This window comes from Nocardia sp. NPDC049190, from assembly GCF_040648115.1.
Classification (GTDB): Bacteria; Actinomycetota; Actinomycetes; order Mycobacteriales; family Mycobacteriaceae; genus Nocardia.
On the sequence record NZ_JBEZDE010000027.1, the window covers coordinates 57,413 to 103,374 of the forward strand.

General features: G+C 67.0%; 37 protein-coding genes and 3 pseudogenes (1 of these 40 cut by a window edge). 16 read left to right on the plus strand and 24 right to left on the minus strand.

All coding sequences use genetic code 11. The features are described from left to right. The 3 genes in view from AB0B25_RS22450 to AB0B25_RS22460 are tightly spaced (each overlapping or abutting the next) and all read left to right on the plus strand, a layout consistent with a single transcriptional unit that may run on beyond the window. Window positions 1-581: the 3' portion of a sugar kinase gene (locus AB0B25_RS22450; RefSeq protein ID WP_357182677.1), read on the plus strand. Its footprint begins 502 nt before the window's first position; the window shows 581 of its 1,083 coding nt (coding positions 503-1,083); its start codon lies beyond the left edge, outside the window; it ends in the stop codon at window positions 579-581. Beyond that, entirely contained in the window at window positions 578-1,354 is a 777-nt protein-coding gene (locus AB0B25_RS22455; RefSeq protein ID WP_357182680.1) for an IclR family transcriptional regulator, read from the plus strand. The genes AB0B25_RS22450 and AB0B25_RS22455 overlap by 4 nt, the downstream gene beginning before the upstream one ends. Next, on the plus strand, window positions 1,351-1,758 hold the full coding sequence (locus AB0B25_RS22460) for a RidA family protein (RefSeq protein WP_357182682.1): 408 nt from the start codon (window positions 1,351-1,353) through the stop codon (window positions 1,756-1,758). Before AB0B25_RS22455 ends, AB0B25_RS22460 begins: the two co-directional genes overlap by 4 nt. Before the next feature lie 64 nt (window positions 1,759-1,822). Here the strand turns inward: AB0B25_RS22460 and ppc are convergent, their stop codons facing one another. Next, the gene (gene ppc, locus AB0B25_RS22465; protein ID WP_357182684.1) at window positions 1,823-4,594 is read right to left on the minus strand and encodes a phosphoenolpyruvate carboxylase; all 2,772 of its coding nucleotides are present in this window, start codon (window positions 4,592-4,594) and stop codon (window positions 1,823-1,825) included. Window positions 4,595-4,643: 49 nt separating this feature from the next. Then, window positions 4,644-5,063 carry a VOC family protein gene (locus AB0B25_RS22470; RefSeq protein ID WP_357182687.1) on the minus strand — a complete coding sequence of 140 codons (420 nt, stop codon included), beginning with the start codon at window positions 5,061-5,063 and terminating at the stop codon, window positions 4,644-4,646. 309 nt (window positions 5,064-5,372) lie between these two features. Between AB0B25_RS22470 and AB0B25_RS22475 the strand changes: the two genes are divergently transcribed. The 3 genes from AB0B25_RS22475 to AB0B25_RS22485 all read left to right on the plus strand — a co-directional run bounded on the left by AB0B25_RS22475 (window position 5,373) and on the right by AB0B25_RS22485 (window position 8,220). Continuing rightward, window positions 5,373-6,173 (plus strand): MerR family transcriptional regulator, encoded by an 801-nt coding sequence (locus tag AB0B25_RS22475; RefSeq protein ID WP_357182689.1) that lies wholly within the window; start codon window positions 5,373-5,375, stop codon window positions 6,171-6,173. Next, window positions 6,170-7,027 (plus strand): hypothetical protein, encoded by an 858-nt coding sequence (locus AB0B25_RS22480; protein ID WP_357182692.1) that lies wholly within the window; start codon window positions 6,170-6,172, stop codon window positions 7,025-7,027. The genes AB0B25_RS22475 and AB0B25_RS22480 overlap by 4 nt, the downstream gene beginning before the upstream one ends. Before the next feature lie 683 nt (window positions 7,028-7,710). Beyond that, complete coding sequence (locus tag AB0B25_RS22485) at window positions 7,711-8,220, plus strand: DUF3558 domain-containing protein (protein WP_357182694.1); 510 nt, start codon at window positions 7,711-7,713, stop codon at window positions 8,218-8,220. A gap of 44 nt (window positions 8,221-8,264) precedes the next feature. Here AB0B25_RS22485 and AB0B25_RS22490 read toward each other — a convergent pair whose 3' ends face one another. Beyond that, the gene (locus AB0B25_RS22490) at window positions 8,265-8,834 is read right to left on the minus strand and encodes a helix-turn-helix domain-containing protein (RefSeq protein ID WP_357182697.1); all 570 of its coding nucleotides are present in this window, start codon (window positions 8,832-8,834) and stop codon (window positions 8,265-8,267) included. A gap of 208 nt (window positions 8,835-9,042) precedes the next feature. Here AB0B25_RS22490 and AB0B25_RS22495 point away from each other — a divergent pair. Both AB0B25_RS22495 and AB0B25_RS22500 read left to right on the plus strand, forming a co-directional pair. Continuing rightward, a pseudogene (locus AB0B25_RS22495) lies at window positions 9,043-9,227 on the plus strand (12-oxophytodienoate reductase); the annotation flags it as partial. Then, window positions 9,210-9,416 (plus strand): annotated as a pseudogene (locus AB0B25_RS22500) (DoxX family protein); the annotation flags it as partial. The pseudogenes AB0B25_RS22495 and AB0B25_RS22500, both read left to right, overlap by 18 nt. Before the next feature lie 393 nt (window positions 9,417-9,809). Here the strand turns inward: AB0B25_RS22500 and AB0B25_RS22505 are convergent. The 6 genes from AB0B25_RS22505 to AB0B25_RS22530 form a co-directional block, all read right to left on the minus strand. Then, on the minus strand, window positions 9,810-10,832 hold the full coding sequence (locus tag AB0B25_RS22505; RefSeq protein WP_357182700.1) for a hypothetical protein: 1,023 nt from the start codon (window positions 10,830-10,832) through the stop codon (window positions 9,810-9,812). 45 nt (window positions 10,833-10,877) lie between these two features. Next, on the minus strand, window positions 10,878-11,396 hold the full coding sequence (locus AB0B25_RS22510) for a hypothetical protein (RefSeq protein ID WP_357182703.1): 519 nt from the start codon (window positions 11,394-11,396) through the stop codon (window positions 10,878-10,880). 37 nt (window positions 11,397-11,433) lie between these two features. Next, window positions 11,434-12,198, minus strand: a complete 765-nt coding sequence (locus AB0B25_RS22515; RefSeq protein WP_357182773.1) for an alpha/beta hydrolase — start codon at window positions 12,196-12,198, stop codon at window positions 11,434-11,436. A gap of 149 nt (window positions 12,199-12,347) precedes the next feature. Further along, the gene (gene pheT, locus AB0B25_RS22520; protein ID WP_357182706.1) at window positions 12,348-14,876 is read right to left on the minus strand and encodes a phenylalanine--tRNA ligase subunit beta; all 2,529 of its coding nucleotides are present in this window, start codon (window positions 14,874-14,876) and stop codon (window positions 12,348-12,350) included. Between the two features lie 33 nt (window positions 14,877-14,909). Then, window positions 14,910-15,971 carry a phenylalanine--tRNA ligase subunit alpha gene (pheS, locus tag AB0B25_RS22525; RefSeq protein ID WP_357182709.1) on the minus strand — a complete coding sequence of 354 codons (1,062 nt, stop codon included), beginning with the start codon at window positions 15,969-15,971 and terminating at the stop codon, window positions 14,910-14,912. 376 nt (window positions 15,972-16,347) lie between these two features. Continuing rightward, window positions 16,348-17,844, minus strand: coding sequence for an MFS transporter (locus AB0B25_RS22530; RefSeq protein ID WP_357182712.1), 1,497 nt, complete (start codon window positions 17,842-17,844; stop codon window positions 16,348-16,350). 39 nt (window positions 17,845-17,883) lie between these two features. Between AB0B25_RS22530 and AB0B25_RS22535 the strand changes: the two genes are divergently transcribed. Continuing rightward, a complete protein-coding gene (locus AB0B25_RS22535) occupies window positions 17,884-18,462 on the plus strand; it encodes a TetR/AcrR family transcriptional regulator (RefSeq protein WP_357182715.1) in 579 nt (192 codons plus the stop codon). A 106-nt stretch (window positions 18,463-18,568) separates the two neighbouring features. On the opposite strand, the gene AB0B25_RS22540 is transcribed toward AB0B25_RS22535, so the two are convergent. The 4 genes from AB0B25_RS22540 to infC form a co-directional block, all read right to left on the minus strand. After that, window positions 18,569-19,372 (minus strand): RNA methyltransferase, encoded by an 804-nt coding sequence (locus AB0B25_RS22540; protein WP_357182776.1) that lies wholly within the window; start codon window positions 19,370-19,372, stop codon window positions 18,569-18,571. A 114-nt stretch (window positions 19,373-19,486) separates the two neighbouring features. Further along, window positions 19,487-19,867 carry a 50S ribosomal protein L20 gene (gene rplT / locus AB0B25_RS22545; RefSeq protein ID WP_357182718.1) on the minus strand — a complete coding sequence of 127 codons (381 nt, stop codon included), beginning with the start codon at window positions 19,865-19,867 and terminating at the stop codon, window positions 19,487-19,489. 113 nt (window positions 19,868-19,980) lie between these two features. After that, complete coding sequence (rpmI, locus tag AB0B25_RS22550; protein ID WP_357079038.1) at window positions 19,981-20,175, minus strand: 50S ribosomal protein L35; 195 nt, start codon at window positions 20,173-20,175, stop codon at window positions 19,981-19,983. A gap of 57 nt (window positions 20,176-20,232) precedes the next feature. Further along, window positions 20,233-20,898 carry a translation initiation factor IF-3 gene (gene infC, locus AB0B25_RS22555; protein ID WP_357079097.1) on the minus strand — a complete coding sequence of 222 codons (666 nt, stop codon included), beginning with the start codon at window positions 20,896-20,898 and terminating at the stop codon, window positions 20,233-20,235. A gap of 348 nt (window positions 20,899-21,246) precedes the next feature. Between infC and AB0B25_RS22560 the strand changes: the two genes are divergently transcribed. The 4 genes from AB0B25_RS22560 (at window position 21,247) to AB0B25_RS22575 (ending at window position 24,389) form a co-directional block, all read left to right on the plus strand. Further along, on the plus strand, window positions 21,247-21,774 hold the full coding sequence (locus tag AB0B25_RS22560) for a DinB family protein (RefSeq protein WP_357182721.1): 528 nt from the start codon (window positions 21,247-21,249) through the stop codon (window positions 21,772-21,774). A gap of 5 nt (window positions 21,775-21,779) precedes the next feature. Further along, the gene (locus AB0B25_RS22565) at window positions 21,780-22,121 is read left to right on the plus strand and encodes a DUF1844 domain-containing protein (protein WP_357182724.1); all 342 of its coding nucleotides are present in this window, start codon (window positions 21,780-21,782) and stop codon (window positions 22,119-22,121) included. 85 nt (window positions 22,122-22,206) lie between these two features. Continuing rightward, complete coding sequence (locus tag AB0B25_RS22570) at window positions 22,207-22,821, plus strand: TetR family transcriptional regulator (RefSeq protein WP_357182726.1); 615 nt, start codon at window positions 22,207-22,209, stop codon at window positions 22,819-22,821. 44 nt (window positions 22,822-22,865) lie between these two features. Beyond that, window positions 22,866-24,389, plus strand: a complete 1,524-nt coding sequence (locus AB0B25_RS22575) for an FAD-dependent monooxygenase (protein ID WP_357182729.1) — start codon at window positions 22,866-22,868, stop codon at window positions 24,387-24,389. A 189-nt stretch (window positions 24,390-24,578) separates the two neighbouring features. On the opposite strand, the gene uvrA is transcribed toward AB0B25_RS22575, so the two are convergent. Both uvrA and AB0B25_RS22585 read right to left on the minus strand, forming a co-directional pair. After that, entirely contained in the window at window positions 24,579-27,575 is a 2,997-nt protein-coding gene (uvrA, locus tag AB0B25_RS22580; protein WP_357182732.1) for an excinuclease ABC subunit UvrA, read from the minus strand. Window positions 27,576-27,844: 269 nt separating this feature from the next. Next, window positions 27,845-28,987 carry a beta-ketoacyl synthase N-terminal-like domain-containing protein gene (locus AB0B25_RS22585; protein WP_357182779.1) on the minus strand — a complete coding sequence of 381 codons (1,143 nt, stop codon included), beginning with the start codon at window positions 28,985-28,987 and terminating at the stop codon, window positions 27,845-27,847. A gap of 279 nt (window positions 28,988-29,266) precedes the next feature. On the opposite strand from AB0B25_RS22585, the gene AB0B25_RS22590 reads away from it, so the two are divergent. After that, the gene (locus AB0B25_RS22590) at window positions 29,267-30,613 is read left to right on the plus strand and encodes a diguanylate cyclase (protein ID WP_357182735.1); all 1,347 of its coding nucleotides are present in this window, start codon (window positions 29,267-29,269) and stop codon (window positions 30,611-30,613) included. A gap of 440 nt (window positions 30,614-31,053) precedes the next feature. Continuing rightward, window positions 31,054-33,264 (plus strand): ATP-binding domain-containing protein, encoded by a 2,211-nt coding sequence (locus AB0B25_RS22595; protein ID WP_357182782.1) that lies wholly within the window; start codon window positions 31,054-31,056, stop codon window positions 33,262-33,264. A 76-nt stretch (window positions 33,265-33,340) separates the two neighbouring features. On the opposite strand, the gene AB0B25_RS22600 is transcribed toward AB0B25_RS22595, so the two are convergent. The 3 genes from AB0B25_RS22600 to AB0B25_RS22610 all read right to left on the minus strand — a co-directional run bounded on the left by AB0B25_RS22600 (window position 33,341) and on the right by AB0B25_RS22610 (window position 35,724). Continuing rightward, a complete protein-coding gene (locus AB0B25_RS22600) occupies window positions 33,341-33,793 on the minus strand; it encodes a universal stress protein (protein WP_357182738.1) in 453 nt (150 codons plus the stop codon). Window positions 33,794-34,276: 483 nt separating this feature from the next. Next, window positions 34,277-34,690: a DoxX family membrane protein gene (locus tag AB0B25_RS22605; protein WP_357182740.1), complete on the minus strand. Its 414-nt coding sequence runs from the start codon at window positions 34,688-34,690 to the stop codon at window positions 34,277-34,279. A gap of 77 nt (window positions 34,691-34,767) precedes the next feature. Further along, window positions 34,768-35,724, minus strand: coding sequence for an AraC family transcriptional regulator (locus AB0B25_RS22610; RefSeq protein WP_357182743.1), 957 nt, complete (start codon window positions 35,722-35,724; stop codon window positions 34,768-34,770). On the opposite strand from AB0B25_RS22610, the gene AB0B25_RS22615 reads away from it, so the two are divergent. After that, window positions 35,723-36,193 (plus strand): VOC family protein, encoded by a 471-nt coding sequence (locus AB0B25_RS22615; protein WP_357182746.1) that lies wholly within the window; start codon window positions 35,723-35,725, stop codon window positions 36,191-36,193. The two genes, AB0B25_RS22610 and AB0B25_RS22615, sit on opposite strands and share 2 nt — an antisense overlap. 65 nt (window positions 36,194-36,258) lie before the next feature. On the opposite strand, the gene uvrB is transcribed toward AB0B25_RS22615, so the two are convergent. The 6 genes and pseudogenes from uvrB to AB0B25_RS22645 form a co-directional block, all read right to left on the minus strand. Then, on the minus strand, window positions 36,259-38,451 hold the full coding sequence (gene uvrB / locus AB0B25_RS22620) for an excinuclease ABC subunit UvrB (RefSeq protein ID WP_357182749.1): 2,193 nt from the start codon (window positions 38,449-38,451) through the stop codon (window positions 36,259-36,261). 296 nt (window positions 38,452-38,747) lie between these two features. Continuing rightward, window positions 38,748-39,168 (minus strand): annotated as a pseudogene (locus AB0B25_RS22625) (IS1634 family transposase); the annotation flags it as partial. Then, complete coding sequence (locus AB0B25_RS22630) at window positions 39,141-39,365, minus strand: hypothetical protein (RefSeq protein WP_357182752.1); 225 nt, start codon at window positions 39,363-39,365, stop codon at window positions 39,141-39,143. The gene AB0B25_RS22630 and the pseudogene AB0B25_RS22625, both read right to left, overlap by 28 nt. Window positions 39,366-39,555: 190 nt before the next feature. Further along, window positions 39,556-42,462, minus strand: a complete 2,907-nt coding sequence (locus AB0B25_RS22635; RefSeq protein WP_357182755.1) for an alpha/beta hydrolase — start codon at window positions 42,460-42,462, stop codon at window positions 39,556-39,558. Between the two features lie 186 nt (window positions 42,463-42,648). Beyond that, window positions 42,649-44,304, minus strand: coding sequence for a hypothetical protein (locus tag AB0B25_RS22640; RefSeq protein ID WP_357182757.1), 1,656 nt, complete (start codon window positions 44,302-44,304; stop codon window positions 42,649-42,651). Further along, window positions 44,297-45,781, minus strand: coding sequence for an amino acid permease (locus AB0B25_RS22645; protein WP_357182785.1), 1,485 nt, complete (start codon window positions 45,779-45,781; stop codon window positions 44,297-44,299). The genes AB0B25_RS22640 and AB0B25_RS22645 overlap by 8 nt, the downstream gene beginning before the upstream one ends. Window positions 45,782-45,962 lie beyond the last annotated feature (181 nt).

Below are 45,962 nucleotides of genomic sequence, written 5' to 3' on the forward strand. Positions count from 1 at the left end.
CCGCGCTGTCGGAGTCGGCCACCGAACTCACCGAGGCCCTGATCGCGCTCCCGCGCGAGGGCAGGCTGGTGAGCTTCGACCTGAATTTCCGCCCCGCGCTGTGGACCGGCCGCACCATCGCGGCCACCGAGATCCTCGCGCGCCACGTGCGCGGCAGCGACGTGGTGTTCCTCGGCGCCGACGAAGCGCTCGCGGTGTTCGGCACCGGGCACGCCGACGAACTGCGCGCGCTGTTTCCCGAACCACGGCAGCTGATCGTCAAGAACGACGCGCACACGGTCACCGGCTTCGACGGAACCCAGCGCGTCGAAGTGCCCGCGCTGCGACTCGACGTCACCGAACGCATCGGCGCCGGCGACGCGTTCGCGGGCGGCTATCTGGCCGCGCTCCTGCACCACAGGCCGCTGGAGCAGCGCCTGCGCCTCGGGCACCTGTGTGCCGCGGCAGCGCTCACCGGCCCCGGCGATGTGCCCCTGCTTCCGCCCCGCTCGATGCTGGAGCGGCTGGCCACGCTGGAGGAATCCGCTTGGGCCGAGCTGTATTACAGCGATGCCGTAGTCACCGAGAATAGGGCGTCATGAGCCAGAGTTTGTCGCGTGCATTGACCATCCTCGTGTCGCTGGGTGAGGACTCCCAGTCGCTGGACCAGTTGGCGAACCAGCTGGGGGTGCACAAGTCGACCGTGCTGCGCCTGCTGCAGACCATGGAGGCACAGCGCTTCGTGACCCACGACAGCCAACACCGGTACATGCTGGGTTCGCGGCTGTTCGAGCTGGCCAACCGCACACTCGAGCAGCGCGACGTGCGGACCCTGGCACGCCCGCACCTCACCGCGCTCAATGCCGCGACGAAGCAGACGATCCATCTCGCCACCTACGAGTCCGGCGAGGCGATCTACATCGACAAGTTCGACGCCACCGAGAGTGTGCGCATGTACTCACGGATCGGGCGGCCCGCCCCGCTGCACTGCACCGCGGTCGGCAAAGTGCTGGTGTCGGCACGGCCGCGCGCGGAGTGGCCGTCGATCGCCGAGCAGATCGACTACCGCCCGTTCACCGAACGCACCATCCGCACACCGGAGCGCTACCTCCAGGAACTGGAAAAAGTCGTGGCACAGGGCTATGCCGAGGACCACGAGGAGCACGAGAGCTTCGTGAACTGCATCGGCGTTCCGATACACGACGGCACCGGCGCCGTAGTCGCGGCAGTCTCCATGTCGGTGCCGGACATGCTGCTCGAACACGACCAGGTGCTGGCCGAACTGCCGCGGGTTCGCGCGACAGCCGAGGCCATCTCCGCCGAACTCGGCTGGACTCCCAGCCGGGTCACGATCCCCACGAAAGGCCGACCATGAGCGAGAAGATCGCCATCCGTACCACCGACGCGCCCGCCCCGGCGCACACCTTCTCCCAGGGCGTACGCAAAGGCCCGTTCGTGCAGGTCTCCGGCCAGGGCTCGGTAGACCCCGCCACCGGCGAGTACCTGCACCAGGGTGACGTCGCGGGACAGACGGTCCGCGTCCTGCGCAACGTCAAGGCGGTCGTCGAGGCCAGCGGCGCCAGCTTCGACGACATCGTCATGCTGCGCGTCTACCTCACCACCCGTGACGACTTCGCCGCGATGAACGACGCCTACGGCGAGTTCGTCACCGCCAATACCGCCAGCGGTGTGCTGCCCAGCCGCACCACCGTGTTCACCGGACTCCCGCACCCCGACATGCTCGTCGAGATCGACGCCGTCGCCATCGTCGCCGCCTGACACCGCCGCCAGCGCTCGGCGCGGGCTGCCTCCCGTGCCGAAGCGCCGCGGTCACCGCACTCGGTCAGCCGGAGTTGCGCAGTGCGGTCGCCAAGCCGTTCATGGTCAACAGGATTCCTCGTTTCACCAACTCCGAATCATCGCCGGCGCGTAGGCGACGCAGGAGTTCCACCTGCATCTGATTGAGCGGTTCCAGGTAGGGAAAGCGGTTGTGGATCGACTCGGCCAGTGAGGGATTGTCGGCGAGCAGGTGGTCGTTGCCGGTGATCGCGGCGTGCACGCGGACGGTGCGGGCGTGCTCGGCGCGGATCATGCCGAAGATCCGTTCCCGCAACTGCACATCCTCGACCAGTTCGGCGTAGCGAGCGGCGATGTCGAGATCGCTCTTGGCCATCACCTGGGCCAGGTTCGACAGCACCGTGCGGAAGAACGGCCATCGGCGGTACAGATCGGCCAGCGTCGCCAAGCGTTCCGGGTCGCCGTCGATCCACTCCTCGAGCGCGGTCCCGGTCCCGTACCAGCCGGGCAGCATCACCCGCGCCTGACTCCAGGACATCACCCAGGGAATGGCGCGGAGGTCGGCGACCGAGGCCGTCGGCTTGCGCGAAGCCGGCCTGCTGCCGATATTCAGGTCGCCGACCTCGGCGACCGGCGTGGACTGCCGGAAATACTGCACGAATCCCGGGGTTTCGTGCACCAGGTGCGCGTACGCCGCGCGGGCGCGCGTCGCCAGCTCGTCCATGATCTCGTAGGACGGCTCCGCGTCCGGGCCGAGTCCCTCCACGTCGAGCAACGTGGATTCCAAAGTGCCCGCGATGAGTGACTCCAGATTGCGGTGCGCCGCACCGGGTTCGGCGTATTTGGCGGCGATCACCTCGCCCTGCTCGGTGAGCCGCAGCGCACCGCGCACCGCGCCGGCGGGCTGGGCGAGAATGGCGTCGTAACTGCGTCCCCCACCCCGACCGACGGTACCGCCGCGACCGTGGAACAGCCGCAATCGGATACCGGTCTCGCGCGCGACATCGATCAGATCCAGCTCCGCGCGGTACAGTGCCCAGTTGGCGGCCAGATAACCGCCGTCCTTGTTGGAGTCGGAGTAGCCGAGCATCACTTCCTGACGCATTCCCTGTGCGGTCACCAGATCGCGGTAGAACGGAACCGCCAGTGCCGCGGACAGGGTCGCCGCACCGGCGCTCAAGTCCTCGATGGTCTCGAACAGCGGCACGATGCCCACCGAGCAGCTCGGGGCCCTGTCCGGCTCGCCGGGATCGAGCAGCCCGCCCTCTTTCAACAGCAGCGCGGCCTCCAGCAGGTCACTGACCGAGGTACACATGCTGATGATGTAGGTGGGTATCGCCTCCGCGCCGAGCGTGGCCACGACATCTCGTGCGGCGCGGACGATGTCGAGTTCCTTCGCGGCGAGCTCGCTGAGCCGAGCATGCGGACCCAGCAGCGGGCGGCGGGTGCTCAGCTCGGCCGCGAGCAACTCCACCCGCCGCTGCTCGGGCAGACTCGGGTAATCCGGGTGCACACCTGCCCAGGCCAGCAACTCGGCAACCACCTGCTCGTGCACCTCGGAGTTCTGCCGCATGTCCAAGGCCTGCAGGTGGAAGCCGAACGTCTCCACCGCGTGGCGCAGCCTGGCGAGCCGGTCGTCGGCGAGCAGATCGTCCCCGCCGGCCCGCAGCGAGGCATCCACCGCTTCGAGGTCGTCGAGCACCGCCTGCGGCGTGGGATAGGGCAGCGCCCCGACATCGAGGCCGTCCGACGGAACCGTACTGAGCGCTGCCTTCGCCGTGGCGGTCATACGTCCCCGAATATGATGCAGCGCACGGCGATACGGCTCGTCGGCGTGCGTCGCCGGATCGGGGTAGCCAGTGGTGGCTAGGGCGGCCACCTCGGGTGTCACCGCGACGAGACGCGCCGAGAGCGCCAGCGTTTTCTCCAGCTCGACCAACTCGCCCAGATAGCGCTCGAAGGCGACGGTCGCGGCCCGGTCCGCCGCCTGACGGACGACCTCGGCGGTCACGTAGGGGTTTCCGTCGCGGTCACCACCGATCCACGAGCCGGGGCGCAGGATCGGACGCGCCAGCAACTCGACCTCCGGCCAGCGTGCCCGCAGCGCGGCACGCACCTGCGCGTTGATCGCCGGAATCACGTCGAACAGGGTGAGGTCGTAGTACCGCAGTCCCACCGAGATCTCGTCCTGGATCCGTAGGCGTGCCAACCGGATCAGCGCGGTGCGCCACAGGCTCAGCACCTGACGACGGATCCGTAGCTCGAGATCGGCGCGCTCGCGTTCGGTCTCGGTGTAGCGCTGGCGCAGGCGCATCAGTTCGGTGATCCGGGTCTGCGCGTCGAATACCGTGCGGCGGCGGGTCTCGGTCGGGTGTGCGGTGATCACCGGCGACACCAGCGCGTCCACCAGCAGATCCGCGACCCGGCCTCCCTCCGGCGCGGCTGCGTCCAGCTTGCGGTAGGTCGCCGCCAGCGAGGAATCCTGCGGCGGCTCCCCGGCCGCCTCGTGCGCGGCGCGACGCCGATCGCGCTGCAGGTCCTCCGCCAGATTCGCCAGCAGCACGAAGTAGCTGAACGCACGGATCAGCGGCAGGGCCACCGCGATATCGACGCCGTCCAGCATCTCCGCGACAGCGCTTCGCTCGACCTCCTCGCGGCGGATCCGGAACGCTTCGACGCGCACGCGTTCGATGAGGTCGAAGACCTCCGGCCCCTCGTGATCACGGATGGTGTCACCCAGCACGCCACCGAGAAACCGGATGTCGTCGCGCAACGGCCGGGTGGCGTCGTGGTGGGTCTCGATCGTCGATTCGCCCATGCTCCGACAGTATTGCCCCGGCGTCGGGCGGGTGTCGGCGCGTCGCGGGTCAGCCCGGGAACTGGGAGAAACGCAGGTTGTTTCCCCAGGGGTCGCGGAATCCGCAGTCACGTACGCCGTAGGGCTGACTGATCGGCTCCTGCGTCACCTCCACCCCCGCGTCACGCAACCTGGCGAAGGCGTCGTCCACGGCGTCGGTGGTGAAGATGAGCGTGCCCTGCGCACCGCTGGCCAGCCGCGCCTGCGCCGCCGCGCGGGCCGCTTCGTCCGGCACCATCGCGGGAACCTCGAGGATGAACTCGATGCCTGGTTGGTCAGCCGGCCCGACAGTCACCCACCGCCCACCGGCGAATGCCATGTCCGCGCGCACCTCGAGGCCGATCACATCGCGATAGAACTCGAGCGCCGCACCCTGGTCACCGACCAACAATCCGATGTGGGTGAGGGCGAGGTCCTTGCCGTTGCTCATGGTGTGCGCACTTTCTACTTCTCGGGACGGGCAACAGTACAGACAGCGGGGACTCAGCGAATTCATCGGTTGCCACGACAACTGCTACACCAGCGACAGCGGACCGTGGCACGCCCCGCGTCGAAGGTCGGCCGACATCCCGCTGAGCAGTCGGCAGCCATAGGGTGACGAGCACTCGCCCGAGGCAGCGCCGCTAGGATTTCGTTGTCGGCGACCACGTCAGAGGGTTTTCCCGGGAAGCCACCGGAGGATATCTACCCCGACCGATTCCCTTGACACTGTCGCAGCGACAACGTTTCTACTTGACGCATGCGGATCAAAGAGCTCGCCGATGTGGTCGGCATCACCACACGCGCCGTGCGGCACTACCATCGCATCGGACTGCTGCCCGAGCCCCCACGCCAACCCAACGGCTACCGCCGGTACGTGCTGCGCGACGCGGTTCGGCTCGCCCGCATCCGCCGTCTCACGGAGCTGGGATTGAGCCTGGACGAGGTCCGCGACGCGCTGGCAGCGGACGCGGGCAAGGACTTGGTCGAAGTGCTCGACGAGCTCGACGCGGATCTGGCACGTCAGCAGGAGGTCATCCGGCAGCGACGCGCCCGCTTGGCGCAACTGCTGCGACCGGCGGAGGACGGCGGCGGACTGTCCACCGAGGCGCCGGTTTCTCCAGCGCTCGCTGCGCTGTTCGACGACATGTCCCGCGCTGCTGCCGAACTTTCCGGGCCGGAGCCCGCAATGGCGGCCAAAGAACGCGAGCTGCTGGCATTGCTGGAGACCAACACCCCGGGCGGTGACCGCGGCTGGATCACCGAGATGACGCACGCGCTGAGGTCCGATCCGAAGCTCATCGCGCGGGCGTACGAGGTCTATGCCCAGCTCGACGAGCTGTCGGGGGCGCCAGAAGATGATCCGCGTGTGGCGCAGGCGGCCCGTGCCATTGCCGACAACATGCCGGAAGGGTTGCTCGAAACGATGAATGTCCCCGGCGAACAGTGGCAGGCGGCGAGCGAGGGCGGTTTCGCCGCGGCGTTCTTCGCGGACTTCGCGCCCGCACAGACAGCGGCTATCCGCCGCGCCATCCAACTACTGCAGGAGCGGACCCGATGAAAGGGCTGCAGGCACTGCGCAGGACGGTACGGTGGGCGTTCGCGGCAGTGATTCCCGGCGAATTGATTCTGGTGGTGTGCCTCTCGGCGGGCGTACGCATCGCACCGCCCGCGCGCGTGGCTGTGGAGCTGGCGGTGGTCGCCGTGATGCTGGCCGCGGCCATCCTACTGACGCTGGACTCTCACCATCACCGGCGCGCTGGACTAACCTGGCGCGATGCCGTCGTCGCTGCCGTGACGGATGCAGTTCCCATAGTCGTAGGCAAGCTCGTCGTGCACGAGTCGCGTCTGTTCACCAGTTTTCTGCGTTGGGTGACTCGTCGCGGGCCGCATGGTGTGCACGAGGGCGACATGGCGGTGCCCTATGCCTCTGGGCAGACGGCCATCATGTACGGCTTCCTCGTCGTCTGCGTCATAGAGACAGTGGCTCTCGCGTACCTCATACCCTGGCCCGTGGTGCACACCATCGTTCTCGGACTCGACATCTGGGGAGTGTTCTTCCTTATCGCTTTGCATGCGTCCTGCGTCGTACGCCCGCATGTCGTCGGCGCTGACGGCTCACTGCGGCTGCGCTACGGAGCGCTGCTCGACATCCGCATCCCCGCCCATCGCATAGCCTCGGCGCGCGTGGAACGCCGCTACCCCGAGAGCGGGCTGGCAGCCGTGGACGGCGACGGCAGAGCAGACCTCGCCGTGGCCAGCCAGACGACGGTCACCGTGGAATTGACGGAACCGATATCATTTACCCGACCGTTGGGCAAACGGGCGGAGGCCCGCACCTTCCGTTACTTCGCTGAGGATCCGGACTCCACTGTCGCGCAGCTCCGCGCCCATGCCGCCCACCACAAGACCTGAGTCGCATGCCGTGGTCTTGTTCTCGACGGTATGAGGGCCGATTGAGGTAGGGGCCGGAGGCCTCGTTCTGCAGAACCGCGTGGGTTGCTGGGGTGAAACTCAACCTTGGTAGAGCCACATTTGCAGTTCAGGAGGCCCTCGGTGAGTGTGTGGATACATGGGCCACCGTCGGATCCGGCGCGCAGATCGGGCGCAATGTTCATCTGGCCGGCGGTGCGGGCAGCGGTGGAATGCTGGAGCCACCCAATGCCGCTCCGGGTGATCATCGAGGACGACGCGTATCGGCTCGCGGTCGATGGTCGTCGAAAGCGCTCGTGTTCGGAAGGGTGCCAAGCTCGGTGCGGGAGTGATCCTCACCAGATCGACGCGAGTCTTCGACGCCGAGACCGGCGATGAGTTCCCGCGTCTGGCTAGCTGATCACCAGTCGCCACAACTGTGCGGGCGAAGCGATCCGCATTGGCCGACCCGACCAACCAGATCCGTGTCGGCGCAGTCCCGATCGGGCGCGACAGTGGGTTTCACCACGTTCGTCGACCGTCGAACTCACGAGTGTTGAACTCGGACTCGGGGAAACGACAAGCAACCCCGCTCGATCGAGGCCGGCTGCCAGGTCTGATACAGTCCGGCCCGAGCACTTTCGGAAGGTGAAGGCGGGATGGCGCACCGAATCATATTGGTTCCCTTGGCGATAGCACTTGCGCTCGGACTCGCCGCCTGCGGCGATGCGAACGAGGGAGCACCGGACACGACCACGACGCGGGCGGCGGGCACGAGCGGCGCGGCAACGCCACTGTTCGATCCGTGCACCGGAATTCCCGACGACGCGCTCACCGCCGCCGGACTCGTTCCGGCGACCGAACAGACCGGTGTCGGCGGTGTCAAACAGCCCGGCTGGGAGATGTGCGGATGGAAGGGCGCTGACTACACCCTCGGCGTATTCTCCACCGCCATCTCCGTGGCCGAATTCGAGCGGAAGCCGGGCAATGTCGACTTCTCCGATGTCACGGTAGCCGGACGCACCGGACGCCAGTTCCGAGTGGAGGGCGCGGGCAAGGATCAGATGTGCGACATGGTGTTTCCCGCTCGGCAGGGTCTGCTGCAACTGACCCTGGTCAACAAGAGCACAGACGCGAACCCGTGCGATCGGTTGCAGAGCGTCGGCGAGGCGATCGTCCCCGGATTGCCGAAATAGGCAACCATCCGCCCTTTGCCGGACCTCGCGGCGCCATTCCGCTCCTATAGTGACCGCCCACGGTCGGCAAGCCCGTACATCGCCGTGGAGAGCAGGCGGGCGGCCAGGTCGGAGGGTTCGACCGACCGTTCGGCCGCCCAGGCAAGTCCGAGGGCGAGCGCGATGACCTCGCTGACGGTCACATCGGGCCGGACCGAGCCGGCTTGTTGCGCGCGTTCCAACAGCCACCCGCCTGCGACACGCATCTGAACGCAGGGCGCGTGCAGTCCCGACCCCTCATCCGCCAGCGCATTCATGATCGACTCCGGCAGACCCTGATATGTAGCTGATCCAGCAGCCAGTTCGCCGAGCCACGTCATGAGCGCTTCGCCCGGCGCGGATGCGGAAAGCAGGCTGTCGGCCCGAGCGCGCAGTGCGTCGAAGTTGGCGTTGACCAGGGCTTCGAGCAGTGCTTCACGGGTGGGAAAGTGGCGATAGAGCGTGCCGATGCCAACGCCCGCGCGACGGGCTATGTCGCGCAGTGAAGCATTTGTGCCGTGCTCGGCGACGGCCTCCCTCGCCGCAGCCAGAAGCAGGTCACGGTTTTTGCGGGCATCAGCACGAGACGGCGGCAAGATCAGCACCTCACTCGAATCGGAGCGACGCTCCGTTGACTACCGGAGCAGTGCTCCGAATAATCCGAGGCACCGCCCCACCCTACCGGAGCGACGCTCCGGGTGGGGCGCCGAAAGCGCTCGCTCCAGCGGGCAAGCCAGCCGCGCCGGTGCGCCGGCCCGCCATTCCACCCCAGCGCACGACCTACCCCGCAAACGCTCGAGGAGCATCACAGTGACATCCCCCGCAGCCCGAGCGCTGTCCCGGCCGTTCAGCCTGGGACGGCTGACCGTCCCCAACCGGATAACCATGTCCCCGATGACCCGGTCATTCTCGCCCGGAGGAGTCCCCGGCGAGGACGTAGCCGCCTACTACGCTCGGCGCACGCAGCCGGAGTGGGTCTGATCATCACCAGGAAAGTCCTGGACGGGCGGGGCGAGGGCTTTGTTCGCCACGGTGCGCAGAAGCTGTTCGGCTGGTTCTCCGGCGGGAGGCTCGAAGGCACAGGACAGTTCTTCACCTCCGTCGGCTATCCGTCGGGGAAGACGATGGCTGTGGCGGCCGGGCTGAGCGAACTACTCGGAGGGGTCGGCCTCGCGCTGGGCCTCCTGACCCCGCTCGCTGGGGCCGCGGTCGTCGGAATCATGGTCAACGCCGTGGCCGTGAAGTGGAGCGGCAGCTTCTTCGCCCCGACGGGCGTGGAGTATGAACTCACCCTTGCCGCAGGTGCTGCGGCACTGGCCCTCGCTGGGCCCGGCCGTTGGGCAGTGGACCGCTATCTGCCTGGCATGCGGGCGCACCGAGCGGGTTACGGCATCGTCTCCGTCCCTCGGCGTGCTCGTGGCTGCGGTTGTTCTGCTGGTCCGCACCTGATGGCAGACCACTCGACAGCCTCGCCTGACGGGTTTCCGGGCGCCTGTGGTTCTGGCACGCGGCGCCGGCGCGGCCGGTGGGTGCTGCGGCGACCCTCCACCGCCGCGGGCCGAGTCGCGCCGCTATTCATCCGCGAGAATACCCAGTACCGCGTCGGACGTGTAGAAAGGTGCGAGGCGCTCGCGAATGAGCCAGGCCAGCACGCCATTCTTCTTCGCGCCTTCGATCACCGCCGGTCCGTACCGCAAGATCTCCTTCGCGATGTCGTCGCCGATGAGTCCGAGTTCGGGCAGCATCGCGGCCAGGGTGTAGTCGCCGTACTTGGTGAAAAACACCTCGACGCACTCGTCGACGAGCAAGCCGAAGTATTCCTTCTCCCGAGTGGTGACCGCAATTTCATAGCAGTGCAGCACCAGTTCGTTGAGATCTTTTCGACTCAGGTATTCGCGTAGACCGCTGACCGGCTCATCGGCATGCAGATCCCAGAATTCCATCGCGGCGTCGTGCACTGGGGCATCCCGCAGCATCTCCCGGATGGCGTTGTTGGTGCGCTTGAGCGCGAACAGCGCGCCCTTGCCCGCCAGATCGCCCACGAAACTGTTGTCGGCGGCCTTCCTGGCCCGGTTGGCGGCGGACTGCCCGAGCGACATGAGCGAGGAGACGCCCGGGATCTTCTCGGCGCGCTCCCGGTTGGCCTGCACGAAGTCGTTGATCAGCTTGTCGACGAACTTCGAGGCGACCGCGGCGACCAGCGGACTCTCGGTGAGGCGGTCCAGGATGCGCTCCTGAGCCTGGTGCATGCCGAAGATCTTCTCCAGCAGCGCCTCGACCGGCTCGCGGTCGACCACCTCACCGAGCGTGTAGTCGTGGTTGGTGGCGATATGGTCGTACACGGAGTCCGCGAGCACGCCGACCAGATCGGCGAGCACCGGACTGCCGCCGATCAGATCGACGACGGTGCGGACGCTGTCCTTGGCCTGCTCGATCTCGACCATGTCGCGCAGGACCAGTGTGTCGGCGACCGCGAGGACGGCTTGGGTGTCGCGCGCGACCACCTCCGCGAAGCGGTCGCCGGTCACCTCGGCGAGCAGGAAGTCCACCTGGGCGTCCAGCAGCCGTTCGGCGATCTCACGCGGCGCACTCATCGATTTCCACCCATCACAGTCGTAGTCCGGTGCGCCCGGGCGAGACTACGGTTCGCGTGTTTCGAGGTCGTTGCCGCGCAACGATTTCCGTATCCGATCCAGGCGCTCACGCGCGGCTTTCTCGCGCGCCTGCCATTGTTCGTCCACGCCACGGCCCGCCGGGGTCTGCCGGTCGAGCTCGTCCATCCCCTGCGCGGTGCCGAAACGCTGCTCGACCTTATCGCGAACTGACTCGAAAGTAGGAACACCGGATGACGAATATCCACCGCTCGATGTGGACGTCGGGACACCCGACGGCGGCACCGGGCCCGCCGGTTCCCCGGACATGCGTGCGACCTGCCCGGATCTGTCCGGCGCCGCCGTGGGGCCGGCGGTGGGCACACCCGACGTGTCCGGACTCACATCGACCGCCGCCCCCGCATCACCACTCTCGACGAGTCCGAGCAATGCCGCGCGCACCATCGCGAAACCGGGACGTTCCGCCGTCGCGACCAGCACAACCCCGGCCAATTCCGGGTCGGACAGCGCCGCCAACCGCCCCGCGATCTCGCTCTTGTCCGTCATACCGCCAGGCTACGCAGTCACACCTACCGCGCGCGGTTCATCGGACCAGGGCGCCCGCCCAGTCGCGAACGAGTTCGTACCAGGCCGAGCCGCCGACGACGATCAAGTCGTTGTGCCCCGCGCCCGGGAACACGACGAGCCGTTTCGGCTCCGGCGCCGCGGCGTAGAGCCGTTCGGCATGCCGCAGCGGCAACAGTTCATCCTGATCGCCGTGCATGATCAGCACCGGGGCGCGCAGCGCGCGGATGCGGCGCTCGCTCGGATAGGCGTTCGGCACGAGTGGGGCGGGCAGGAACGGATACACCGAGCGGGCCGCGTCCCGGATACCGGTGAACGTGGACATCAGCATGAGTCCAGCCGGCGGATGTTCCTGCGCCAGTTCGAGCGCGACGCCGCCGCCGAGCGACTTGCCCAAGTACAGCACCCGGCTCGGGTCGACTTCCGGTCGCGCCAGCAGCGCCTGGCGCGCGGCCCTGGCATCGAGATAGGTGCCGTGCTCGGTAGGCCTGCCGGTGCTGCGCCCGTAGCCGCGGTAATCGAATGCCAGCACGTCGAATCCGGCCTCGGTGAGCAAGGCGAAGATCGGCAACCGGTCGCCGATGTTGCCCGCGTTGCCATGCGCGAACAGAATGTGTCCGATCGAGCCTCGCGCGGGAATCCACCAGGCGTGCAGCGTCTCCCCATCCGTCGTGCGCGGCGACAGCTCGGTGTAATCCATGCCGAGCAGGGCCGGGGTCTGCAGCACCGCCCGCTCCGGCAGGTAGGTCAGTGCGTTCAGGATCGGACTGGCCGGATGTCGCATGCCCACGTTCTTACTCCCTGTCGGCGCCGTGGGGGCACGCAGGTCGCGCTGTTCGCTTCGCTACGGCGTCCGAGCAGGCACAGGTTGCGCGGCACGGACGTCGAGGCCGTGCGGCCTCGTGGCCGCACGGTCTCGACGAACGGCGTGGATCAGCCACGCAATACCGCGCCGACGGCGTCGGCTGCCGCCGCGACGGCCGCGTCGCGCGCCGCGCTCGCCTCGTCCTCGGTCAGCGTCCGGTCGGTGGCGCGGAAGCGCAGGGCGTAGGTGAGCGACTTGCGTCCCTCCCCCGCCTGGGCGCCTTCGTACACGTCGAACAGCGCGATGTCCTCCAGCAGATCGCCGCCGCCGGTGCGCAACGCCGACTCCACCGACGCCGCCGGGATCGCCTTCCCGACGCTCACCGAGACGTCCTGCAGCACCGCGGGGAACGGCGACACGGTCGGAACCGGCCGGGATTCCCGCAACGGCAGGGCGTCCAGATCGAGTTCGAGGGCACAGGTGCGCGGCGGCAGACCGGATCGTTCCAACACGGCAGGGTGCAGTTCGCCCGCGTAGCCGACGACCGTTCCTTCGACGACCAGCTCGGCACAGCGGCCGGGGTGCCACGGCAGATAGGCGGCGGCGCGGCGCTCGATGATCACTCCGGCCGCGTCTGCCACGGCATCGGCGAGGGCGAATGCGTCGGCGGCTTCAGCAGCGCGGCCCTGCCCCCACGGTCCGCGGGGCTCACGACGCCCGGTCAGAACAGCGGCGACGTGTACCGGCTGGGCGGGCAGCGAGTCGAGCAATTCGGCGATCTGGTCGTCGGTGGGTCGCCGATCCACCGGCAGCGCCGCGACCGGCCTGGTGTTCGGTCCGGGCAGCACGACCTGCGCGATGCCGTAGATGGCGCCGTCGCGCGCGCCGCGCGAGATATTCCGGGCAGCCACCTCGAGCAGGCCGGGCAGCAACGTCGTGGCCAGCTCGGCGCGTTCGACATCGAGCGGGTTCAGCACGCGCGTGGTGGTGCGCCGCGGGTCGTCCGCGTCCAGACCCCAAGTATCGAACACCCCGGCGGGCAAGAATACCGGCGGCGGCACCTCTACACAGCCCGCGAAGGCCAACGCGCGACTCACCGCGCGTCGGCGCAGCTGCGCCGACGTGAGCCCGCGCCCGGCCGGCGCGGCCGGCAGCACGGACGGGATCTGCTCGAGCCCCTCCAGCCGCAGCACTTCCTCCACCAGATCGGCGGGCTGGGCCAGATCGGGGCGCCAGCTCGGCGGCGTGACCACCAGTTGACCGTGTCCGGAATCGCTGACACCGACCTCGACGGCGCAGCCGATCTGGGCCAGACGGCGCGCCGAGGTCCCGGTCGGGTAAATGACGCCCGCGACGCGGTCGGCCAAGTCGATATCGATGCGAATCGGCTCGGCCGCCGGGGTCGGGACACGAAGATCGGTCAGCGCGGATTCAACGGTGCCACCGGCGATTTCGGCGAGCAGCGTGGCCGCCCGATCCAGCGCGATGACATTGATCTCGGGATCGACGACCCGCTCGTAGCGCTTGCCGGCCTCGGACACCAGCTTGTGCCTGCGCGCGGTGCGATAGACCAGCAGCGGGTTCCAGACGGCCGCCTCGAGCAGGATGTCGGTACTCTCGGCGCCGACCTCGGTGCTTGCGCCGCCCATCACACCGGCCAGCGAGACCACCCCGGAGTCGTCGGCGATCACCACATCCTCGACATCGAGCACCCGCTCGACATCGTCGAGGGTGCGCAAACTCTCGCCCTGGTTCGCGGTGCGGACCACCAGCTCGCCGGACACCTTCGCCGCGTCGAACGCGTGCAGCGGCTGACCGAGTTCGAGCATCACATAGTTGGTGACATCGACCGCGGGCGAGATCGGGCGCACACCGGACAACAGCAATCTGCGCTGCAGCCACCAGGGGCTCACCGCTGTCGGGTCGATACCGATGACCCGGCGCGCCGCGAAACGAATGCATTGGGAACTCGGCTCGACTCGAATGGCCCAGGCGTCGCGATCGTCGTCCGCCAGCGTCCGCACGGCCGGGTCGGCATAGTCGAGATCGAAACCACACGCCAGTTCGCGGGCCAGGCCGCGCACCGAGAAGCAGTAGCCGCGATCGGGCGTGATGTTCAGCTCGATGACGGTGTCATCCAGGCCGAGCAGCTCGTTGGCGTCGGTACCCGGCTCGGCGGTGCCCGGCTCCAGGATCAGGATTCCGGAATGATCCTTGCCGATCCCGAGTTCGGCCACCGAGCAGATCATGCCGTGCGAGACATGGCCGTAGGTCTTGCGCGAGGTGATCGTGAACCCGTCGGGCAGCACGCCGCCGGGCAGGACTACGACCACCAGGTCGCCGACCACGAAATTCCGCGCACCACAGATGATCTCCTGCGGCTCGGGATTACCGATATCGACCTTGCAGAAGCGGATCGGCTTCTTGAACTCGGTCAGCTCGGTGATCTCCAGAACCCGGCCGACCACCAACGGCCGCTCGATGTCCGATCCCGCCGCGCTCGCGTTCGGGTCACCGGTGACCCGCTGGAGCTTGTCGACCTCTTCGACCTCCAGTCCGACCCGGACGAATCCCGCGTCGAGCTCCTCCGGCGTCACCGACCACTGCGGGGTGGTGCGCTGGATGATGTCGGTGAGCCAGGACTGCGCTACTCGCACTTGACGTTTCGCTCTCTCGATCGAAGGGTGGGTTCAGGACCGGATACCGAAGGGCAGCGTGAACCGCACGTCCCCTTCGACGATGTCGCGCATGTCCGGGATGCCGTTGCGGAACTGCAAGGTCCGCTCCATGCCCATGCCGAACGCGAACCCGCTGTACACCTCGGGATCGATCCCACTGGCGATCAGCACCTTCGGGTTCACCATGCCGCAGCCGCCCCATTCGACCCAGCCCGCGCCGCCCTTCTTGTCCGGGAACCACACGTCGACCTCGGCGGAGGGCTCGGTGAACGGAAAGTAGTTGGGGCGCATGCGAGTACGGGTATCGGGACCGAACAGTGCCCGCGCGAACGCGTCCAGGGTGCCGCGCAGGTGCCCCATGGTCAGGCCCTTGTCCACCGCCAACCCCTCGACCTGCGAGAACACCGGCGTGTGCGTGGCGTCCAACTCGTCGGTGCGGAAGGTCCGACCGGGGCATACCACGTAGATCGGCAGGTCGCGCTCCAGCATCGAGCGCACTTGTACCGGAGAAGTGTGCGTCCGCAGCACCTGGCGCGAACCCTCCGGCGCAATGTGGAAGGTGTCCTGCATGGTGCGTGCCGGGTGGTCGGGCAGGAAGTTCAGCGCATCGAAGTTGAAGTGCTCGGTCTCCACTTCGGGACCCTCGGCGACCTCCCAGCCCATCGCGACGAATACGTCGGCGATCTGCTCGGAAATGATCGTGATCGGGTGCCGGGCACCGACAGCGCTGCGGCGCGCGGGCAGCGTCACGTCGATGGCCTCGGCGACCAGTACGGCGGCATCACGCGCGGCCAACAGCGCGGCGCGGCGGACCTCGAATGCCTCCGATACCCGGGCCCGAGCGATATTCACCCGCTTGCCCGCATCGGCCTTGGCCGATTTCGGCAGACTGCCCAGCGCGCGCTGCGCCAAGGCCAGCGGCGCTTTGCCGCCGAGATGCTCGGTTTTCGCGACCGCGAGCGCATCCAGATCGGCGGCTGCGGCGAACGCTTTCTCGGCGGCCGCCGCGGCTGCGGCCAGTGCCTCCTCGGTCAGCGCCGCGTTCTGCTCGCCTGCGTCGATGTCGTCGGCCACGATTCTCCGTCTCTCCCCTGGGGATCGATTCGCGGGCACGGCTGATCGCCTACCCGCATTGCTGCTGGTCGAATCGTATTCGATGGCTTGTGCGCGATTCACGCGGATTACCCGCTACCACAGACCAAGCGGTCTGCTAGAACGTCGTCATCCCAGGCCGCACCTCCGAAGCGGGCTGATAGCGCGCCGCGCGGGGTCCCTTCGGCGATTCCCGCGCAACGGCGTGTCGTCACGGTTTCGCCACGGCCGAGCAGGAGGTTCTCCGATCGCGCGGAAACCGCGATTCGTACCCGCTTCCGATCAGCACCGCCCCGACATTGCCGCACTGCGCGCAGCGCCCTCCCGCCGAAGCAACAGGAGGGAACGTCTGACGATGTCAGTCGGACGACGTCACGCGGCGCGGCAGCAGCAACGACACCAGCGCGCCGACCGCCACGATCGCCGCCCCGACCGCTATCGCGGGCACCAGCCCGTCGACATAGCCCTGCGGGCTGAGGTACGAACCATGCGAGGCGAAGACCGACGCCAGTACCGCGACGCCCATCGCCACGCCGACCTCACGGACTGTGTTGTTGGTGCCCGAGGCCATGGCCTGATCCGCCGCGGTGGCGCTGGCCATGACAATGGTCGACGCCGGTGCGAAGGTCAGCCCCATACCCACGCCGGCGAGCAGGAACGGTGCGACGAATGCGCCATAGTCGGCGTCCACCGACGTGATCGCCGCCATCCAGGCCAGCGCCGCGGCGAGCAGCACCTGACCGGTGGCGATCAGGGTGCGGGCGCCCACCCGGTCGACCAGCAGGCCGGCGATCGGCGCTACCACCATCGGCGCCATGGTCCACGGCATCGTGCGCAGGCCTGATTCCAGTGGGCGGTAGCCCTGCACCACCTGAAAGTATTGCGCGAGCAAAAAGATCGAACCGAACACCCCGACCGAGAACGCGAATCCGACGATGTTGCTCACACTGAACGCCCGGGAATGGAACAGCCGCAGCGGCAGCATCGGCTCCGGCGTGCGCAGTTCCCAGCCGATCAGGCCGGCCAGCAGCGCGACACCGCCGATCAGCGCGACCAGCACGCCCGTCGAGGTCCAGCCGTCGTCGGAGCCGTGGATCACGCCCCACACCACCGCGAGCACGCCGCCCGCCGAGAGCAGCAGCCCGAGCGGATCGAGGCGACGATTGTGGCCGTGCGACTCGGCGAGCACCCGCGCCGCGAAGGGCAGCGCCGCGAGCCCTACGGGCACGTTCAGCCAGAAGATCCACTGCCAACTCAATCCGTCCACCACCGCCCCGCCGATGAGTGGACCGAGCGCGACGCCGAGACCGGCGATACCACCCCAGATGCCGATGGCGGCGTTGCGCATCCGCTCCGGAACAGCCGCCGAGAGCAACGTCAGCGACAGCGGCATCACCGCCGCCGCGCCGAAGCCCTGAATCGCCCGCGCGGCGATCAGCAGGACCGGCCCGGTCGCCAGCGCACACGCCGCGGATGCCAGCGTGAACAGCGCGATGCCCGCGAGGAAGACCCTCCGCCTGCCGAGGCGGTCCCCGATGGCGGACGCGGTGAGCAGCAGCGAGGCGAACGACAGCGTATAGGCGTTCACGAACCACTGCAGATCGGTCAGCGAGGCGCCCAGCGCGGTGCGGATCACCGGCAGCGCGTTGGTGACGACCAGGTTGTCCAGCGTGACCATGAACATCGGGATGCCGACGGCGGCCAGCACGGCGGCCAGCGCACGTCCGCCGAGGGCGGCCGCGGGCGGTTCGACTGGTACCGCGAGGGTTTCGAGAGACTCGGTCATGGCGAATCCTTGTTGTAATTGACTGATAACTAACTGTCGGCCGGAAGCGTATGCATTGACTGATAACATGTCAAGGTCGGCACCGAGCAGAGGAGACGGAGCACCACGATGGCGCGTTCGACCAGAACCAGGATGACCGCCACCGAACGCGGCGAGGAGGTGCTGCGCGCGGCCGTCGACGCGTTCGCAGAATCCGGCTACGCGGCCACCAAGACCGACGAAATCGCCAGGCGCGCGGGCGTTTCGCAGCCGTACGTCATTCGACTCTTCGGCACCAAGCGGCAGTTGTTCCTCGCCGCGCTACACCGCGCCTGCGACCGGATCGAGGAGATCTTCAGATCCTCGCGCGCCCAAGCACCCCCTGCGACAAGCCCCGAAGAGGCGCTCCTCGCGCTGGGCAAGGGCTACAAGACGTTCCTCGCCGAGCGAGAGCTGCTCCAACTGCTGCTCCACGGCTTCGCCGCCAGCACGGATCCCGAGATCGGCGATGACGTGCGCGCACGCTTCGGCCGGATCTACGCCCTGGCGCGGGACCTGACCGGCGCCCCGGAATCCGAGGCGCGTCGGTTCCTGGCCACCGGGATGCTGCTCACGGTGATGAGCGCAATGCGAGTCGCGGGGCCCGACGCCGTGCCCACACCATGGGCGCAGCAGATTCTGGCGGATCTCGGAAACAACGGGGATTGACCTGTCAGGCAGTCTTTCCCGCGGCCCGGTCTCCGCGCAGCCACACCGCTCGGTGTCCGCGATTCGGTGACCTCCAGGACAGGCAGCCGGTGCGACGGGAGGGGGATCAGGATTCCACGCGATAGCGCACGCGTGAGTTCGCGTAGAGGCAGATCGCGGCCGCGGTGGCCAGATTCAGGCTTTCCGCGCGGCCGCGAATCGGGATACGAAGGCGATGATCGGCGCGCTCCGCCACCGCGAGGTCCAAGCCGTGTGCCTCGTTGCCGAACAGCCACGCGACCGGCTGGGTGAAAAGTTCATCGGCGTCATCCAAGTCGACCTCGCCGTTCGCGGCGGTCGCGAGAATGGTGATGCCCGCCGCCGCGATCGCATCCAGCGCTGACGCGGCATCCCGGTGCCGCGCGATCGGCACATGGAAAATGCTGCCCGCGCTGGCCCGCACGCACTTCCCGTTGTGCGGATCGACAGTGTCCCCCGCCAGCACAACACCGTCCGCGCCGACCGAATCGGCGACTCGGACGAGCGTTCCGGCATTGCCCGGCTCGGCCATCTCGACAGGCACAGCCAGCATTCGCGGGCCGGTGTCGAGTATGCGCGCCAAGGGCACGTCGAGCAGGTCGCACACCGCGACCAATCCCGGCGCCGTGACAGTTTCGCTCAGATGCTGCGCAGCGCGGTCACCGACCAGTGTGGTGCGGACCCCCGCGGCGGCCGCGCCGGCGATCAGCGCGTGCTCGCGCTCCGCGGCGGTCGTCGAGTAGAACAGCTCGCGCACTCGCCCGGTGTCCAGTGCCGCGGCGACGGCATTGGCACCCTCGGCAAGGAATCGGCCCTCTTTCTTGCGCTGCGCGCTGCGGTGCAGCTTGACAGCGGAAACGACCCGCGGATTGCGCTCGCTGAGCGCCTCCACGGGCCGTTTCGGCAGGTGTCCGGGTGTCAACGGATTGCGGCTCATGACTACTACGCCTCGCCGACGCTCGGCTCGATCATGCCCCGAGGGCACCGCGTCCGATGAGTCGTTCGCTCATGCCGCCGGAGCGTTGACGTCCTGCGGCAGGGCGGCCTTGGCGACCGCGACGAGACCGGCGAACGCATCGGCATCCGATACCGCGAGCTCGGCCAGGATCTTGCGGTCCACCTCCACACCGGCGGCCTTCAGGCCCTGGATGAAGCGGTTGTAGGTGATGTCGTTGATCCGCGCCGCGGCGTTGATGCGGGCAATCCACAGCTTGCGGAAATCGCCCTTGCGCGCCCGGCGGTCCCGGTAGGCGTAGGTGAGCGAGTGCAGCTGCTGTTCCTTGGCCTTGCGGTACAGCCGCGAGCGCTGGCCGCGGTAGCCCTTGGAGGCCTCGAGGATGGAACGGCGCTTCTTCTGAGCGTTGACGGCCCTTTTGACGCGTGCCACTGGTCAGTCCTGTTCGATCTGGGGGCGCGGGCAGCGCCCGGAAATTGGTCGGGGTTGGCGCCGGAGCGTCTCCGGTCGCGATGTGCTGGTAGCTAGTCTGCGCAGCAGCGCAATCAGATAGCGAGCAGCTTCTTCACGCGACGGACGTCGGCAGCCGCGACGACCTCCGTGCCGTCCAGACGACGGGTCCGACGGGTCGGCTTGTGCTCCAACAGGTGGCGACGGTTGGCCTGCTGGCGAATCAGCTTGCCTTTACCGGACAACTTGAATCGCTTCGAGGCGCCGCTGTGGCGCTTCATCTTCGGCATGATTCCTCTATCTGTCGTGCCGGCGGCCCGCCAGGACCGCCGGTGTTCTGATCGCTGTTACTGCGGAGGCGCCGCTTCGGCCTGCTCCGCGGCCGGCGCACCGGCCGGCGCGGCGCTGGGCGCCGGGCGCGGGGCCGACTCCTGCTGCGCCTTCACCCGCGTCTTCGCACCCTTGTGCGGGGCGAGGACCATGGTCATATTGCGACCGTCCTGCTTGGCCGAGGTTTCCACGAAACCCAGGTCGGCGACGTCGGAGGCCAGCCGCTGCAGCAGCCGGAACCCGAGTTCGGGCCTGGACTGTTCGCGACCCCGGAACATGATCGTCACCTTGACCTTCGACCCGGCCTCGAGGAAGCGGACAACATTGCGCTTCTTGGTCTCGTAGTCGTGGTCGTCGATCTTGGGGCGGAGCTTCTGCTCCTTGATCACGGTCTGCTGCTGGTTCTTCCGGGACTCGCGCGCCTTCTGCGCCGTCTCGTACTTGAACTTGCCGTAGTCCATGATCTTGCAGACCGGCGGACGAGCGTCCGGGGCCACCTCGACCAGATCGAGGTCGGCTTCGAGGGCGACGCGTAGTGCATCTTCAACACGCACGATCCCAACCTGCTCGCCGCCAGGTCCGATGAGCCGGACTTCGGGAACACGGATGCGATCGTTGATGCGGGTCTCAGTGCTGATGGGGCCTCCTAGGTCAAGCGGTGTGGTCGGACGACCGCACGCAATAACTGCAACCCCTGTTCAACACAAAGGCCCCGATGCGATATTCCGCACGGGACCCGAGGTCGACCGATCGCCGATCACGAGAACTCTCGGATCGACTCCCGCGCGACGGTCCTCCCACGAGAACCGAGGCACAAGAAACCCGCCCTCGAAAGGACGGGTGACCGGACCGTTTGACCGGACGATCACTCGTCGGCAACGGTGGGAGTCGGGCTCCACTTATCAGACCCCGAGCAAGCCCGGGGTGGTCGTCAGCAGGCAGTCTAACATTCCATTCGACTATCACCGAATCGGCCGGAAAACCCCGGATAATCCCTTGCCGGCCGGCTCTGCGCGTGCCACCCTCCCCCGATGCTCACATCACGCCGCGACCTGCTGCGCTGGCAGTTCGATCTGACCTGGTCGCTCGCCGGGATCCACCTCGACGCGCTCACACACGGTGACTTTCTCTGGGAGCCCGCCGAGCTCGTCTGGACGGTACGCCCGGAGGCCGACGGGATGTGGCGGCCGGATTGGGCCGATACCGAACCCGACCCCCTCCCTGTCCCGACGATCGGCTGGCTCACCTGGCACATCGAGTGGTGGTGGAGCACGGCGATCGACCACGCCGAGGGACGACCCCCCTCCGCGCGGGATCAGGTGCCCTGGCCGGGCTCAGGCGCCGCGGCGATCGCCGGCCTCCACAACCTGCGCGAGCGATGGTTGCGAGTGCTCGACGGACTCACCGAAGTCGAACTGGACCGGGCGGCCACCTATCCGTGGCCAGCCGATGCCGGATTGACCCTTGCGCATCTGGCCGGGTGGGTGAACGCGGAGTTGATGAAGAACATCGCAGAGATCGGCCACCTCCGGATGCTGCGCGCGGCGTCGCTAGCCTGAACGACATGACTGAAGAGCCCGACACCTCCGTGCGCGAACTGGCCGACATCCCCGCGGTCGAGGTGATCAGCCGCGCCGCCGTAATGCTGATGAGTTCGGCGGCGGAGAAACTCGGGCTCGCCGACGAGAACCCGGACGCCAGCCCACGTCGCGATCTGGACGAGGCTCGGCGCGTGATCACCGCACTGGCCGGACTGGTCACCGCGTCGGTGGAGTATCTCGGCCCCCATGCCGGACCGATCCGGGAAGGGCTGCAGTCCTTGCAACGCGCCTTCCGCGAAACCTCCGCCCACCCCGACGAACCAGGAAAAGGTCCAGGCGAGAAGTACACCGGCCCGGTCTACTGACTCCCGCCGCCGAGCCGAAGCCAGCAGAAAATTTCCCTTCGGGAAATTTTGCCCATTGGGCATGTTTTAGCTGTATTCTGGCGGCATGTCCGAAGAACAAACACTCGGCCTGCGCGAACGCAAGAAACGCGACACACGTCGCGCACTGAGTGACGCAGCGCTGCAATTGGCCTTCGAACGCGGACTCGAACGAGTCACCCGCGAGGACATCGCGGCGCGAGCCGGCGTATCGGTGCGGACCTTCACCAACTACTTCACCGGCAAATTCGACGCACTGGCCTACCGCCAGACCGAGCGCATCCGACGCAGCGTCGCCTGCCTGCGCGCTCGACCCGCGGACGAACCGCTCTGGACCGCCGTCTCCGCGGCACTGCTGGAACCACTCGAGGCCGACGGCGCCGCGGAGACAACGCCGACCCCGGCGCAGCTGGCCGAGATCCGCACACTGCTCACCGTTCCAGAACTGCACTTCGCGATCGCCAAGGAGGCGGCCGAGGACTGGGCCGAGGTGATCGCCGCGCGCACCGGAACCGACCCACACCGAGACCTCTATCCGCGTCTCGTCGCGGGCGTGATCGCCGCCGTCGGCGAGGCGACCATGGTGGCCTATGCCCATGCCGATCCCCCGGTGCCGATCACCACCGTGCTCCGCAGCGCCCTGTCCGATATCGCCGCGGGCCTCCCCGATCCCCCGCGCTGACCGCGCACGACCACATCCATCGAGAGAGAAGGGGCGTCCTCGCCATGCCCGAAAACCCTGTCGACGTCGTCATTTCCGGCGCCGGACCGAACGGTCTCCTGCTCGCCGCCGAGCTCGCGCTCGCAGGCATCCGCCCGCTCGTGCTGGACCAGCTCTCCGAGCCGAGTACCGAGCCGAAGGCCAACGGCCTGGTCGGCCAAGTGATCCGCCTGCTGGATCTGCGCGGGCTCTACCACGAGTTCGGGGGCGCGGCCGGCGCGCCGACGCCGATTCCGGCCTACATGTTCAGCGGGATGCCGGTGTCGTTCGATCCAGTCGCGGACAACCCGATGCACGGGATGGTGATGCCGCAACCTCGGCTGGTTCGACTACTGGAGAAGCACGTGCGGGGGCTCGGCGTGGCGATCCGATGGGGACACGAGGTGATCGGGCTGGATCGCGACGATTCCGGGGCCACCGTCACGGTCACCGGGCCCGACGGGACCTATACCCTGCGTACGCGGTACCTGGTCGGCGCCGACGGCGGGAAGAGCCTGATTCGCAAAAGTGTCGGCATCGGCTTTCCCGGGCACACCTCCGACACGGTCAACCGGATGGGGCACGTGTGGCTGCCCGACCAGCTCCGCACCGCCGACGGCGGTGTCGACATCCCCGGGTTCGGCCGACTTCCGTTCGGCCACAACCGCCTCGAACGCGGCGGGTTCGTCTTCGCCGAGCTCGAACCGGGACGTCCGCTCATCGCCACCATGGAGTTCGACGCCGGCGCGCCGGACGAAACACCCATGACCTTCGATGAACTGCGGGTGAGCCTGCGCCGGGTGCTCGGGGTCGACCTGCCGATCGAGCCGCCGCGGGGCGCAGGACCGCACGCACTGCGACGCGTCCAGGGCCAGAACACCCGGCAGGCCGACCGCTACCGCGACGGAAACGTCATCCTGCTGGGCGATGCCGCGCACGTCCACTCCGCCATGGGCGGCCCCGGCCTCAACCTCGGACTTCAGGACACGATCAACCTGGGCTGGAAGCTCGCCGCGCAGGTGAACGGATGGGCCCCGGCGGATCTGCTCGACACCTATCAGACCGAGCGGTATCCAGTTGGTGAACGAGTGATGATGCAGTCGATAGCGCAGACCGCGCTCATGGCACCCGGTCCCGAGGTGACCGCGTTGCGCGCGTTGTTCGGCGAACTTCTCCACCTGCCGGAGGCGGCCAGGTACTTCGCGCACCTGCTCGCCGGATCCGATGTGCGGTACGACACCGGCGATACCCACCCGCTCGCCGGACGTCTGGTACCCGAACTCACCCTCACCGACGGGCGACGCGTCGCCGAACTCCTGCATGGTGCGCGCCCGGTCTTGCTCGATCTGACCGGCGGTCGCTGTGCCGACGCCGCGTACGGCTGGCGTGATCGCGTCGACACCGTGGTCGGTACGTGCGCCGATGCCCCGGCGGACGCGCTGCTGATAAGGCCGGATGGCTACGTGGTGTGGGTCGCGGACGACACCGCAGACACGCGTGGTCCAGGAAACGCGCTCGCCCGCTGGTTCGGGACGGCCCTGCTCGACTGAACAGCTGACACGTCGCGCACGAGTACCCGAGGAATCGGGCCCTCGACGTTCCGGGCCAGAAATTCCGCAGCCCCTATCGACCTGCATCAACGCCATGACGACAACCGCGCGGCTCGCGGCACCGGCGCACGGGGGCCGACGAACCTAGGACGGGTTCACCCCTCCGGTGGACCGTCGCAGGATGACACGTCAGCCGACCGCCGCCGCCTTCTTTGCCACCCGCTTCGTGGCCTTGGCCGGCTTCGCTGTCGTGGACTTGGCTGCCGTGGACTTCGCTGCCGTGGACTTTGCTGCCGTGGACTTCTTCGCCGCGATCTCGGGTACGGACGAGTTGACCGCCAGCACGTCACGCAGGAATTGGCCGGTGTAGCTGTCCGTAGCGGCGGCGATATCTTCCGGTGTGCCCTCGGCCACCACGGTGCCGCCGCCGGAGCCGCCCTCCGGGCCCATGTCGATCACCCAATCGGAGGTCTTGATGACGTCCAGGTTGTGCTCGATGACGATCACCGTATTGCCCTTGTCGACCAAGCCGTTGATGACGGCGAGCAGCTTGCGGATGTCCTCGAAGTGCAGTCCGGTGGTGGGCTCGTCCAGGATGTACACCGTGCGGCCGGTGGAACGTTTCTGCAGCTCGGCGGCCAGTTTGACGCGCTGGGCCTCACCGCCGGAGAGGGTCGGCGCGCTCTGCCCGAGGCGCACATAGCCGAGGCCGACGTCCACCAATGTCTTGAGATATCGGTGGATCGAGGTGACCGGCTCGAAGAAGTCGGCGGCCTCCTCGATCGACATGTCCAGCACCTCGGCGATGGTCTTGCCCTTGTAGTGCACCTCGAGGGTTTCCCGGTTGTAGCGCGCGCCGTGACAGACCTCGCACGGAACGTAGACATCGGGCAGGAAGTTCATCTCGATCTTCAGCGTGCCGTCGCCGGAGCATGCCTCGCAGCGACCGCCCTTGACGTTGAACGAGAACCGGCCCGGCTGATAGCCGCGTACCTTCGCCTCCGTGGTGGCCGCGAACAGCGTGCGAATCTTGTCGAATACGCCCGTGTAGGTGGCCGGATTCGAACGCGGGGTGCGGCCGATCGGCGACTGGTCCACCTGCACCAGTTTGTCCAGGTGGTCGAGGCCGTTGACCCTGGTGTGCCTGCCCGGCACCTGCCGCGCGCCGTTGAGGCGGTTCGCCAGCACCGTTGCCAGGATGTCGTTCACCAGCGTCGACTTGCCCGATCCCGAGACGCCGGTGACCGCGGTGACCACGCCGAGCGGGAAGCTGACGTCGATGCCCCTCAGGTTGTGCTCGTTCGCCCCGACCACCGTCAGCTGCCGTTTCTTCGCGACCGGGCGGCGCACCAACGGCACCTCGATCCGCTCGCGGCCCGAAAGATACGCGCCGGTCAGCGAATTCGGGTCGGTGAGCAGCTCCTGATAGGGCCCGCTGTGCACCACCGTGCCGCCGTGCTCGCCCGCGAGCGGGCCGATATCGACGACCCAGTCGGAGGCGCGGATGGTGTCCTCGTCGTGCTCGACCACGATCAGCGTGTTGCCGAGATCGCGCAGCCGCGTGAGGGTCTCGATGAGCCGGCGGTTGTCCCGCTGATGCAGGCCGATGGAGGGCTCGTCGAGCACGTAGAGCACGCCGACCAGTCCGGAGCCGATCTGAGTGGCGAGTCGAATGCGCTGCGCCTCGCCGCCGGACAGCGTCGCGGCCGCGCGGGACAGCGTCAGGTACTCCAGTCCGACGTCGAGCAGGAAGCCGAGCCGCGCCTGGACCTCCTTGAGCACCTGTCCCGCGATGGCGGCCTCGCGCTCCCCCAGGGTCAGCGAGTTCAGGAACGCCGAGCAATCGCCGATGGACAGGTCGCTGACCTCGGCGATGGACTTGTTGTCGCCGTTGGCGGCGATGGTGACAGCGAGGATCTCCGGCCGCAGGCGCGCGCCGTTGCACACCGGGCACGGAATATCCCGCATGTACCCGTCGTAGTGCTCCTTCATCTGCTCGGACTCGGTGTTGTCCATGCGCCGCTGCAGAAACGGCATCACACCCTCGAAATCGGCGTAGTACGAACGCTTTCGGCCATAGCGATTGGTGTAGGAGACGTGCACTTGGTCGGCGCTGCCTTCCAGCACCGCCTTGCGCGCTTTCAGTGGCAGGTCCTGCCACGGGGTATCCATGGAGAAACCGATGGACTCGGCGAGACCGGACAGCAATCTGGTGAAATATTCGGCGGTCTGGCCACGCGACCACGGGGCGATCGCGCCCTCGTTCAGGCTCAGCGCCGGGTCGGGCACCACAAGATCCGGGTCGACCTCCTTGCGGATGCCCAGCCCTGTGCAGTCCGGGCACGCGCCGTAGGGCGAGTTGAACGAGAACGAGCGCGGTTCCAAATCCTCGATGTCGAGCGGATGACCGTTCGGGCAGGCCAGACGTTCGGAGAAGCGGCGCTCCCGATCGTGCGCGTGCTCGTCGCGGTCCACGAAGTCCAGCACCACGATGCCATCGGCCAGCCGCAGCGCGGTCTCGATCGAATCGGTCAGGCGCTGCTTGGAATTCGGCTTCACCGCCAGACGGTCGACCACCACCTCGACGTCGTGCTTCTCCTGTTTCTTCAGCTTCGGTGGATCGGTGAGCGGGTACACCACGCCGTCGACCCGGACCCGCGAGTAACCCTGCGTGTTCAATTGATCGAACAGGTCGACGAACTCGCCTTTGCGGGTGCGCACCACAGGGGCGAGCACCTGGAAGCGGACCCCCTCCTCCATCACGAGCACCTGGTCGACGATCTGCTGTGGGGTCTGCTTGGCGATAAGTTCACCGCACACCGGGCAGTGCGGCGTGCCCGCCCGCGCGTAGAGCAGACGCAGGTAGTCGTATACCTCCGTGATGGTGCCGACGGTCGAGCGCGGATTGCGGTTGGTGGACTTCTGGTCGATCGAGACCGCGGGCGAGAGACCCTCGATGAAATCGACGTCGGGCTTGTCCATCTGGCCGAGGAACTGCCGCGCGTACGCCGACAGCGATTCCACGTAGCGCCGCTGCCCCTCCGCGAAAATCGTGTCGAAGGCCAGGCTCGACTTGCCGGAACCGGACAAGCCGGTGAACACGATGAGGCTGTCGCGGGGCAGATCCAGATCGACCCCCTTCAGGTTGTGCTCCCGAGCTCCGCGCACAGTGAGGCGTTCCGCCACAAGCCGTCCCTTCTCATTCGTGTTCGGCGTCCAGACATACCCCCGTCAGCCATGCTAGGCGTGGGCACCGACAGGTTTCGCGGGCCGTGTGCGCCCTCGATGGTCGGCGGGACCTCGGCGGTCGCACATGCCGGACCGAGCCGGACCCCTCCGAAGGATCGCGCGCACGGCCCACCGGGTCAACGGCTCGACGCCGCCCGCCATTCCGATGCAGGTAGGCCCCGGCCGCCGCGGCCCACCGCTACCACGACCGAACGACGACGCGCGGATCAGGCGGCGCCGAGCAGCACGACGGAATTATTGCCGCCCATCCCCAGGGAAAGCTTCGCGGTGATGCCGCCCTCGAACGCCGCAGCGCCGTCCAGTAGACGTGGATGTGCCGACGCCACGATCGGGGCCGCGGGCACGATGCCGCGGTCATAACTCAAGGCCGCCGCGGCCACCTCGACCGCGGCCGACGCGCCCTGACAGTGGCCTACCAGCGGTTTCAGCGCATAAATGTGCGGACGGTCGGCGAACACATGCCCGACCAGATGGTGTTCGGCCACATCGCATTGCCGGGTCCCGCTGCCGTGGGCGTTGAAGTAGGTCACGTCCGTCGCCCGCACCCCCGCGTCGGCGAGGGCGCGGCGGGCGCAGTCGAGAATCCGCTCATGGCTCGGGTCGACGGAAATGACGTGATAGGCGTCGTTGGTCATGGCGCCGCCGAGCACAGCGGCATAAGGTCGGTCCGCCGAACGGGTCAGCACAAAGGCGACCGAGGCCTCACCGATCCCGAATCCACGGCTGCCGGCTTGGAAGGGCCGGCACGCCTGCAGGGGCTCGGCGTCGGCGACCGAGGCGCCCAGCTGAACGAAATGCTCCACCATGTCCGGGGTTGCGGAGAGATCGGTGGCGACGCAGAGCACATCGTCGGCCATCCCCGCGTTCAACCAGAGTTTCGCGGTGATCAGCGCGACATTGGCAGAACTGCACGCCGCGGACACATTCATCGTCGGACCGTGGAAACCGAATTCCTGCAGAAGCACCGAAATCGGCGTGGACGGCAGCAGCGGCAGATAATCGCGGGAGCGCCGATGACCGTTGTCGATGAGGTAGAAATCACGCCAGTTCGCCACGTCGCCGAGCACGATCGCGTGCAGCAACCCCACGGTGCGGCCGGGCTGCCAGCCGCGGTCGCGCGCGTCCGTGATCGCCTCTCGTGCCGCCGCGTGCACGGCACGCCCGTACCGGCTGGCGCTGACCTGCGGGTCGCCACCGTCGGGTACCAGCGACACCCAGGCATCCTGGTCCCGTCCCGGCCCGTAGCCGCTCTGCGTGGACGCGGCCGACGCACCGCTCAGCAGTCCCTGCCAGAAAGTTTCGCGGCCCCAGCCGTACCCGGTTACCGCACCGATCCCGGCTATGGTCATACGGTCTCGACGCTGCGGTATGTCCGTGCGGAACCGCGGGGCCTTGTTCGGGTCAGCGCCCGGCATAGTCTCGCTCCTTCGCCGGTTCTCCGGGCCGACCAACGGTCGGCCCGACTTCGTCGGAGAAACCGGGCTCTGTAATGATCACCAGATCAAACCGGACAAACTGCCCGGACGGTGACCGAAGCAATAACATTGACGGTGTGACCTTGTACACGTCGATACCAGAATAATCCCGTGTTCCAATGGCCATCATCGGGTCGACGATCGGGGGTTCGAGTGGTTGAGGAAAGAGCAGCCGCCGCGGTTGACGCCACCGCCCAAATAGCTGAGCGCTATCGTTCGCTGGTCGAGCACACACCAGACGGCATCTGTGTGCACGAGCGAGGCACGGTCGTCTACGTGAACCCCGCGACCGTCCGCCTACTCGCCGCCGAGAGCGCCGACGAGGTGATCGGCCAGCCGCTGACCAAGTTCGTCCATCCGACCTCGATTCCCGCGATGCAGGACCGCATCAGCACGCTGACCACGGCGGGCGCCGCCTCCCAACCGACCGAGATGATGCTGATGCGGGTCGACGGCGTCAGCGTCCCGGTCGAAACGGTGTCGGTACTGACCGCCTGGCACGACCACCTCGCCTACCAGGTGGTCATCCACGACCTCACTGCCCAGCGGGAGGCCGAGGCCGCGCAGCGCAGGGCCGAACAGTACTTCACCACGGTCGTCTCCCAGTTGGAGGAAGGCGTCGTGGTGATCGATCCGGAGGGACGGATCGAATCGATGAACCCGGCGGCCAAGCACATCTTCGGTACCGAGGGACCGGATGAACAGCTGGCGGGGCGGACCATCCAGTCGCTGCCGCTGGTGCTGCTGGACGCGAACGCTCAGCCGCTGCCGCCGACCCGCCACCCCATCGCGCGCACGCTCGCCACCGGTGAGACGATCACCGGCTACATCTTCGGCGTCGACCGGGTGGACGGCCAGCGGCGCTGGCTGTCGGGCAGCAGTCGCCTGCTCAACCCGGGCGACCCACGCTCGTCGGCGGTCTCGTCCTTCGCCGACATCACCGAATTCCGGGCCAGTCGGCGGCAACTGGAGTATCAGGCCACGCATGACCCGCTCACCGGGCTGGCCAACCGCTCGCTGATCCTGTCCCAGCTCGCGGCCGCGCTGGCCACCATCGAGGAACTGCCGGTGTCCACCGTGCTGTTCATCGACCTGGACGGGTTCAAGTCGATCAACGACAGCCTCGGCCACGCCATCGGGGACACCGTGCTGCAGATCGTCGCGCAACGGCTGCAGCGCGCGCTGCGCAGCGACGACATCGTCGGCAGACTCGGTGGCGACGAGTTCCTCGTCCTGTTGTCCGGCCGCACCCGCCAGGTGGACATCGACGCGTTGGTGATCCGGCTGCGCTCGACCATGGCCGAGCCGATCGTCGCGCGTGGGCACCGTATCGAGGTGAACGCCTCGATCGGCGTCACCGCGCTGAGCATCGGCGACGGCCGTACCCCCGAGGCCGTGCTCCACGACGCGGACCTGGCGATGTACCGCGCCAAGCCGCCCGGACATCGCGAGGGCACGGTCAGCAAGGGCCGCAGGCCGAACAACACCCACGCGTCCTGACCGGTCGGGCAGCCTCTCCAGCGGGTGGAGCGGAATCCGCTCGACGATCATGTCGTCGGCGTGCGCCGGTTGCCGGAATACCGGCGCCACCGCGACGTGTTACCTCACTTCGATAACCCCGGCCGGTGGTCGAGCATGTCGACCGCGGCGCGGCCTGCAGCGGACAACGAGGTCGACGCCATGCCGTCACCCGGGCTTCACCTGCGGTTACGGCGCGCCTGTCGCGATCACAGTAGACTCGACAACTCTGTTTTCCGAGCGTTCACGTGCCCGGCCCGGGCACCGACACGGCTCATCGCGGTGACAAGGAGTTCAGTTTGCCCGACCTCACACAGAACCGTGCGGCCACCGCGGATACCGGCAACGGCACGCCGAGGCCGGCCCCCCGGAACGAGCCCGAGCGGGCTCGCGAGACCGAGCAGGAACAGGCCTACTTGTCCGTGCTGTACGACCGGCTCGACGAGATGCGCCACTACGCGCGCAATCGCTTGCGCACCGTGCTACTGGAGACCGGCGGCACCCCGCAAGCCCGCAGCGAGCGAGAATCCTTCAGCCAGCTCTACACCGAGGACCTCGCGAAATACGATGCCGCCGAACACGGTCTGTGTTTCGGCCGGATCGACCTCGACGGCGAGCAGGAGGAGTACCGCTACATCGGCAGGCTCGGCATCCTCGACGAGAAGGACGACTACGAGAGCTTGCTGCTGGATTGGCGAGCCCCGTTGGCCCGGCCGTTCTACCTGGCCACCACCGCCGCACCGGATGGTGTGACCCGGCGCCGCCACATCCGCACGCGCAACCGCATGGTGACCGCGGTCAACGACGAGTACCTCGACCTGGACGCCGCCCGCCGGGACGGCGTCGCCAACGCCGATGGCGGCGTCGGCAGCGAAAGCGCCCTGCTCGCCGCGCTCAACGCCGCCCGCACCGGCCATATGAACGACATCGTGGAGACCATCCAGCACGAGCAGGACGCGATCATCCGCTCCGAGCACAAGAGCGTGCTCGTCGTGCAGGGCGGGCCGGGCACCGGCAAGACCGCCGTCGCGCTGCACCGCGCCGCCTACCTGCTCTACACCTACCGCCAACAGTTGGCCAAGAGCGGCGTGCTGATCATCGGGCCGAATGCCACGTTCCTCGATTACATCGGCCAGGTGCTCCCCTCGCTGGGCGAGACCGGTGTGCTGCTGTCCACCATCGGCGACCTGTACCCGGGGGTGAAGGCGACCCGCGAGGACTCACTGCGCGCGGGCGAGATCAAAGGCTCGCTCGCGATTCTCGAGGTGCTCAAGCAGGCGGTGCGCGACCGCCAGGAGGTTCCCGCCGCACCGATCCGCCTGAGCTTCGACGGCTATCCGGTCACCCTCGACCGCAAGATCGTGACCAGGGCCCGTGGCCGCGCGCGTTCCTCGCGCCGTCCGCACAACCTTGCCCGGCCGATTTTCGCCAGTTCGGTGATCGATACGCTGACCGACCAGCTCGCACAGACCATGGGTGCCGATCTCTCCGGCGGGACCAGCCTGCTCAGTTCGGCCGATCTCACCGAGATCCGGGACGAGATGCGCGCGGACCCGGAGATCCAGGCCGCCATCGGCGCGCTGTGGCCGATCCTGTCCCCGCAGGAGGTGCTCGCCGACTTGTTCGCCGACCCGAAGCGACTGGATCGGGTCGCGTCCGCGCTCGACCCTGCCGACCGTGCCGAGCTGGTGCGGCCGGACAATGGCGAGTTCAGCGCCGCCGACGCGCCGCTGCTGGACGAGCTGGCCGAGTTGCTCGGCGTCGACGACGCCGAGGAGCGTGAGCGCGCCCGCCGCCGCTGGCGCGCCCAACTGGCCGAAGCGCAGGACGCGCTGGACATCCTGACCGGCTCCGCGCCGCAGGACCTCGAGGACGAACTCGATCCGGAGATCTTGATGGCCTACGACCTGATCGACGCGGGCCAGCTGGCCGAACGCCAGGACTTCCGCACTCGTCAGACCACCGCGGAACGCGCCGCGGGCGACCGCACCTGGACCTACGGGCACGTCATCGTGGACGAGGCGCAGGAGCTGTCGGAAATGGCGTGGCGCATGGTGATGCGGCGCATTCCGAACCGGTGGATCACCGTGGTGGGCGACGTCGCACAGACCGGCGATCCGGCGGGGGCGTCGTCGTGGCAGCGGATGCTGGAGCCCTATGTGGCCACGCGGTGGAAGCTGACCGAGCTGACGGTCAACTACCGCACCCCCGCGGAGATCATGAACGTCGCCGCGGACGTGCTGGCCGCGATCGATGCCACGGCGGTAGCGCCGCGATCGGTCCGCGAGACCGATGGCGTACCCAGCGCCTACCTGGTCGCTCCCGATGAGGTGTATGCCGAGGTCGCCCGGCTGGTCGGCGCCGAATCCGGGCCGGGCACCACGGCGGTGATCGCGCCGCACGGATGGGTGGCGCCGCTGGCCGATCTCGCGGGCACGTCGGTGCGGGTGCTGACCGTGCACGACGTGAAGGGTTTGGAGTTCGACGCGGTCTACCTGGTAGAACCGCAGGGCATCGTCGACGAATCGCCGCGCGGGCTCAACGATCTCTACGTCGCGCTCACCCGCGCCACGCAACGCCTCGGTGTGGTATACAGCACCGAGCTACCTGATGTGCTCGGCAGGCTGCGCTGACGGATCCCACCGACCCGCGAAATGCTCCGTGCCACATCGCAGAACGCGGTGCGCGGAGCATGTCGTCGTGGCGTGCTCAGCGCACCGTGTGCACGATCAGCACATCCGAGCGCGATTTGCGCGCGACGTCGGAGGGCACCGAGCCGAGCAGCCGGCCCGCCAGGGTGTTCAGGCCTCGGTTGCCGACTACCAGCAGATCGGCGTCGACCTCCTTGACCAGTGCCAGCAGCGACTCCACCGGCTCGCCGACCATGGCACGCTCGACGATGTCGACGGCGCCGGCGGCGAGGGCCCGGTCCCGCGCGACGCGCAGGATCTCGCTGGTCGGCGCGGAACCCCGGACCTGGTATGCCTCCTCCTTGAGCACATCGGTAGCAGCGGCGAGATCGCGATCGTCGATCGGGTAGTACGCGCACGCCACGACCAGGGTCGCGACGGACACTCCAGCCAGAGCGGCGGCCTTCTCGACGGCGACATACGACGAGTCCGAGCCATCGGTACCGACGACAATGGTCCGGTAGGCGGTCATTCTCTCCTCCAACTATGCGGTGGGTCGGGAGCCGCATCCGGTCTCCTCCCAGCCGGGCCGGGATGTCGGCGCGGCGACTGGGCTCGACCCTAGCGGCACATCGGTGCGGAAATATCCGAAATCGCAACACATCACACTCGGATGTTCCGCCATTCCCGCCACGAGCGCGCCGGCGAATGCCCAAAAATTTGCGCCGACCAGTCGCAAACCCGAATTAGACATTCGGAATATGTGATTCGACACAATCGCGGGGAACGGCGCCGCAGCGTCCGGATACCCGTCACACGGCTGGCGCCAACACACGAAAATCGGCCCGCCTCGCCACGTGAATCACGCACCGAGACGGGCCGATCTGGCCCGGAATACCCGCTACTACGGCCACGGCCGGTAGTGGGCCCAGAATATGCTGAGAATAGCTGCGATGAGGTCCATGCGTTACTCCCTGGCAGGAAAAGGATGCGCTGGATCAGTGCGGCCGTGCGCTCAGAGGTCGAAAAGCGGGCCGGTGATGGTCAATCCGAGGTCGTCGACATGCGCGAAGAACGCGAACAGCGTCAGTGCGGCGCCCGCCAATGCGACATCCTTGTTGAAGGAGACCATCTCGACCTGTTTGGTCTGCGCATCGGTCTCCTTCCAGAATCCGTGCATCAGAAAGGCGGTCGGCAGTAGGAGGACCGCCAGCAACAGTGACCCGAGATCGGCCCACACACCGAGCAAAACGCTGAGGCCACCGAGCCCGAACAGCACCCCGGAGGCCAGCACGGCGATCTTCGCCATCGGGATGCCCCGGCTCTGCGCGAACTCCGCCATCGCATCCGTCTGAGCGAAGTGCCCGAACGCGGAGCCCAAGAAGAGCAGCGAGAACAACACCCGTCCGATCAACACCACGACATCCATATCCAGCTCCCTGTCTGTTGACGGTCGATAGCGCGACGTCCGGCCACCTGGCCGAATGAATATGCTCCTCCCAGCGACTATATTCTGGTCGGCGTTACCTTCGCAGTTACTTCGTTTCGGGAGCGTAGTGAATTCTTGGCATATTCCAATGGAGCCATTCCGACTTCCGCGGTGAACTCCCGCGAGAAGTGCGCCTGGTCGAAGTATCCCAGCTCCGCGGCCAATGCGGCCAGATCGGCGGTGCGCCCTTTGGCGAGCAAGTCGGCGCCGTCCTGCAACCGATAGCGGCGCAATACCCATTTCGGCCCGGCGCCGACATACCGGCGGAACATGCGCTGCAGGGTGCGAGTGGGGACGCCGAAGCGATCGGTGATCTGATCCACCCTGGTGAGTTCCAGCTCGGTGGCCATCGCCTCGACGATGCGCAACACCAGTCGATAGGTCGGGTCGTCCGCTACCGGCCTGCCCGTGAGGTATTCCTCGACGACGGCGCGGCGTCGCTCATCGGTGGCGGCATCGAGCACACGCTCGGTCAACTCGCCCGCATCGGGCATGACGTCGGCGATATCGACGGAGCAGTCCCGAAACGAGCCGACGTCGAGTCCGGTGAATGCACCGAAACCGCCGGCCCGGAAGCGAATACCGAACGTCTCTCCGAGCCCGCCGAGTTCGCGGACGAATTTGGTGGTGCACACCCCGTTCACGAATCCGCCGGTCCGCGTGTCGGACCGTTCGAAGGTGACGTTCACGCTCGGATACGACAGCACTTCAGCGCGATACGGCGGCCGGCCGCGCAGATCCCACCGCACAGACCAGTACCACTCGACGTAGCGATCCACCGTCGGGCTCGGCGGGCACCGGACCAGGGAGCGATGCTTGGCCTGTTCGTCCGGATGCAGGATGCCCTTGGTATCGCTGGGTATCGACGGCGTGCGAGCCGGAGCCGGCTCGGCAGCGCCCGATTCAGCACGGTTCGGCACGATGTCGCCTTCTTCCAAGACCGGCGGTCCACGGTCGACAAGAGTTGAGGACATGACGAACACAGTGAATCCGATCGCCGACGGCTACCACTCGATCACCTGCTTCCTCGCGGTGGGCGACGGCAACAAGGCCATCGATTTCTACACCGCCGTCTTCGGCGCCGAGGTACTCAGCCGCAACGATCTGCCCGACGGTCAGCCCGCCCATGCCGAACTGAAGTTCGGCGACTCGACGCTGCAAATGGGTATGCCCATCCCGGACAGCGGCGTGCTCGCCCCGAATGGCGAGTGGGTGCACACCTCGATCGTGCACTACTGCCCCGATGTCGACGCGGTGGTGCGGCGCGCCGTCGAACACGGCGCCCGCAGCGTGGAGGAACCGCAGACCTTTGTCACCGGCGACCGCTACGGCGTGGTCATCGACCCGTTCGGCCACCGCTGGGCGGTGCTCACCAAGGTAGAAGAGGTCTCGCGGGCCGAAGCCGAGCGCCGCGTCAACGAGTGGATGGCCACGCAGAGCTGACCACCCCGGCGCCGCCGCGGCCGGGCAATGCCTGAACCGCGGCGGCAGAGCCGATGCGGCACAACTCAACTCAACCCGGCGGCATCCATACCGCGCAGCTCCTTCTTCAGGTCGGCGATCTCGTCGCGCAACCGACCCGCGAGCTCGAACTGCAGCTCCCGCGCCGCGTTCATCATCTGGTCGGTGAGTTCCTTGACCAGATCGGCGAGTTCGGCGCGCGGCATCGACTTCACGTCGCGCCCCTCGTACACGCCCGCACTCACCGCTCGACCCGGCTCACCCTGCGCACGGCGACCACGGCTGGCATTGCGTCCGGAACCGCCGACCTCGATCTCGGACTCGTCGGCTTCCCGATACACCTGGTCGAGGATGTCGGCGATCCTCTTGCGCAACGGTTTCGGGTCGATACCCATTTCCTCGTTGTAGGCGACCTGTTTGGCTCGGCGGCGTTCGGTCTCGTCGATGGCGAACCGCATCGAGTCGGTGATCTTGTCCGCGTACATGTGCACTTCGCCGGACACATTGCGTGCCGCACGACCGATCGTCTGGATCAGCGCGGTGGTACTGCGTAGGAAGCCCTCCTTGTCCGCGTCGAGGATCGCGACCAACGACACCTCGGGGAGGTCGAGGCCCTCACGAAGCAGGTTGATACCCACCAACACGTCGTACTCGCCGAGGCGCAGTTGCCGCAGCAACTCCACCCGGCGCAGGGTGTCGATCTCGGAATGCAGGTAGCGCACTCGGATGCCGAGCCCGAGCAGATAGTCGGTGAGGTCCTCGGCCATTTTCTTGGTGAGCGTGGTGACCAACACCCGCTCGTCGCGCTCGGTGCGCCCCCGGATCTCGTGGATCAGGTCGTCGATCTGGCCCTTGGTCGGCTTCACCACGACCTTGGGGTCGACCAGACCGGTCGGCCGGATGACCTGCTCGACCACCTCGCCACCGGTCTGCCCGAGCTCGTATGGGCCGGGGGTGGCCGACAGATACACCGCCTGCCCGATGCGTTCGGCGAACTCTTCCCAGGTCAGCGGTCGATTGTCGACCGCGGACGGCAGCCGGAAGCCGTACTCGACCAGGTTGCGCTTGCGGGACATGTCACCTTCGTACATGCCGCCGATCTGTGGGACGGTGTTGTGCGACTCGTCGATGACGAGCAGGAAGTCCTCGGGGAAGTAATCCAGCAACGTCGCGGGAGCCGACCCCGACGGGCGTCCGTCGATATGCCGCGAGTAGTTCTCGATGCCCGAGCAGAACCCGACCTGTCGGATCATCTCCAGGTCGTACTGCGTGCGCATCCGCAACCGCTGCGCCTCCAGCAGCTTGCCCTGGCGCTCCAGTTCGGCCAGCCGCTGCTCCAGCTCGGCCTCGATATCGCGCACCGCGCGCTCCATCCGTTCCGGTCCCGCCACATAGTGGGTGGCCGGGAAGATGCGCAGCATGTCGACCTGGCGGACCACGTCGCCGGTGAGCGGGTGCAGGTAGTACAGCGCGTCGATCTCATCGCCGAAGAACTCGATGCGGACGGCGAGCTCCTCGTAGGACGGGATGATCTCGACGGTGTCGCCACGCACGCGGAACGAACCGCGGGTGAACGCCATGTCGTTGCGGGTGTACTGCACATCGACCAGCAGCCGCAGCAGCGCGTCCCGATCGATCTCGGTGCCGACCTGCAGCTGCACCGACCGGTCCAGGTACGACTGTGGCGTGCCGAGGCCGTAGATGCACGACACCGAGGCGACCACCACCACATCGCGCCGGGACAGCAAGCTCGAGGTCGCCGAGTGGCGCAGCCGCTCGACATCGTCGTTGATCGAACTGTCCTTCTCGATGTAGGTATCCGTCTGCGCGATGTACGCCTCGGGCTGGTAGTAGTCGTAATACGAGACGAAATACTCGACGGCGTTGTTGGGCAGCATTTCACGCAACTCGTTGGCCAATTGGGCGGCGAGGGTCTTGTTCGGCGCCATCACCAGCGTGGGCCGCTGCAATCGCTCGATCAGCCAGGCCGTGGTGGCCGACTTACCGGTGCCGGTGGCGCCCAGCAGCACCACGTCGCGCTCGCCCGCCCTGATCCTGCGCTCCAACTCATCGATCGCGGCCGGCTGGTCGCCAGCCGGCTGGTGTTCGCTGACCACCTGGAACCGGCTGTCGACGCGTTCGATCTCGCCGACCGGACGGAATTCCGAGTGCGCGAGCGGCGGCGCCGCAGAGGCCCTGCCCTCGTAGCCTTCCGCCGGGATCTCGGTTGCGAATGCCATGCGAACCAGCCTAGGCGCAGACACCGACAGCTTTCGTGGGCGCAGGACCAGGCCGTGCGGTGATGAGCGGCGGCATTCGGTCAGGTGGTGTCACATCCGAGTCGTCACCTGTGTGGCAGAACGGCGTGTGGGTTCGTCACTCGAATTCAGTAGGCGTCGTCACTTTCGTATCCGTGGCCGGAGAGCCGCAGCCGGCGGGTCGGTCGCAGAATGTCAGTCGCGCTGGGCGCGGAGTGACGCCTTCCAACCCCCCATACCACAGTGGCCACCTTGAGACCTGAGTTGGGACATTTGCTTCAGTGCGCTGGTTCGGACTGGTTGATCCGGTCGAGGATCGCCGCCTGAGCCGGCGGGATCTCGGGCGGAAACGTCTGGACGACACCACTGAAGGTGATCGTGGCGCTGCGCAGCGGCCGCAACTGCTTCACGACGCTCCCGGTCACCACCTGAACCCGGCGGGCCACCGCGAGCGCAGTGAACACGATCGTCGAGTGCGCCTCGATCGCGTCCCGCGTCCGGTGGAACATCGGCCGCGCCGCCAGATCGGTCTCCGACACGCGGAAAGACCGTTCCACCTGCCAAAGCTCGTGATACTTCATCATCACCTCCGCGGCCGGCATCACCTCGCTGCAACGCTTTCTCATCGAGAGCGCGGTCCTTGCCGGCGACGGTCACGAAACGTGTCGCCTTCACAGCCTTGTCACCAGCCACAACTGCCCCAACGCCTCATCCAGCAGCCGTGAACTGGTTGAGGTAGTCCGGCCCGGCACTGTCACCACAGTCGACGGTTCCGTCGCCACCGGCAGCCGGCCGTTACGCCAGTCGGCGACATCATTGATCCGGTCGACCGGGACGACGGCCTCCACACCCAGGTCGAGTTCCTGCTGGCCCGCGCCGTCGACACACGCACGCACTCCATCAGCACACCGAGTTCGGTGTCAGAATGGGCGGATCCGACATGCTCGACAACCTCCACGCGGCCACGGACTTTCGCGACCACCTGCACCGCTACCGCGCCGGACGTGGTCCGTACTCGCCGCACGAACACCCTCCGACCTACCGTCAGTGCGCCGATCCACACCCAGAACCAGCCATCGATCCAGGTCACAGCCCCAAAGGCCGAAAAACCGGCCCAGTATGTCCTAACTCAGGTCTGGGCTTCCAACCCACCCCCTCCCACAGTTGCCACCTTGGGAATGGGAGCGGTTTGGCATCGGCGGCCCGAACCTGTTCGGACCGCCCCGGATGGTACTTGTCCATGTCGCTCATGTACGCATCCCGCTCGGAACGGAAATGACTGAGAATCACTGGTAGTAAGTCCAGTCCCATCATATGAGAGACTCCATCGTACAAAAATAGTTTGGATGTAGGAATGACCAATGCATTGGTATAACTGTGCTGGACCGGCGAAAACTGGTCGGCGGTACCGTGTACGATATCAACTGGAACCCGGTAATCATCGAACTCGATCCCCCAGGGTTGGCCAACTTGGATGACATCGTCCACCCATGCTTCACGATTTTCCCGCAGCCCGCGCTGATAGCTTTCGGCCAGAAGGTCGGAGTTCCGTCCCGCCCACTTGTAATCCAGCTCCGTAAAGTAATCTTCGTTGAGCGCGAGAAGCCATTCGCCGCGCTCACTCGTTCTCTGCGCCATTTCCATGATCACGCCATCGTCAAACGCTGCCCTATTCGCCTCAGCCATCCCTGCTGACCAGTTACCACTTTCATCGAGTTTAGGAGACAGGCCCCCAACAGGGACGGCACGTTCGACCCGCCTAGGGTCCAGCGCGCCGACGCAAATGGCTGTCGAACCACCACCCGACCGACCCAGCACCGAATATCGGTCGAGTGCGAACAGATCGGCTACATGCATGATGTCGCGGGCGCAGTCCGCAACCTGACGGTCCGGAAGCCGGGTGGAAGCGCCGTAGCCCGGCCGCTCCACGATAATCAACGCGAATCCTCGGTCGGTCAACACGTCCAGGTCGGGCAGGGGACCATCGACGCCGACGGGTGAACCCGGCGACATCATGACCGGATACCCGTGCGGATCGCCCGCCACACGGAAATGTAGGACTCTGCTGCCGCCCGGCACTCGGTCGTCCAGTATTCGCGTCGCGTAGAGCGGGGCCTTCTCGAAGTGCTTCGCCATCGCGTCTTCGGTAGCCCACACCACATCGTCCGGTAGCGCGGTCAGCGCGGCCTCGTGACCGGACCGACGCCCCAGTTCCCGTCGCTGGTCCCGATCGTGCTGCGATTCGAGCAATGCGTCCGAGTGGGTGGAATCCGGTTCACCCTGGGCCGGAACGACATGCTCGCCGGAATCGAGTGGTTGCGTGTCATCCCCGACGGGGCTCTCGACCCGAGCGAGCGGACCAGCACCATCGCCGCGGGCGAGTACCTCATCCGGCCAGCCCAACGTAATCCGAGGGTCGATTTCAGGATTATTCGGGTCGAGGACTCCAGCTTCGACCAATACGCGCACCGCTTCGGGTTCGCTGACCGGCACCTGATCCTTCCACCCCGACACTATCGCCAAACTTCTATAATTGCGCAGATCCATTTCGACTCGCGATGGGATCCTATCGGCATCGAGAGGATACTCTTTCGAATGAGGAAGTGCCGCCATCTCGGCTGCAGCTTTCCTGAATTCGACGCCCTTAGCAGCCGACACCTCGGTGGAATCAGACCCGTTGAAAATTCCATCCCGGTAGGGTTCGAATGCAGACTTGACTTTAAATTCTGCGTATCCATAAACTTGTGGGTATGCGTACCTTAGCCGACTATTCGAATCTCCAGGCAGCTCATCGTCAAGCCAGAATTTGCCATATCTTAGATATCGCTCGGACTGCCTCCATTTCTCGTATGCCTTGACATCGCCTGCTCCCGACCAAATCCCCTCGGGCCTGTCCTCATCGCTGAACAACGTGCTTCGGTTTTCATCACCGCCTTCCCGAACGGGCGGATGGTTCGGTTCCGGATCCCTTGCGAGATCGGACCGCTCGATGGGTGGTGCATCCAAATCTGTCTGTGGGGAATCGGATTTCGAAGTGCCGAGCAGGTTGTCGTGCTGTGGGGGGTTTGTGGCAGGGAGATTCTCAGGGGAGGTCGACGACGGCGGGATGCCGGCGAAGTCGTGCTGCGAATGCACGAGTCTCGAATCGTATGAAGGTACAGGGTTGCCTGCTTGTCGGTGCGCGACTGCGGGTGTGCGGATACCTGCTTGTGCAGCGTGCACCGCATAGGCGCTGCCGCCGACCACGCCTCCGACGATCCCGTAGACCATCCCGGTGAAGAAGTCTTTCCCGTTCAGAGTGAACTCGCCGGTGTCGATGGCATTCACCACACCCGTCACCGCGGTGTCGGCGATAGCACCGCCGACACCTCCGGCGCTGCCGAGCAGGAAAGTGGAAGCAACAGTGGCGGGAACGACGCCGAACCGGTTGGTGATCGTGACAGCGGCGCGTGACACGGCCGGGGCGGCGGCATGGGCCGCGGCGGCGCCGGCCAAACCTCCCACCACGCCGCTGAGACCGGAGAAGGCGATCGACCGATAATCGAGCTGGTTACGGTTGCCTTCAACCTGCTGCCATACTTGCGCGCCGTAGCTGACCGCGATATTGATGAGCCCACCGAAAAGTGCCGATGTCAGCAGCACCCTGGTCCTGGTGAGGGTGAACTGCTCCCCCACTACGGCGACCTTCTCCAGCAGCGAGGTCAAAAATCGCCGCCACGCGGACTGGACGACGGCCCGATCGGCGGCGGCTTTGGCCGCGCCCACATGCAGCAGAACAGCGTCAGCGGCCAACTGGGTGACCAGCACGGCGCCGAACGCAAGCCAGGTCAGCTGTCCCAGCTCGATCGAGGTCGCCCCGTCACGCAGTTGCGAGGCCAGGCTGTCGCAGTAATCCGCGTGCCGCCGTAACTCGGTTTCGCAGCCACGCAGCCGCGCTGTCAACTGATCGGCTGCCTGTCCTTCCATGATTGCCGGCAACCGCTCCGCCTGCACGACGCAACCATCAGCTTGCGCTCGACAGACAGCGGCGGTAGCCGACCACCCCAGCGCCAAGCGACGCATCGCCGCCGGATCCCCCTCCGGACACGGACCCAACACCGGCTCCACCAAGCCTATTGGGAAGCCCTCGGGAACCACCATCACAGTTCTACCAGGCGTGAGGCGATTCTCGGCGGGGAGTCACCCGGTCGTCGCGGCGCTTACCAACAGCTGATGCAAGCCCTTGGCAGGCCCGCTGGCGTCTTGCCCCTCGAGTTCCACCTCGGTGAATGCTTCGCTCAACGCGCTGTGCGGATCGAAAACGCCCTCGACCACAGCACCAGGTAACGCACTCCGCCATCGCCGATAACCGCTGATCACGCCCCCCGCAGCCGCGGCATCGGCCCCGTTGACTCGCAGATACTCGCCGATCAACACCCGCTGCGTGTGCCGACCGGCCCGGAAACCGCCAGCGCCATCGAGCAACCGGCCGAATTCGCCGACGACCGTCGAATACATCACCCGTTCAATGCATTTGCGCACCTTCATACCGGACCGGATCGCCGCCCGTACCGCCTCCGCATGAGCAACCGGATCCGCGGCGAGGGTCCGGTCCAACACGATCCAGGCGGCCGGTCGCACCGTTGGACTGTCGGTTGTGCGGCTCTCGCTCGCGCTGTGCTCCCACACGAGGCCAGACGGCGCCCCCTCAGCGAGGTCGGTCACCGCGATCCCCCGTAGGGGAACCGTGTACTTGCTGAGCATATCGTCGACAGCGGCCGCGATCTCGCCCACCGTATGCACACTGACGAGCGCGGTTTCGAAGCCATTTATCCACAGCCGATGCCGCGCCGCCATCGCCACGGCAATCTGCAATGCCGCCGGGTCGGTGCAGGGATCGGGGATCGACCTGGACGGCACTGGCGGCGATCGGCGGGGCGCGGTTGTTCGCGGGGAGAACGGGGACCGAACAGGTTCGCCTCGTCGCCGCAGCTCACGAGGAGGAGAGACGCGAGGCGGGGTCCCGCCCTCGGGCGCGGGGGACCGCGGAGGCGACGACCACGGTGTCGGCGAGTACCTCGACCACGGACTACTCCGATCCCGGCCCACACCATCGGGTGCAGCCCCCACCGCCAGATGGCGGTCGGCGGCTGTCTTCGCTACCGGCGTCACCACACGGTCTCCCCCGCCGGCCTTCGCATCACCAGCGAAGAAATTCCGGCCGCTGGGCCCCTGACCGGCGCCGACCACATCTTCCGATACCGGACCGTCGGCATCCATCCTGTCGGCATCCATCCTGTCGGCATCCACCGAATCCGGCGCCGACCGATGCCGATCCTGCGCGTCGAACGAATGCGGCTTCTTCGATTCCGCACTCCCAGTCGGCGCGGCAACGCTGCCGACGTCATCACGCAACGGTTTCGCTACAGCGTGATCCGGCGCGGATTTCTGCCCGCCCAACCCGTTCAACCCAGCCAGGGATACCGCGTTCATTCGCTCGTCCGTGCCGAAATCGGTTCCACCCAAAGCATTTCCGCCGGTCGAATCTACCGCTTGTATACGAAACGCTCCGGCGTGATCTTCGTGGTGGAAAGCGTCAGCGACCTCGGCGACCCGCGGTGGGATCGCCTGCAATACCTCGGCCACCACGTCAAGACTCTCCACGGCATGCTGAGCATCGGGCAAATAGCCCTCCTGGAACGTCCGACCGATATCATCCGCGCCCCAACACAACCGCTCCTCCGCGATGAGCGCTTTCAACTCGCTGATCGCCCGAGACACCTCATCGGCCAGGTTCTCCAATCCCGGAACAATCCCCCGCAGCGAGTCCGTACCGACTCGCAGTGGCTCACTCACTCGACCGGGTGCGCAGCACCGAGTGCCGCATGCTGTAGGTGAAGTACACCACCAGGCCCGCGGCCATCCAGACCACGAACCGCAGCCAGGTGTGTACCGACAGGTTCAGCATCAGCCACGCGCAGGCGAGTACCGCCAGGATCGGGATTACCGGCACCCACGGCACCCGGAAGCCGCGTGGCAGATCGGGGCGGGTGCGGCGCAGGATCGGCACCCCCACCGACACCAGCACGAACGCGAACAGCGTGCCGATGTTCACCATCTCCGCGAGGGTGCCGAAGTCGACGAATCCGGCCAGCACGGCGCAGATCGTGCCGACGATGACGGTGATCTTCACCGGCGTGCCGTGGCCGCCGGTGTGCGCCAGCCGACGTGGCAGCAGTCCGTCGCGGGCCATGGCGAACATGACCCGGGTCTGGCCCAGAAACAACACCATCACCACGGTGGTCAGACCGGCCAGCGCGCCGATGGAGATCGCATTCTTGGCCCAGGTGATGCCGTGGATCGCGAACGCGGTGGCGAGGGTGGCCTCGTCGCCGGACAGTTGGGTGTAGGGCACCATGCCGGTCAGTACCAGCGACACCGCCACGTACAGCACGGTGGCGACCGCCAGTGAGCCGATGATGCCGCGGGGCATATCGCGCTGGGGATTCCTGGTCTCCTCGGCGGTGGTGGCGACGATGTCGAAGCCGATGAACGCGAAGAATACGATGCTCGCCGCCGACAGCAGGCCGTACCAGCCGAACGTGGAACCGCCGGCGCCGGTCAGCCAGGACAACAGCGACTGCTCCAGCCCGTGTCCGGTTCCGTTGCCCGGCTGTGACGACGGGATGTAGGGCGACAGGTTCGATGCTGTGAAGTACCGCAAGCCGAGGACCACCACCAGTGCGATCACCGTCAGCTTGACGGCCACCGCCACCGCCGACACCCGCGACGACATCTTGGTGCCGACCGCCAGCAACACGCCGAGGACCGCGACCAGCCCCGCCGCGCCCACATCGAACGACACCGACCCCACGTGCACGATCGGAGTGTACGAGCCCAGCACCATGCCCAGGTACTGTGACCAGCCTTTGGCTATCACCGAGGTGCCCAGCGCGAACTCCAAGACGAGGTCCCAACCGATGGTCCAGGCGGCGAGCTCGCCGAAGGTGGCGTAGGAGAAGGTGTAGGCGCTGCCCGCGACCGGCACCGTCGAGGCGAACTCCGCGTAGCACAGCGCGGCCAGTCCGCATGCGACGGCGGCGAAGACGAACGCCAGCGACACCGCCGGGCCCGCGACGGTGCCGGCAGTGCGCGCGGTCACGGTGAAGATTCCCGCGCCCACAACCACCGCGACACCGAAGACCGTGAGATCCCAGGCGCTCAAGTCCTTGCGCAGCCTGGACTCCGGCTCGTCGGTGTCGCGGAGGGACTGTTCCACCGACTTGGTGCGGAACACTCCACCCCATCGACTTGATGTGGCATCGAGGGTCATGCTCTGCTGCGACTCCGGGGTAGTCATCAGTCACTCCTTGCTCGAGCGGCGTCGGCGACGACGCCGCACCGCGACGCGGGAACGGTGCGTCGCGACAGGGTCGGCTCAGGGAACTCATTGGTGAATGCGGGGCCTCGAGGAGGTGACCAGCAGGATCCAACCCGGCGGTGGGTATCCCTGA

Coding starts and splice junctions, on each gene's coding strand:
- AB0B25_RS22455 (WP_357182680.1), top strand. CDS start 578: ATGAGCCAGAGTTTGTCGCGTGCATTGACCATCCTCGTGTCGCTGGGT.
- AB0B25_RS22460 (WP_357182682.1), top strand. CDS start 1,351: ATGAGCGAGAAGATCGCCATCCGTACCACCGACGCGCCCGCCCCGGCG.
- ppc (WP_357182684.1), bottom strand. CDS start 4,594: ATGGGCGAATCGACGATCGAGACCCACCACGACGCCACCCGGCCGTTG.
- AB0B25_RS22470 (WP_357182687.1), bottom strand. CDS start 5,063: ATGAGCAACGGCAAGGACCTCGCCCTCACCCACATCGGATTGTTGGTC.
- AB0B25_RS22475 (WP_357182689.1), top strand. CDS start 5,373: ATGCGGATCAAAGAGCTCGCCGATGTGGTCGGCATCACCACACGCGCC.
- AB0B25_RS22480 (WP_357182692.1), top strand. CDS start 6,170: ATGAAAGGGCTGCAGGCACTGCGCAGGACGGTACGGTGGGCGTTCGCG.
- AB0B25_RS22505 (WP_357182700.1), bottom strand. CDS start 10,832: ATGAGTGCGCCGCGTGAGATCGCCGAACGGCTGCTGGACGCCCAGGTG.
- AB0B25_RS22510 (WP_357182703.1), bottom strand. CDS start 11,396: ATGACGGACAAGAGCGAGATCGCGGGGCGGTTGGCGGCGCTGTCCGAC.
- AB0B25_RS22515 (WP_357182773.1), bottom strand. CDS start 12,198: ATGCGACATCCGGCCAGTCCGATCCTGAACGCACTGACCTACCTGCCG.
- AB0B25_RS22530 (WP_357182712.1), bottom strand. CDS start 17,844: ATGTTATCAGTCAATGCATACGCTTCCGGCCGACAGTTAGTTATCAGT.
- AB0B25_RS22535 (WP_357182715.1), top strand. CDS start 17,884: ATGGCGCGTTCGACCAGAACCAGGATGACCGCCACCGAACGCGGCGAG.
- rpmI (WP_357079038.1), bottom strand. CDS start 20,175: ATGCCGAAGATGAAGCGCCACAGCGGCGCCTCGAAGCGATTCAAGTTG.
- AB0B25_RS22560 (WP_357182721.1), top strand. CDS start 21,247: ATGCTCACATCACGCCGCGACCTGCTGCGCTGGCAGTTCGATCTGACC.
- AB0B25_RS22565 (WP_357182724.1), top strand. CDS start 21,780: ATGACTGAAGAGCCCGACACCTCCGTGCGCGAACTGGCCGACATCCCC.
- AB0B25_RS22570 (WP_357182726.1), top strand. CDS start 22,207: ATGTCCGAAGAACAAACACTCGGCCTGCGCGAACGCAAGAAACGCGAC.
- AB0B25_RS22575 (WP_357182729.1), top strand. CDS start 22,866: ATGCCCGAAAACCCTGTCGACGTCGTCATTTCCGGCGCCGGACCGAAC.
- AB0B25_RS22585 (WP_357182779.1), bottom strand. CDS start 28,987: ATGACCATAGCCGGGATCGGTGCGGTAACCGGGTACGGCTGGGGCCGC.
- AB0B25_RS22600 (WP_357182738.1), bottom strand. CDS start 33,793: ATGACCGCCTACCGGACCATTGTCGTCGGTACCGATGGCTCGGACTCG.
- AB0B25_RS22605 (WP_357182740.1), bottom strand. CDS start 34,690: ATGGATGTCGTGGTGTTGATCGGACGGGTGTTGTTCTCGCTGCTCTTC.
- AB0B25_RS22615 (WP_357182746.1), top strand. CDS start 35,723: ATGACGAACACAGTGAATCCGATCGCCGACGGCTACCACTCGATCACC.
- AB0B25_RS22610 (WP_357182743.1), bottom strand. CDS start 35,724: ATGTCCTCAACTCTTGTCGACCGTGGACCGCCGGTCTTGGAAGAAGGC.
- uvrB (WP_357182749.1), bottom strand. CDS start 38,451: ATGGCATTCGCAACCGAGATCCCGGCGGAAGGCTACGAGGGCAGGGCC.
- AB0B25_RS22645 (WP_357182785.1), bottom strand. CDS start 45,781: ATGACCCTCGATGCCACATCAAGTCGATGGGGTGGAGTGTTCCGCACC.